General features: G+C 61.0%; 55 protein-coding genes (1 of these 55 running past the window's edge). 29 read left to right on the top strand and 26 right to left on the bottom strand.

The genetic code is table 11. From position 1 onward, the window contains the following. The 20 genes from NZ453_RS18800 to NZ453_RS18705 all read left to right on the top strand — a co-directional run. Positions 1–166 carry the 3' end of a DegQ family serine endoprotease gene (locus NZ453_RS18800; protein ID WP_263772407.1) on the top strand. 1343 nt of this gene lie to the left of the window's left edge, so 166 of the gene's 1509 nt are visible here — the last part of the coding sequence; its start codon lies off the left edge, out of view; it ends in the stop codon at positions 164–166. A gap of 306 nt (positions 167–472) precedes the next feature. After that, complete coding sequence (gene aroC, locus NZ453_RS18795) at positions 473–1570, top strand: chorismate synthase (RefSeq protein WP_263772406.1); 1098 nt, start codon at positions 473–475, stop codon at positions 1568–1570. 264 nt (positions 1571–1834) lie between these two features. Beyond that, complete coding sequence (locus tag NZ453_RS18790) at positions 1835–2086, top strand: HP1242/YdcH family protein (RefSeq protein WP_263772405.1); 252 nt, start codon at positions 1835–1837, stop codon at positions 2084–2086. Between the two features lie 45 nt (positions 2087–2131). Beyond that, complete coding sequence (locus NZ453_RS18785) at positions 2132–3322, top strand: MFS transporter (protein WP_263772404.1); 1191 nt, start codon at positions 2132–2134, stop codon at positions 3320–3322. 8 nt (positions 3323–3330) lie between these two features. After that, on the top strand, positions 3331–4170 hold the full coding sequence (locus NZ453_RS18780; protein ID WP_263772403.1) for a M48 family metallopeptidase: 840 nt from the start codon (positions 3331–3333) through the stop codon (positions 4168–4170). A gap of 190 nt (positions 4171–4360) precedes the next feature. Beyond that, the gene (locus NZ453_RS18775) at positions 4361–4492 is read left to right on the top strand and encodes an entericidin A/B family lipoprotein (RefSeq protein WP_263772401.1); all 132 of its coding nucleotides are present in this window, start codon (positions 4361–4363) and stop codon (positions 4490–4492) included. Between the two features lie 100 nt (positions 4493–4592). Beyond that, positions 4593–5657 (top strand): 3-isopropylmalate dehydrogenase, encoded by a 1065-nt coding sequence (gene leuB / locus NZ453_RS18770; protein ID WP_263772399.1) that lies wholly within the window; start codon positions 4593–4595, stop codon positions 5655–5657. Between the two features lie 40 nt (positions 5658–5697). After that, positions 5698–6828: an aspartate-semialdehyde dehydrogenase gene (gene asd, locus NZ453_RS18765; RefSeq protein WP_263772398.1), complete on the top strand. Its 1131-nt coding sequence runs from the start codon at positions 5698–5700 to the stop codon at positions 6826–6828. Between the two features lie 219 nt (positions 6829–7047). Further along, positions 7048–10242, top strand: a complete 3195-nt coding sequence (locus NZ453_RS18760) for a motility hub landmark protein FimV (protein ID WP_476747336.1) — start codon at positions 7048–7050, stop codon at positions 10240–10242. Between the two features lie 74 nt (positions 10243–10316). Further along, entirely contained in the window at positions 10317–10925 is a 609-nt protein-coding gene (locus NZ453_RS18755; RefSeq protein WP_263772395.1) for an energy-coupling factor transporter transmembrane component T, read from the top strand. 5 nt (positions 10926–10930) lie between these two features. Then, positions 10931–11713, top strand: a complete 783-nt coding sequence (gene truA, locus NZ453_RS18750) for a tRNA pseudouridine(38-40) synthase TruA (protein WP_263772394.1) — start codon at positions 10931–10933, stop codon at positions 11711–11713. Positions 11714–11734: 21 nt separating this feature from the next. Further along, a complete protein-coding gene (locus NZ453_RS18745; protein WP_263772392.1) occupies positions 11735–12367 on the top strand; it encodes a phosphoribosylanthranilate isomerase in 633 nt (210 codons plus the stop codon). A 168-nt stretch (positions 12368–12535) separates the two neighbouring features. Then, positions 12536–13741, top strand: a complete 1206-nt coding sequence (gene trpB, locus NZ453_RS18740; RefSeq protein WP_263772390.1) for a tryptophan synthase subunit beta — start codon at positions 12536–12538, stop codon at positions 13739–13741. Next, positions 13741–14568 carry a tryptophan synthase subunit alpha gene (gene trpA, locus NZ453_RS18735; RefSeq protein WP_263772389.1) on the top strand — a complete coding sequence of 276 codons (828 nt, stop codon included), beginning with the start codon at positions 13741–13743 and terminating at the stop codon, positions 14566–14568. Before trpB ends, trpA begins: the two co-directional genes overlap by 1 nt. Then, a complete protein-coding gene (gene accD, locus NZ453_RS18730; protein WP_263772387.1) occupies positions 14568–15440 on the top strand; it encodes an acetyl-CoA carboxylase, carboxyltransferase subunit beta in 873 nt (290 codons plus the stop codon). The genes trpA and accD overlap by 1 nt, the downstream gene beginning before the upstream one ends. A gap of 101 nt (positions 15441–15541) precedes the next feature. Beyond that, entirely contained in the window at positions 15542–16834 is a 1293-nt protein-coding gene (folC, locus tag NZ453_RS18725; protein WP_263772386.1) for a bifunctional tetrahydrofolate synthase/dihydrofolate synthase, read from the top strand. 68 nt (positions 16835–16902) lie between these two features. Next, entirely contained in the window at positions 16903–17676 is a 774-nt protein-coding gene (locus tag NZ453_RS18720; protein WP_263772384.1) for an SPOR domain-containing protein, read from the top strand. After that, on the top strand, positions 17676–18164 hold the full coding sequence (locus tag NZ453_RS18715; RefSeq protein ID WP_263772383.1) for a CvpA family protein: 489 nt from the start codon (positions 17676–17678) through the stop codon (positions 18162–18164). Before NZ453_RS18720 ends, NZ453_RS18715 begins: the two co-directional genes overlap by 1 nt. A gap of 10 nt (positions 18165–18174) precedes the next feature. Next, entirely contained in the window at positions 18175–19728 is a 1554-nt protein-coding gene (purF, locus tag NZ453_RS18710) for an amidophosphoribosyltransferase (RefSeq protein WP_263772382.1), read from the top strand. Beyond that, a complete protein-coding gene (locus NZ453_RS18705) occupies positions 19706–20881 on the top strand; it encodes an O-succinylhomoserine sulfhydrylase (protein WP_263772380.1) in 1176 nt (391 codons plus the stop codon). The genes purF and NZ453_RS18705 overlap by 23 nt, the downstream gene beginning before the upstream one ends. A 30-nt stretch (positions 20882–20911) precedes the next feature. Here the strand turns inward: NZ453_RS18705 and NZ453_RS18700 are convergent, their stop codons facing one another. From NZ453_RS18700 to NZ453_RS18650, 11 genes are all read right to left on the bottom strand, one after another. Then, positions 20912–21196 (bottom strand): hypothetical protein, encoded by a 285-nt coding sequence (locus tag NZ453_RS18700; protein WP_263772379.1) that lies wholly within the window; start codon positions 21194–21196, stop codon positions 20912–20914. Between the two features lie 216 nt (positions 21197–21412). Then, positions 21413–23290 (bottom strand): methyl-accepting chemotaxis protein, encoded by a 1878-nt coding sequence (locus tag NZ453_RS18695; protein WP_263772378.1) that lies wholly within the window; start codon positions 23288–23290, stop codon positions 21413–21415. 39 nt (positions 23291–23329) lie between these two features. Beyond that, positions 23330–24259, bottom strand: coding sequence for an amino acid ABC transporter substrate-binding protein (locus tag NZ453_RS18690; protein ID WP_263772376.1), 930 nt, complete (start codon positions 24257–24259; stop codon positions 23330–23332). Between the two features lie 225 nt (positions 24260–24484). Beyond that, complete coding sequence (locus tag NZ453_RS18685; protein ID WP_263772375.1) at positions 24485–25555, bottom strand: asparaginase; 1071 nt, start codon at positions 25553–25555, stop codon at positions 24485–24487. Between the two features lie 252 nt (positions 25556–25807). Then, the gene (locus NZ453_RS18680) at positions 25808–26686 is read right to left on the bottom strand and encodes a DMT family transporter (protein WP_263772374.1); all 879 of its coding nucleotides are present in this window, start codon (positions 26684–26686) and stop codon (positions 25808–25810) included. Further along, a complete protein-coding gene (locus NZ453_RS18675) occupies positions 26676–28151 on the bottom strand; it encodes an NAD(P)H-hydrate dehydratase (RefSeq protein ID WP_263772373.1) in 1476 nt (491 codons plus the stop codon). The genes NZ453_RS18680 and NZ453_RS18675 overlap by 11 nt, the downstream gene beginning before the upstream one ends. A 187-nt stretch (positions 28152–28338) precedes the next feature. Then, positions 28339–29256, bottom strand: coding sequence for a hypothetical protein (locus tag NZ453_RS18670; RefSeq protein WP_263772372.1), 918 nt, complete (start codon positions 29254–29256; stop codon positions 28339–28341). Between the two features lie 255 nt (positions 29257–29511). Further along, positions 29512–30744 (bottom strand): ABC transporter permease, encoded by a 1233-nt coding sequence (locus NZ453_RS18665; RefSeq protein ID WP_263772371.1) that lies wholly within the window; start codon positions 30742–30744, stop codon positions 29512–29514. Further along, positions 30741–31406, bottom strand: coding sequence for an ABC transporter ATP-binding protein (locus tag NZ453_RS18660; RefSeq protein ID WP_263772370.1), 666 nt, complete (start codon positions 31404–31406; stop codon positions 30741–30743). Before NZ453_RS18660 ends, NZ453_RS18665 begins: the two co-directional genes overlap by 4 nt. Positions 31407–31408: 2 nt before the next feature. Continuing rightward, the gene (locus NZ453_RS18655) at positions 31409–31879 is read right to left on the bottom strand and encodes a hypothetical protein (RefSeq protein WP_263772368.1); all 471 of its coding nucleotides are present in this window, start codon (positions 31877–31879) and stop codon (positions 31409–31411) included. Next, complete coding sequence (locus tag NZ453_RS18650; RefSeq protein ID WP_263772367.1) at positions 31876–33651, bottom strand: alkaline phosphatase; 1776 nt, start codon at positions 33649–33651, stop codon at positions 31876–31878. Before NZ453_RS18650 ends, NZ453_RS18655 begins: the two co-directional genes overlap by 4 nt. A 230-nt stretch (positions 33652–33881) precedes the next feature. On the opposite strand from NZ453_RS18650, the gene purL reads away from it, so the two are divergent. Beyond that, the gene (gene purL / locus NZ453_RS18645; protein ID WP_263772366.1) at positions 33882–37799 is read left to right on the top strand and encodes a phosphoribosylformylglycinamidine synthase; all 3918 of its coding nucleotides are present in this window, start codon (positions 33882–33884) and stop codon (positions 37797–37799) included. 191 nt (positions 37800–37990) lie between these two features. On the opposite strand, the gene NZ453_RS18640 is transcribed toward purL, so the two are convergent. The 4 genes from NZ453_RS18640 to NZ453_RS18625 all read right to left on the bottom strand — a co-directional run bounded on the left by NZ453_RS18640 (position 37991) and on the right by NZ453_RS18625 (position 40007). Beyond that, the gene (locus NZ453_RS18640; protein WP_263772365.1) at positions 37991–38776 is read right to left on the bottom strand and encodes a peptidylprolyl isomerase; all 786 of its coding nucleotides are present in this window, start codon (positions 38774–38776) and stop codon (positions 37991–37993) included. A gap of 78 nt (positions 38777–38854) precedes the next feature. Continuing rightward, complete coding sequence (locus tag NZ453_RS18635; RefSeq protein WP_263772364.1) at positions 38855–39148, bottom strand: BolA family protein; 294 nt, start codon at positions 39146–39148, stop codon at positions 38855–38857. Between the two features lie 17 nt (positions 39149–39165). Then, entirely contained in the window at positions 39166–39468 is a 303-nt protein-coding gene (locus tag NZ453_RS18630) for a YciI family protein (RefSeq protein WP_263772362.1), read from the bottom strand. After that, the gene (locus NZ453_RS18625; RefSeq protein ID WP_263772361.1) at positions 39468–40007 is read right to left on the bottom strand and encodes a septation protein A; all 540 of its coding nucleotides are present in this window, start codon (positions 40005–40007) and stop codon (positions 39468–39470) included. The genes NZ453_RS18630 and NZ453_RS18625 overlap by 1 nt, the downstream gene beginning before the upstream one ends. 109 nt (positions 40008–40116) lie before the next feature. Between NZ453_RS18625 and NZ453_RS18620 the strand changes: the two genes are divergently transcribed. After that, on the top strand, positions 40117–40479 hold the full coding sequence (locus tag NZ453_RS18620; RefSeq protein ID WP_263772359.1) for an Hpt domain-containing protein: 363 nt from the start codon (positions 40117–40119) through the stop codon (positions 40477–40479). Here NZ453_RS18620 and bioD read toward each other — a convergent pair. The 6 genes from bioD to NZ453_RS18590 form a co-directional block, all read right to left on the bottom strand. Further along, on the bottom strand, positions 40476–41144 hold the full coding sequence (gene bioD, locus NZ453_RS18615; RefSeq protein WP_263772357.1) for a dethiobiotin synthase: 669 nt from the start codon (positions 41142–41144) through the stop codon (positions 40476–40478). The genes NZ453_RS18620 and bioD overlap by 4 nt on opposite strands. Before the next feature lie 153 nt (positions 41145–41297). Then, positions 41298–42083 (bottom strand): malonyl-ACP O-methyltransferase BioC, encoded by a 786-nt coding sequence (bioC, locus tag NZ453_RS18610; protein WP_263772356.1) that lies wholly within the window; start codon positions 42081–42083, stop codon positions 41298–41300. Next, complete coding sequence (bioH, locus tag NZ453_RS18605) at positions 42076–42891, bottom strand: pimeloyl-ACP methyl ester esterase BioH (protein WP_263772355.1); 816 nt, start codon at positions 42889–42891, stop codon at positions 42076–42078. The genes bioC and bioH overlap by 8 nt, the downstream gene beginning before the upstream one ends. After that, on the bottom strand, positions 42888–44042 hold the full coding sequence (gene bioF / locus NZ453_RS18600; RefSeq protein WP_263772353.1) for an 8-amino-7-oxononanoate synthase: 1155 nt from the start codon (positions 44040–44042) through the stop codon (positions 42888–42890). The genes bioH and bioF overlap by 4 nt, the downstream gene beginning before the upstream one ends. Further along, a complete protein-coding gene (locus NZ453_RS18595) occupies positions 44039–45364 on the bottom strand; it encodes an adenosylmethionine--8-amino-7-oxononanoate transaminase (RefSeq protein ID WP_263772352.1) in 1326 nt (441 codons plus the stop codon). Before NZ453_RS18595 ends, bioF begins: the two co-directional genes overlap by 4 nt. A 9-nt stretch (positions 45365–45373) precedes the next feature. Beyond that, entirely contained in the window at positions 45374–46549 is a 1176-nt protein-coding gene (locus NZ453_RS18590; protein WP_263772351.1) for a DUF2863 family protein, read from the bottom strand. A 239-nt stretch (positions 46550–46788) separates the two neighbouring features. Between NZ453_RS18590 and yaaA the strand changes: the two genes are divergently transcribed. Next, positions 46789–47562, top strand: coding sequence for a peroxide stress protein YaaA (gene yaaA / locus NZ453_RS18585; protein WP_263772350.1), 774 nt, complete (start codon positions 46789–46791; stop codon positions 47560–47562). Positions 47563–47705: 143 nt separating this feature from the next. Here the strand turns inward: yaaA and NZ453_RS18580 are convergent, their stop codons facing one another. After that, a complete protein-coding gene (locus NZ453_RS18580) occupies positions 47706–48140 on the bottom strand; it encodes a putative toxin-antitoxin system toxin component, PIN family (RefSeq protein WP_263772347.1) in 435 nt (144 codons plus the stop codon). 112 nt (positions 48141–48252) lie between these two features. Here NZ453_RS18580 and NZ453_RS18575 point away from each other — a divergent pair, with 112 nt between their 5' ends. Further along, on the top strand, positions 48253–49281 hold the full coding sequence (locus tag NZ453_RS18575) for a GGDEF domain-containing protein (protein ID WP_263772346.1): 1029 nt from the start codon (positions 48253–48255) through the stop codon (positions 49279–49281). A 38-nt stretch (positions 49282–49319) separates the two neighbouring features. Next, the gene (arfB, locus tag NZ453_RS18570) at positions 49320–49733 is read left to right on the top strand and encodes an alternative ribosome rescue aminoacyl-tRNA hydrolase ArfB (protein ID WP_263772344.1); all 414 of its coding nucleotides are present in this window, start codon (positions 49320–49322) and stop codon (positions 49731–49733) included. Between the two features lie 21 nt (positions 49734–49754). On the opposite strand, the gene NZ453_RS18565 is transcribed toward arfB, so the two are convergent. The 3 genes from NZ453_RS18565 to NZ453_RS18555 all read right to left on the bottom strand — a co-directional run bounded on the left by NZ453_RS18565 (position 49755) and on the right by NZ453_RS18555 (position 52689). After that, a complete protein-coding gene (locus NZ453_RS18565; RefSeq protein WP_263772343.1) occupies positions 49755–51332 on the bottom strand; it encodes an esterase/lipase family protein in 1578 nt (525 codons plus the stop codon). A 332-nt stretch (positions 51333–51664) separates the two neighbouring features. Further along, positions 51665–52300, bottom strand: a complete 636-nt coding sequence (locus NZ453_RS18560; protein WP_263772342.1) for a glutathione S-transferase family protein — start codon at positions 52298–52300, stop codon at positions 51665–51667. Positions 52301–52341: 41 nt separating this feature from the next. Beyond that, complete coding sequence (locus NZ453_RS18555) at positions 52342–52689, bottom strand: DUF2917 domain-containing protein (protein ID WP_263772340.1); 348 nt, start codon at positions 52687–52689, stop codon at positions 52342–52344. A 120-nt stretch (positions 52690–52809) separates the two neighbouring features. Between NZ453_RS18555 and gcvA the strand changes: the two genes are divergently transcribed. Then, positions 52810–53853, top strand: a complete 1044-nt coding sequence (gene gcvA / locus NZ453_RS18550; protein WP_263772337.1) for a transcriptional regulator GcvA — start codon at positions 52810–52812, stop codon at positions 53851–53853. Positions 53854–53992: 139 nt separating this feature from the next. Continuing rightward, complete coding sequence (locus tag NZ453_RS18545) at positions 53993–54964, top strand: hypothetical protein (protein ID WP_263772466.1); 972 nt, start codon at positions 53993–53995, stop codon at positions 54962–54964. Positions 54965–55204: 240 nt separating this feature from the next. On the opposite strand, the gene NZ453_RS18540 is transcribed toward NZ453_RS18545, so the two are convergent. Next, positions 55205–56221 carry a LacI family DNA-binding transcriptional regulator gene (locus NZ453_RS18540; protein WP_263772336.1) on the bottom strand — a complete coding sequence of 339 codons (1017 nt, stop codon included), beginning with the start codon at positions 56219–56221 and terminating at the stop codon, positions 55205–55207. A gap of 225 nt (positions 56222–56446) precedes the next feature. Here NZ453_RS18540 and NZ453_RS18535 point away from each other — a divergent pair, with 225 nt between their 5' ends. Continuing rightward, positions 56447–57457 carry a C-terminal binding protein gene (locus NZ453_RS18535; RefSeq protein WP_263772334.1) on the top strand — a complete coding sequence of 337 codons (1011 nt, stop codon included), beginning with the start codon at positions 56447–56449 and terminating at the stop codon, positions 57455–57457. 9 nt (positions 57458–57466) lie between these two features. After that, on the top strand, positions 57467–57671 hold a 205-nt coding region (locus tag NZ453_RS18530; RefSeq protein WP_263770531.1), incomplete at its 3' end, for an alcohol dehydrogenase catalytic domain-containing protein.

Below are 57671 nucleotides of genomic sequence, written 5' to 3'. Positions count from 1 at the left end.
GGCGCGCGCTGGTATCCGTCCGGGGGACATCATCCTCTCGGTGAACGGGGAACCGGTAACGAGCGTCGAACAGTTGCGGGCTCTGATCAGCAAGGCGAACAAGCGCGTGGCGTTGCTGATCCAACGCGACGACGCCCAACTCTTCGTTCCGGTGGACGTCGGTTAACTTGCGGATCGACCAGTACAAACGGCCGCGCTGAGCGGCCGTTTCTTTTGTGGTGCAGGGTGCGGGTAGCTACTTTCGACCTCCGTGCGAGCCGCCCTTGTCCCAGCCATAGCGCACCGCTCGCTGCCAGCGGCTCCCCGCCTGCAACAGCGCGTTCGAGGCCGTCGGGGCAGTGGACGTGCCGACCTGCTTCGGTTGCGGTCGGCCGGGCTTGGCTGGTTTTCTGGGGCGATCGTTCATGGCGCGAAAAGCGGCGAAAATGCCTATGGTAGACTTTTCGCCCGATTCTAACGCCCCGGGAAACCCATGTCTGGCAATACCTTCGGAACTCTTTTCGCCGTTACGTCGTTCGGCGAGTCCCACGGCCCGGCCATCGGGTGCGTCGTCGACGGCTGTCCTCCCGGTCTCGAGCTCGATGCCGCCGATATTCAGGCCGAACTCGATCGCCGCAAGCCCGGCACGTCCCGCCATGTCACGCAACGCCGTGAACCGGATACGGTTGAGATTCTCTCTGGCGTTTTCGATGGGCGAACCACGGGAACCCCGATCGCGTTGCTCATCCGTAACCAGGATCAGCGCAGCAAGGATTACGGCAATATCGCCGAGACGTTCAGGCCTGGGCATGCGGATTATGCCTATACACAAAAATACGGATTTCGCGATTACCGTGGCGGCGGGCGGTCGTCGGCGCGCGAGACGGCTGTCCGCGTCGCGGCGGGTGCGATCGCCCGCAAATGGTTGAAGGAGCGCTACGGTGTGGCGATCCGCGGTTGGATGAGCCAGCTCGGCCCGATCGCCATCCCGTTTGTCGACGCCGACGCCATTTCTGCCAACCCGTTCTTTGCCCCGAACGCCGCGGTAGTCCCCGAGCTTGAAGCCTACATGGATGCGCTACGCAAATCGGGTGACTCGATCGGTGCGCGTATTCGCGTAACCGCCACTGGAGTGCCGCCCGGTTGGGGAGAACCCGTTTATGATCGGCTGGACGCCGAGATCGCTTACGCCATGATGGGCATCAATGCCGTCAAAGGCGTGGAGATCGGGGCGGGCTTCGCGAGTGTGGAGCAGAAGGGTAGCGAGCATGGCGACGAGATGACACCCGACGGCTTCCTTTCGAACAACGCGGGCGGGGTCCTCGGTGGAATATCGACCGGACAGGAGATCGTGGTCGATTTGGCTATCAAGCCCACATCGAGCATCCGTCTGCCGCGCCGCTCAATAAACCTGGCCGGCGATGCGATCACCGTCGAAACCCACGGACGCCACGATCCTTGCGTCGGCATTCGCGCCACTCCGATTGCCGAAGCCATGCTGGCGCTTGTTCTTGTCGATCACGCACTACGGCATCGCGCGCAGTGCGGCGACGTCGAGTGCGCGACGCCGCGCCTTCGGCCTCAGCGCTAATTTCCAAGAGCCGCTGCGCTTTGCGCGCGGCGCCGACCCGCGTCGGCCGAGGCTTCGTCTGGTGCTGTTTGCCAACCTGCACATGCGGCATTGAGAACCGTTATCGGCTGTCCTGTTTACTGACCAAAATTGCAGTATCACGGGGGTCAACACTTTCCCGGCGCGGTGGTAAATTAATCGCGCAGACGTTCATCTAGCCTGCCGTTTTTCAACCGCGCTGGCTGTGCATCGGCCCGGCCAGATTTACAGAGTGAGGGTACGATCATGCAGATTGAGCATCACGAGCTTCACCGCGAGTTCCCTGAATTTCTGGATGTAATGCAAGCGTTGAGAACATCGGATAGTACGTTCAGTCAAATGTTTGACGAGTATCACAACCTGACCAACCAAGTGGAACGCCTCGAAGAAGAAGACATCCCGGTCGACGATTTCACGATCGAAGACATGAAGAAGATGCGCGTGAAACTCAAGGACAAGATGTATCGGATTCTGGTAGCCCATAGAACCAGCAACTGACGCTTCTCTGTTCGGCGGGGCGGGGGCATTCGGTAGAATCTCCGGATGCACCGTCTCCCATACTGGCGACTTTCCGCCTACTACTTTTCCTATTTCGCCTTCATCGGCGTCTTCTCCCCGTATTTCGGGCTATACCTCCAGTCGTTATCCTTATCGGCGTGGGACATCGGTGTGGTGATGTCGCAGATGCAATTGATGCGTCTGTTCGCGCCTTATCTTGCTGGCGGTCTGTCGGATCGCTTGCAGAAGCGGATTCTCATCGTCCGAACGAGTAGCGCCGCGGCGCTTGTCGTTTTCTTCGCTTTCCTGTTTAGCAATACGTTCCTGACTGTGCTGACGGCGATGTCCGTTTTTTCGTTCTGTTGGGCCGCGGCTTTACCGCTAGTCGAAACATTGACGTTCGACCATCTGCGCGAGAATCCTGCGCGTTATAGCCGAATCCGTGTATGGGGCTCGATCGGCTTTGTCGTTGCCGTCCTGGGGACGGGCGCTTTGCTCGATCGGGTGGCGATAGCCAGCCTCGTCTGGATCGGTCTCGGCTCGTTGTTGTGTATTTTCGCTTCCGCGGCTGTCGTCCCGGATGCCGAAGGCCACGTATCGGGAACGGAGCGGCGGCCAGTTGGGCAGATACTCAGGCAACCGAGAGTTCTCGCTTTGTTCGTCGCGTGTTTCGCGGCCTACGCGGCGCATGCGGCGCTGAACATCTTTTACTCGATCCTGCTGTCCGACCATGGGTACAGCAAATCGGCCGTCGGCATGTTGTGGACGATTGGCGTCATCGTCGAAATAGGCGTGTTCTTTTTCATGCCGCGCCTGATGCGTCGATTCAACCTGCGCGTGATTCTGCTGGCCAGCCTCGGCGCGGCAGTCGTCCGCTTCGTGATGATCGGTGCTGCGGTGGATTTGCCCGCCATATTGGTGTTCGCGCAACTCCTGCATGGTCTGACCTTCGGTTCGTTTCATGCCGCCGCCATCGCTGCCGTCAATCGCTGGTTTCCGGACAGTACCCGTTCGCGTGGGCAGGCCTTGTACTCGAGCCTGTCCTTCGGGGCCGGAGGACTGGTGGGTGGGCTCGTGAGCGGCTGGACTTGGGGAAGCCTCGGCGGCGAAGCGACGTTCGCGCTCAGCTCGGTCTATGCTTTGATAGGGTTTCTATTGGTCGCTCGCTACGTCAAGAAGAGCGATGTCAGCGAACAGCCGGCAACCGGCGTTGTCCATGCAACACCCAATCGATGAGGGATGCCATGAAAACTCCAACGATGAAAAATGGCGCCTTGGCGCTGATTGTGACGCTCTTTCTTACCGGATGCGCGACCACAACCACCACGACGGGAGGCGCGGTCGGTGTCGATCGGCAACAGACCATGCTTGTGTCCGCTGCTGAAGTTAATCGGGCAGCGGAGAAGGCGTATACGCAGACGATCGGCGAAGCGCGGGCGAAAGGGCTCCTCGACCGCAATCCGGCTCAGGTGCAGCGCGTGCGGACGATCGCGGGCCGGTTGATTCCGACGACGGGTGTCTTCCGTCCCGATGCGCCGAGCTGGCGTTGGGAAACCCACGTCATTACGTCGAAGGAACTCAACGCGTGGTGTATGCCGGGAGGCAAGATCGCCGTGTATACGGCACTCATGGAACAGTTGGGCCTCAGCGACGACGAGTTGGCCGCTGTGATGGGCCACGAGATAGCGCATGCGCTGCGCGAGCACGGACGTGAAAAGGCTGGCCAGGCAGCGGGAATGGACGTGGCGGCCGCCATTGGTGGCGTGCTGATCGGCTCTTACTATGGCGTCGACCCGAGCCTTGGACAGAACGTTCTCGGGACGGTGGGTGATCTGGCGTTCATGCGACCGAACTCGCGGGCTATGGAACAAGAGGCGGACCGCGTCGGTATCGAACTGGTGGCACGCGCTGGTTATAACCCGCACGCTTCGATCTCGCTCTGGGAAAAGATGGCCCGCGCTTCCGGTAATGGTGTTCCGCAATGGCTCTCGACACATCCATCTCACGAGTCGCGAATCGCCGACCTGCGCGTCTATGCCGACCGCGTCGATCCGCTGTACAAGGCGGCGCAACGAAACAATTGACTTGTTCTTCATAGGCTTGTCCAAGCTGACAGCCCTTCTGCACCATGCGATAATCGGTCGCCCGGCAGTACCGAGAATGCCTTCGGTTTAGGGGGGCATGGCGGCGGTATGCTGCCGGTAATGAAGGGTGAGCGATCGCGGTCCGATCTGCCAATGCAAATACTCCATTTTTCAGCGGAGACCGAAAAACATGAGAAAAGGCGTTTCCTTTATTTGCGTCATGTTGTGCCTCGCATCATTGGCTGCGTGCAACACGATTCAGGGGGTCGGGCGTGACATCGAGCGCGGCGGCCAGGCGATCGAGCGGGCGGCGAACAAGTAAGCGAGGAAGTGCGTATTGAGGAAGACGGTCGGGGCCTTTTGTCCGGGCTGTCCGTCCTGAACGAGTTGCAACAAGTACCGAACAACACAAAGGAACCACAATGAAGATTTGCGTTTTGCCGGGTGATGGGATCGGGCCGGAAATCATGGCCGAAGCGGTGCGTGTGCTGAAAGCGCTTGATCTCAAGTTCGAAATGGAAGAAGCGCTCCTCGGCGGTTGCGCCGTTGATGCCACGGGCAGCCCATTTCCGGAAGCGACGCAAAAGCTCGCCCAACAGGCCGATGCTGTTCTGCTCGGCGCGGTGGGCGGGCCGAAATGGGACGTGCTGCCGCGGGAACAACGCCCGGAACGTGGGCTGCTCGGCATCCGTAAGCTGCTCGGCTTGTTCGCCAACCTGCGGCCGGCCGTTCTCTACCCAGAGCTGGCCAACGCTTCGACGCTTAAGCCCGAAGTGGTAGCGGGTCTCGACATCCTGATCGTGCGTGAACTCACCGGCGATATCTATTTCGGTCAACCGAGAGGTATTGAAACGCGTTTGGTAGACGGGAGATCGCAACGTGTCGGCGTCAATACGATGCACTACTCGGAAAGTGAAATCCGGCGCATCGGGCGTGTTGCTTTTGAAGCTGCGCGCAAGCGTCAGCGCAAGGTGTGTTCGGTCGACAAGATGAATGTGCTCGAAACGACGCAACTTTGGCGTGACGTGATGAACGAACTGGCGCCGGAGTATCCGGACGTCGAATTGACGCACATGCTGGTCGATAACGCGGCGATGCAGTTAGTGCGGGCGCCGAAACAATTCGACGTTATGGTGACCGGCAACATGTTTGGCGACATCCTGTCGGACGAGGCATCAATGCTTACAGGCTCGATCGGCATGTTGCCGTCGGCCTCGCTGGACGAGAACAACAAAGGCATGTACGAGCCTTGCCACGGCTCCGCGCCAGACATCGCCGGGAAAGGGCTGGCTAACCCGCTGGCGACGATTCTTTCGGCGGCGATGATGCTGCGTTACACGTTTGCGCGTGAAGATATGGCGCAACGTATCGAGAACGCCGTGAAGAAGGTTCTCGCTGAGGGTTACCGTACCGGCGACATTTTCGAGCCGGGAACGAAGAAAGTGGGCACGCGTGAAATGGGCGACGCGGTGCTGGCCGCCTTGTAAGGCGGCAAGGTTTTTTACTCCTTGATTGGGAAATCTTGAAATGATGAAGGTCGGTTTTGTTGGATGGCGCGGCATGGTCGGTTCGGTGCTCATGCAGCGCATGGTGGAAGAACGGGATTTCGATCATATCGATCCCGTCTACTTTTCGACCTCCGCCATTGGCGGCACTGGCCCGGCTCTGGGCGGCAAAGACGGTGGCGTGCTTCAGGACGCCATGTCCGTCGACCTTCTGAAACAAATGGATGTCGTCGTGACGTGCCAAGGCGGCGACTACACCAAAGAGGTCTTCCCGAAACTGCGCGCTACGGGCTGGAATGGCCACTGGATCGATGCCGCGTCTTCGCTGCGCATGGAGAAAGACGCGGTGATCGTTCTCGATCCCGTCAACCTCGACGTAATCAAGAACGCGCTGGTCAAGGGCGGTAAGAACTGGATTGGCGGCAACTGCACCGTTTCGCTGATGCTCATGGGCCTCGGCGGGCTGTTCCATAAGGATCTGGTCGAGTGGGTTTCGGCCATGACCTACCAAGCGGCCTCCGGCGCCGGCGCGCAAAACATGCGGGAATTGATCGCCCAGATGGGTGCGTTGCACGATGCGGTGAAGACCGATCTTGCTGACCCCGCCTCGGCCATTCTTGAAATCGACCGGAAGGTATCGGAAACGATGCGAGCTCCGTCATTTCCGACCAAGAACTTTCGCAACACGGCGCTGGCTGGCAGCCTGATTCCCTGGATTGACGTTCCCGTTGAGGGAGGGCAATCGAAAGAGGAGTGGAAGGGCGGTGCCGAGTGCAACAAGATTCTTGGGCGGCCGGCATTCCGTACGCCGGGCAGTATTCCGATCGACGGCATTTGTGTGCGTATCGGTGCCATGCGCTGTCATTCGCAAGGTTTGACCATCAAACTGAAGAAGGACGTTCCCATCGATGAAGTGTCCGACATCCTTGCCCAAGGCAATCAATGGGTCAAAGTTGTTCCGAATCAGCGTGAAATCACCGAACGCGAACTTACGCCGGCGGCGGTTACCGGAACGCTGACCGTGCCGGTTGGTCGCTTGCACAAGCTTGCTATGGGACCTGAATACCTCGGAGCCTTTACGGTGGGCGACCAACTATTGTGGGGTGCCGCCGAGCCTCTGCGTCGTATGTTGCGCATACTCATCGATAAGTGATTGTGTTTTATGAACAAAAAGCCGGGGTTTTGGCCCCGGCTTTTTGTTGTATCGAAACACCACATTTGTTGTTTCGATACCCCACATCACAAGCAAGTTTAGCTTGCATGGCTAACTCCATGATGTTATTTTAATAATTCCGGTTTGGACGCTCAGGGTGGCGCCGTGGCTAATAAAACATATCAAGCACAAAAATTCCTTCGCTTACGTACCTCGGTTATGGCCGTGGCTTCCTGTCTCGCACTGACAGGGATGCCCTCGGCCGCAAACGCAGCTGGTTTGGGGAGAATCGTCGTATTTTCGGCGCTCGGGCAGCCTTTACGAGCGGAAATCGAAGTAACCGCGACGCGGGAAGAATTATCCGGTATGACGGCAAAGCTGGCGCCGCCGGAGGCGTTCAAGCAGGCCGGGCTCGATTACGCCACCACCCTCCTGGGAATCAAATTCAACCTCGAAAAGCGTCCGAACGGCCAACCGGTGCTCAAACTCAGCTCCGATCGCCCAATCAACGATCCGTTTGTAGACATGCTAATGGAGTTGAACTGGTCAACCGGACGGTTGGTGCGCGAGTACACATTCCTCCTCGATCCGCCGGAAGTGGCCGCCAAGAACGCTGCGCCCGTGGCCTCAGCCACTGTTGCGCCCACCGCGCCCACCGGAGCGACAGGTAAAGCCCCGGTGCCAAGCGCTCGAAGCTCTGGCATCGACGATGAGGTACGCGAGAAAGCGCTGGCCAGGTTGCGGAGCCGGGAATCGGCGCCCGCGCCGCAAGCTGCACAACCGGCCGCACCGGCGCAACCCACTCCGAAAGCGGCTGAGTCGTCCGCCGAGAGCCACGATACGTGGACGGTCAAGAGTGGTGACACGCTGCGCAAAATCGCAACTCAGACGAAGCCGGAAGGTGTTTCCCTCGATCAGATGCTCGTCGGCCTGTTGCGGGCAAATGAGGACGCCTTCGATGGCGGAAACATGAACCGGCTGAAGTCCGGGAAAATTCTTTCGGTACCGCCCAAGCCAACGGTCGAGTCTCTCCCCGAAGCCGAGGCCCGTAGCGTCGTCGTCGCACAGTCCTCGGACTGGAACAACTATCGGCGAAAATTGGCGGCGACTGCGGCTCAAACGCCGGTCCAGGAAACTCCGGCCGGTCAGGAATCGGCTGGCAAGATCACCGCCAAAGTGGATGACAAGGCGGCTCCGACGACCGAACCCAAGGATCAGTTAAAAGTCTCAAAAACCATCACCGCTGGCGGCAAGGGCGGAGCGGCGGCGAAAGCGAGTGAAGAGGATATCGTCGCGCGTGACAAGGCAATCAAGGAAGCGAACGAGCGTGTGGCGGCTCTGGAAAAGAACGTTGCCGATTTGCAGAAACTGCTTGAACTGAAGAACCAGAACCTTGCTGAGTTGCAGAAGCAGGCAGCTGCGCAACAAGCGGCCCCCGTCGCCCCCCCCCCCCCTAAACCGGAAGTTGCACCTCAACCTGCGGCGAAAGCAGAGGCTCCGGCCGTCCCGGCACCCGCTCCGACGCCTCCGCCAGCAGCGGAAAAGCCGAGCGAGCCGGCCACCCCCGAATCGAAGCCCGAAGTAAAACCGGAGGCGCCTGCTCCGGCACCCGCGGCGGCCACCGAAATGCCGGCCGCCCCTCCTGTACCGGCGAAGCCCAAACCCGCGGCACCTCCACCGCCGCCTCCGCCCGAGCCTAGTATCGTTGACGACCTGCTGGACAACCCGCTGTTACTTGGCGGCGCTGCCGTGGTTCTCGCGCTCGGCGGCGCTCTCGTCGTCGCCCGTCGTCGGCGGGCTGGAAAGGAAGAGGCCCCTATCGATCTGAGCAGCACGTTAGCGCCGCAGAGTGCGAGCCTTGCTGCCAACTCGGTTTTCCGCAGTACGGGCGGGCAGAGCGTTGATACCTCGTCCCATACGCCAGTGCAGACTGACTTCAGCCAAGCCGGTCCGGGCAGTATTGATACGGACGAAGTCGACCCGGTCGCCGAAGCCGACGTTTATATGGCCTATGGCAGGGACGCGCAGGCCGAGGAGATTCTCGTTGAAGCGCGCCAGAAAGATCCGAAGCGTTATGCGATTCATTTGAAACTGCTGGAGATCTACGCGGGCCGTAAAGACGTAAAACAATTCGAGGCTCTGGCGACAGAACTCTATGGAGAAACCGCGGGCGTTGGAGCAGATTGGGAAAAAGCCGCTGCCATGGGCGCGAAGCTTGACCCGGGCAACCCGCTGTTCAAGGGTGCTAAAATCGGCGCTGACGCGTTCGACGCAGATGCCACCGTCGTTGTTTCACCGCAGTCCATGAAGAATACGGTGACAATGCCGGGTGAACTATCGCGGCTCGCCGGGGCGGCGGGTGTTGCCGCGGCTGTTTCTGCCGCCGAGCCCAGCCCGGTCCCTGCGCCGGTTGCTGCGGCTGCAGCACCAGCTGCTGAAGTTCCCGATCTCAATACCCTGGATTTCGATCTTGGTCCTAATGAGGGGACGGTTTCCACGCCGGCCGCCAAGCCGGCTCCGCAACAGCAATTGCGCGAGGAACCGGTGAAAGCCGCCGAGCCGGCACCTCTCGATTTCGATCTCGGCCTTAATGCGGCACCGCCAGCGCCTGCAAAGGCGGAACCGGCGGCTTCGGCCGCGAAGAAGGATCAAACAACGACTGATTTCGATTTCAAGCTGCCTGATTTGCAAGCCGCAACGACAAGCCAGCCCGGGCCAGTGGGAACGTCGTCGGCTCTCGATTTCGATCTCGGTAACGAGCCTCATCTCGGCGCCGTCGCGACCCATCCGCTGGGACTCGGGGCGGAGACGGCCAAGGCAGAGCCTTCTTCTGTTGCTCCGGCTGTGCCGGCGGATGAGGAGGGCGTAGAGTTCGATGTCAGCCTGACGGAATCGACATTCCTCGGCCGGTCCGAACCGGGGAGCACGCCCTATGACATGTCGATGATCGACCTGGACCTCGGCGAATCGGCTCCTCAGAAACCGGTGGACAAACAGCCCGAGCCGGCTGTAGTGCCGGCGGCCAAACCGGTCGTCGATCGGGCGGAGCAGCCTTTTGACGAGGCGCAGGTATCGACAGCGGTGAACCCTGACTTCATGACCGAGCAGGCAGAAACGGTGTTCAACCCGCAGTTTGCGGCCGAACCGGAAGACCTGCTGCCGCCACAGGACTTTTCCGTGTCGTCGTCGTCTCAGACGAAGGCTCCTGAGCCGGCTACCGCGCAGGAGGAGATGCTGCCTGAGTTCGAAATCAGCGCGAACGAGGAGGTGGCCACCAAACTCGATTTGGCGAAAGCTTATGAAGAGATGGGCGACCTTGAAGGTGCACGCGAACTTTTGCAGGAAGTCATGAAAGAGGGCGACGGGACGCAACGCGAGAAAGCGCAGGCGATCCTCGCCAAGATTGGCGAATAGTCCCGGTTGCGAACTTGAATCGAGGCCGCGGTCCGGTACGGGTCCGCGGCCTTTTTATTTCTTGAGCATCTTTCTTGCCTCAATTAGCATCTCATCTTCATCCGACGACCCGTCTGGTTGTCTGGCTCGCATTGATGATCGGAGTGCAGGCGATGAGCGGGGTCGTGCTTGCATCTGCTTTCCTTGTCGTGCCGATGCTTGGGCTGCGCGCACTCCGCCGCAGTAGTCGGCTTATCTGGCGTACGCGTTATCTGCTGGTCTCGCTCGTCGCTGTGTTCGCGTGGGGTGTTGCTGGCGAGCCGGTTTGGGACGGGCCGTTGGCACCCACGCGTGAAGGGTTGGTGGTCGCGCTGACCCATCTTGGGCGCTTGATATTGGTGTTGATGGCGGTCGGCGCGTTTCTCGAAACGATGCCTGTCCCTGACTTGCTGGCCGCTACCCGTGGCTTGCTTAGCCCGCTGGGTCGCTTGGGTGTCGATTGCGACCGCGGAGTCGTTCGACTGATGCTTGTTTTGCGTTACATGGAGAGCTTGCCTAGACCCCGAGGCTGGAGGACGTTGCTCGACATGCCGGCCACAGGAACAACCGAGCTGGTTGAGGTCCCCCATTACGACCGCGGTTGGGTGGATTATGTGGTCCTGTTCTTGGTCGTGTTGGGAATGGTGACCATCTATCTGGGGTAGAAGAAATGCGTGTTGCATTAGGCATCGAATATGATGGCTCATCCTACAGGGGCTACCAGGAACAACCGGGCGGGCAGACGATCCAGGATGAACTGCAGCGGGCGCTCGCGAAGATCGCCGCTACGCCGGTCAACGTAGTCTGCGCGGGACGGACCGACGCCGGAGTGCATGCGACTGGCCAGGTTGTTCACTTTGATACCGAAGCGAGACGTCCGATGACCGCGTGGGTGCGCGGCGTGAATACCTTCCTTCCACCGGACATCGCGATACGCTGGGCGCGCGTGGTGCCCGATGCCTTTCATGCACGGTTTTCCGCGTTCGGTCGTTCCTACCGCTACCTGCTGATCAACCGGCCGCAGCGTCCCGGTGTGTGGAATGGCCGGGCTGGCTGGTATCACCATCCGCTCGATGTTTCTCGTATGCGGGAAGCCGCGGGCTTACTGCTCGGTGAGCACGATTTCTCGGCGTTTCGCGCGGCGGACTGTCAGGCCAAGTCGCCGGTCAAGCTCATGCGACGGGCCGAGGTGAAACGTTTGGGCGACCTCGTGGTCTTCGATTTCGAGGCCGGCGCGTTTCTGCATCATATGGTGCGCAATCTGGTCGGTAGCCTGGTCTATGTTGGTCAAGGAAAGCAACCTCCGGGTTGGGTCGCGGAATTGCTCCTCAAAGCGGACAGGCGGCTGGCGGCTCCGACCTTTTCCCCGGCAGGGTTGTATCTTGTCGGTGTGCATTACGAGCCTCATTGGGGGCTTCCCAGCAACGAGGGAGCGGTTGAAACGCTTTTCTGACATCGGAACGGACGATCTCGAATGAAAACGCGCATCAAGATCTGCGGCTTGACCCGCCTTGAGGACGTTCGGGCCGCTGTCGCGGCTGGCTCGGATGCTATCGGGCTCGTCTTCTATCCGCCAAGCCCACGATACGTGGAACGCGAGACGGCCGCTGTTCTGGCGCGCGCCGTGCCGCCCTTCATTACCGTGACTGGCCTTTTCGTTAATGCTGCGCCTGCCGAGGTCCGGGAAACGCTGGCTGTCGTGCCGGTTCATCTGTTGCAGTTCCATGGCGACGAAGACGAAGCGTACTGCCGCCAATTCGACCGGCCGTACATCAAGGTCGCTCGGGTGAAGCCGGGAATGGATTTGCTACAATACGTTGCAGGATTTCCTTCCGCGCAGGCAATTGTTCTCGATGCATTCGTGGATGGCTTCGGTGGTGGCGGAAAGACGTTCGACTGGAATTTGATTCCGTTGGAACTCGGCAAGCCGCTTGTTTTGTCCGGGGGCTTGAACGCTGCGAACGTGGGTGAGGCAATCGCACTAGCTAGACCGGAGGCGGTCGACGTATCGTCCGGCGTCGAAAGTGCGAAGGGAATCAAGGATGCGGACAAGATTCGTTCGTTTGTCGCGGCCGTGCGTGCGGCCGGACTGATGCCGATCGACTGATCGGCCGTTGCGGGAGCTGTTGGCCCAAACGGGATTATCGATGCGCAAGACTCCTGGCGGGATTACCCGCACTTGCTGGCGACGCTTCTACGCCGACCATGCTTGAGGCAGCCGACTGCTAGCCGGTCGTTGTCTTTTTTTTCCATTGCATCTGCCTCAGGAGAAATCATGGTTGCTCCAAGTTACGATTTACCGGACGCCCGCGGCCATTTCGGTCCGTATGGCGGCATTTTTGTTGCCGAGACGCTGATCCCGGCTCTCGAAGAACTGCGCGCGGCATATGCCGAAGCGCTGAAGGATCCGGCGTTTATCGCCGAGTTTGAATACGACCTCAAGCACTACGTCGGGCGACCAAGTCCCGTGTACCACGCTAAGCGGTGGTCCGAGCAACTCGGCGGCGCGCAGATCTATCTCAAGCGCGAGGATTTGAACCACACCGGTGCCCACAAGGTGAACAATTGCATCGGCCAGGCGATTCTGGCCCGGCGTATGGGCAAGAAGCGCGTTATCGCGGAAACCGGCGCCGGCCAGCACGGCGTGGCGACGGCCACGGTGGCGGCGCGTTACGGCATGGAATGCGTGGTGTACATGGGGTCCGAGGACATTCGGCGCCAGGCTGCCAACGTCTATCGCATGAAACTTCTCGGTGCCACCGTCGTGCCGGTCGAGAGCGGCTCGAAAACGCTCAAGGACGCGATGAACGAGGCGATGCGCGACTGGGTGACGAACGTTTCCGAAACCTTCTACATCATCGGCACCGTCGCCGGGCCACATCCCTACCCCATGATGGTGCGCAACTTCCAGGCGGTGGTTGGCAAAGAAGCCATCGGACAGATGCAAGAACATTGCGGGCGTCACCCTGACGCCGTTATCGCTTGCGTCGGCGGCGGCTCGAACGCCATGGGCATATTTCACCCGTACATTCCGGTGGAAAGCGTGCGGCTGATTGGTGTCGAGGCGGCGGGTGACGGACTGGAAACGGGACGTCATGCGGCCTCGCTGAATGCCGGCCGGCCCGGTGTTCTGCATGGTAACCGCACGTACTTGCTGCAGGATGAAAACGGCCAGATCATCGAAACGCATTCGATCTCGGCTGGGCTCGATTACCCGGGGGTCGGCCCCGAGCACTCCTGGCTCAAGGATTCGGGGCGCGCGGAGTACGCGACGATCACCGATATGGAGGCTCTGGCGGCTTTTCATACGCTGTGCCGGATGGAGGGAATCATTCCGGCTCTCGAGTCCAGCCATGCGCTGGCGTATGCGGCGAAGTTGGCGCCGACGTTGCCGAAAGACAAGGTGCTGCTCGTTAATCTCTCGGGTCGGGGTGACAAAGACATCCACACCGTCGCCGAAAAGTCGGGGATTAAATTCTAATGTCCAAAATTCAAGCCACATTTGAGCGCCTCCGGGCGCAGCGGCGCAAAGTCCTCATTCCCTTCATTACGGCGGGTGACCCGGACCCGGCCTTGACCGTGCCCTTGATGCACGCGCTGGTCGAAGCCGGATCGGACATCATCGAACTGGGCGTCCCCTTTTCGGACCCGATGGCCGATGGCCCGACCGTTCAGCGCGCATCGGAGCGCGCGCTTGCCAAAGGGGTGAGTCTGCGCAAGGTCCTCGGTATGGTTGCCAACTTTCGTGCCGACAACAACGAGACGCCGGTTGTATTGATGGGATATGCCAATCCCATCGAGGCGATGGGCGTCGAGGAATTCGCCGCGGCGGCGTTCGACGCCGGTGTCGATGGCGTGCTTGTCGTCGACTATTCGCCGCAGGAAAGCGGCGAATTCGCCAAGGCGATGCAAGCCAATGCGCTCGATCCGATTTTCCTGCTTGCCCCGACTTCGACGCCGGAACGCGTGGCCGAAGTCGCGGCACTCGCCAGCGGGTACGTCTATTATGTGTCGCTCAAAGGCGTTACCGGGTCGTCGGCGCTCGACGTGAAGGCGGTGACGGCACGTATTCCCGAACTGCGCGCCGCGCTCGGCGTTCCGGTTGGCGTTGGTTTCGGCATTCGCGACGCTAAGACCGCCGGCGCTGTGGCGCGGGCGGCGGACGCCGTGGTCGTCGGTAGCCGGATCATCGAGGAGATCGAATCCTCGACAGCGGAGGACGTGTGTGCTCGTGTGCGCGACCTGGTGATCGAGCTGCGTGAAGGCATTGACGACGCGATGATGCCAGCCTGCGCAGGAGAGTGCTGATGAGCTGGCTCAACAAGCTCCTGCCACCGAAGATCAAACGCAACGAACCGGGAACGGCGCGCAAGTCGTCGTTGCCGGAAGGCTTGTGGACCAAATGCCCTTCGTGCGAAACAGTCCTTTACGCCACCGATCTAGAGAAGAACTGCAACGTTTGCCCGAAATGCGATTTTCATAAAAGGATCAACGCGCGGGCACGTGTGGATTTGCTGCTCGATGCAGAAGGACGTTTCGAAATCGGCGCCGAGGTTTTGCCTGTAGATGCATTGAAGTTCAAAGATAGCCGTCGCTATACCGAGCGTCTGCTCGATGCATCCGAGAGCACAGGCGAGACGGACGCGCTGGTTGTCATGCAGGGATCGTTGCATACAATTCCCGTCGTTGTCGCGGCATTCGAGTTCGAGTTCATGGGCGGGTCGATGGGCGCGGTGCTTGGCGAGCGTTTCGTGCGAGGGGTTCAGGCGGCATGCGAGCATGGCTTGCCGTTTATTTGCGTGACGGCATCGGGCGGGGCGCGCATGCAGGAAGGGCTGTTCTCGCTGATGCAGATGGGTAAGACCTGTGCGGCGCTCACTCGCTTAACGGCAGAAAAACTGCCGTTCATCTCGGTTTTGACCGATCCCACGATGGGCGGCGTTTCCGCCTCGTTTGCCTTCATGGGCGACGTGGTGATCGCCGAACCCGGGGCCCTGATCGGTTTTGCAGGTCCTCGCGTAATCGAGCAGACGGTGCGGCAGAAACTTCCAGAGGGGTTTCAACGCGCTGAGTTCCTGCTCGAAAAGGGGGCCATCGACATGATTGTTGACAGGCGCGAACTGAAGGCCAAGCTCGCGCAGTTGCTGACCTTGCTGCAGAAGCTACCGGCCGCTGCGTAAGGTTGGGCGAAAAAACTACTGGCCGCTTTCGCCGGGCGGCCGGTAGTTCCCCTTGCCTGCAGTATGTCCGGTGCTTGTTCCAAAGACCTTGTTTCGTTGCCGTGAAAACTCTTCTCGAATGGCTTGATCATCTCGAGCGTCTGCATCCAAAAGGGCAAGGCGGGATCGAGCTTGGCCTCGACCGTGTGGCTTGCGTGAAGGCCGCCCTGCAGCAGAAGGCGAGTGGTCCTGTCATCGTGGTCGGGGGAACAAATGGCAAAGGGTCGACCTGTGCCTATCTCGAAGCGATCTATGCGGCCGCCGGCTACCGGGTCGGTTGCTATACCTCGCCTCATCTCGTGGACTACAACGAGCGCGTGCGCGTCGATCGCGGCCCGATTGACGATGACGCATTGTGTGAAGCTTTCTCGCGTGTGGAAGCCGCCAGACAAGCGGCTGGTAACGTGGCGCTCACCTATTTCGAGTTCGGAACGCTGGCGGCATGGGAAGTCTTTGCAAGGCGAGGCGTCGACGTGACGATTCTCGAAGTCGGACTTGGCGGTCGGCTCGACGCGGTGAATGTCTATGATGCCGACTGCGCCATTGTGACGGGAATCGCGATTGACCATACGGATTGGCTGGGCCCGACACGCGAAACGATCGGTTTTGAAAAAGCCGGAATCTTTCGTCCCGCGGCCGGAGGCCGCGTAGCCATTTGTGCGGATCCGCAACCCCCGCAGTCATTGCTGGGCCATGCGGCCCGTATCGGCGCCGATCTGCGCTTGTTCGGCCGCGATTTCGGCTTTTCTTCCGAAAGAGAGGGCTGGACGTTTCTTGTTACGGGCGCGGTCCGTCTCGAAAACCTTCCGTGCCCGGCCCTGATTGGCGACTATCAGCTGCGCAATGCCACCGCCGCGCTCATGGCGATCGACGTACTCGGTGGCCAGCTGGTGGTGACTCCGGAAAACGTGCGCCGTGGCTTGCTTGAACCCGATTTGAAAGGCCGGTTCCAGAGGTTGCCCGGTCGTCCGACCATTGTGCTCGACGTCGCCCATAATCCGCAGGCGACGGGGGCCTTTGCCGCCAACCTCGATGCCATGGAAGGGTTCGCCCAGACGATTGCGGTCGTCGGTATGCTGCGCGACAAGGATATGGCGGGAGCGCTCGCGCCACTGGCCGGGCGTGTGGATCGGTGGCTGGTCGCTGGTTTGGACGTCCCTCGCGGTGCGGTGGCTGAAGCCCTGGTGTCGGTCATTGAAACCAATCGGCTGGGCGGCTTGGTCGAACGGTTCGAGTCGCCGGCCGCCGCATTTGCGTACGCGGGTAGGGTGGCGAGCGAAAATGATAGAATTATTGTTTTTGGATCCTTCTACACGGTGGCGGCCGTGCTGCGAGCGGTCCAGAACCACGGCTGATCGGTTCGTTTACCGGTTTTGCTCTCGTTACAAATCCGCCGTGACCTCACGACCCCGACGATAAACGAATGGCCGATTCATCTGATGCCAACTTGCAGTTGAAAAAGCGAGCCCGGCGCCGCCTCGTGGGGGCTGTCGCTTTCGCAGGCTTGGCTGCCGTTATTCTGCCGATGGTGATGGACGAGGAGCCGAAGCAGCAAGTTCAGGACGTCCAGATCCGCATCCCGGAGCGCGACAAGGCACCGCCGTTCAATCCCTCCGCAAGTAAACCCGAGCAGGCGGCGCATACTCGGACGGATAACGAGGCTTCTGGGACGGCAAAAGATTCCGGCTCCGAAGCGCACTCCGGTAAAACGGCCGATGTTGCGACGCCCAAACCGCCGGTGCGGCCCCCCGAAAAAACCATTGAGAAGCCCGCGGAAAAGGTTACCGAGAAGCCAGCACCGAAGCCGGCCGAGAAGACGCCTGAGAAGACCGTCAAATCCGCCGAAAAACCCGCCGAAAAACCCACTGAGAAACCCACCAAGGCGAGCGAAAGCGAGGCTCAACGCGCCGCTGCGATTCTGGCAGGAAAATCCCCGGAAGCCGCCAGTGCCGCGTCGGCAGGCGGGAGCGGCCAGTTCGTGATCCTGATCGGCGCCTTCTCGAACCAGGCCAACGTTAAGCAATTGCAGACGAAGATTTCGGAACTCGGCGTTAAGGTGTATACCGAGCCTCTCGATACGCCGGAAGGGCGCAAAACGCGGGTACGAGCCGGCCCCTTCCCGAATCGTGACGCGGCCGACAAGGCCTTGTCGCGAATGAAGAAGATTGGTGTCAACGGCGTCATTGCGGCCAAGTAATGACGGGGCTTGATTACGCCGTTATCGTCATCGTAGCCGCCTCGGCCTTGCTTGGACTCTGGCGAGGCGTTGTCGGCGAAGTGATCGCCTTGGGCGCATGGGTCTTGGCTTTCTTCGCTGCGAAGTGGTGGGCGGCCGAGGTGGCGAACCTTTTCACCTTCATAGCCGATCCCGGGATGCGTGTCGTTGCCGCGTGGGTCGCCATTTTTATGGTGATCCTGATCGTCATGGCGCTGATCCGGCTGGCCGTGCGCGGATTGCTCGCAGCCCTCGGCCTCAGCCTGGCAGACCGTTTTCTCGGCATTATCTTCGGGGTTGCGCGCGGCCTGTTGGTGGTGCTGGCGCTGGTGGCCATCGGTGCGATGGTGGGGTTGCCGAAGGAAAAGTGGTGGAGCGAAGCGTATTTCCTGGCTCCGCTTGAAACGGCGGTAATTGCGGCGAAGCCGTGGCTGCCTCCGGAAGTCTCCAAACGTATTCGATTCAGGTAGGAAAAAAGCTATGTGCGGTATTCTCGGGGTTGTCGCTACCACACCAGTCAACCAGCTGCTCTACGACGGACTTATGGTGCTCCAGCACCGGGGGCAGGATGCGGCGGGCATTGCCACCGGAAATGGTGACGCATTCCATATGCATAAAGGGTCTGGCTTGGTGCGCGACGTTTTCCGTACGCGCAACATGCGTGCGCTGCCCGGAAACATGGGTATTGCGCATTGCCGCTACCCGACAGCGGGCTCGTCGTCCGACTCTGCCGAGTCGCAGCCTTTCTACGTGAACTCGCCGTTCGGTTTGGTGCTGGCCCATAACGGCAACCTCACGAATACGCAGCAATTGCAGGAGGAGATGTTCCGCCAGGATCTGCGCCACATCAACACAAATTCGGATTCCGAAGTCCTGCTGAATGTACTCGCCCACGAGTTGCAGGAATCGGCCAAGGGATTCCGACTCGACCTGGATACCATCTTTGCCGCCGTTTCCGGTGTGCACCGGCGCTGCCGAGGTGCGTACGCCGTCGTCGTGCTGATCGCCGGCTACGGTATGCTGGCGTTCCGTGACCCGCACGGTATCCGACCGCTCGTCATCGGCGTTAACGAGACGCCCGAAGGTAACGATTACCTCGTGGCATCAGAATCCGTCGCACTCGACACGCTGGGGTTCAGGGTGCTGCGCGACGTCGCGCCCGGGGAAGCCGTCTTCATCGATATGGCGCGCAACATCCACTTCCGGCAATGTGCCGAGAGTCCGGTGCTTTCTCCTTGTATCTTCGAGTACGTTTACCTGGCGCGTCCCGACTCCGTGATCGACGGTGTTTCGGTTTACGAAACCCGCCTGCGCATGGGCGAACATCTGGCGGATAAAGTGGCGGAGCGCATTCCGGTGAGCGAGATCGACGTCGTCATCCCGATTCCGGATTCGAGCCGTCCGTCGGCGATGCAACTTGCGCAGCGTCTCGGACTGCCGTATCGCGAAGGCTATGTGAAGAATCGCTATATCGGTCGCACGTTCATCATGCCTGGACAGGCGACCCGGAAGAAATCGGTGCGCCAGAAGCTCAATACGGTGGCGCAAGAATTCAAGGGTAAGCGCGTTCTGCTCGTCGACGATTCGATCGTCCGCGGAACGACGAGCCGGGAAATTGTCGAGATGGCGCGAGCCGCTGGCGCGCTGAAGGTCTACTTTGCCTCGGCCGCGCCACCCGTCCGCTACCCGAACGTTTATGGCATCGACATGCCGACGCGCGGCGAGTTGATTGCCACTGGACGCACCGACGACGAGATTGCGCGCGAGATTGGCGCCGATGCGCTGGTCTATCAGGATCTCGACGCACTGAAGGCCTCGGTTCGCGGGCTCAAGCCGTCGTTGGCGAGCTTCGACTGCTCGTGTTTCGATGGATTGTATGTGACCGGGGACGTGACGCCCGAATACCTCGACGCGGTCGAGGAGTCTCGTGGCGGCAAGGCGATGTCCGGAAACGTCGACGGTGGTGATTCGCGTCAATTGAACTTGAACCTTAAAACGGCGGGCATTGCAGATGGACAAGAAGTACGCGCCTGAAACTCTTGCGGTGCGAGCCGGGCAGGCGCGTAGCCAGTTCAACGAGCACGCGGAAGCGCTTTACCTCACATCGAGTTTCGTATTCGACTCGGCGGCGCAGGCCGCGGCGCGGTTTTCCGGTGAGGAAGAGGGGAACGTCTACTCGCGTTTTACGAACCCAACGGTGACCGCTTTTCAGGAACGTCTGGCCGCCCTTGAGGGAGGCGAGGCGTGCGTGGCGACGGCGTCGGGCATGTCGGCGATTCTCTCGCTAGTCATGGCGCTTTGTAGCGCCGGAGATCACATCGTTGCTTCGAGCGGCTTGTTCGGTGCCACGCAGCAGCTTCTTGGCAATATCATGTCGCGCTTCGGTGTCGAAACGACGTTTGTTGCGGCAACCGACGTGAGAGCCTGGGAAGCGGCCGTGCGGCCGCAAACCAAACTTTTTTTCCTCGAGACGCCATCGAATCCGCTGACAGAAGTTGCCGATATTGCTGCTCTGGTTGAGGTAGGACGTGCGGCGGGTGTGCGAGTCGTCGTCGACAACTGTTTCTGCACGCCGATCTTGCAGCGCCCGCTCGATTTTGGCACCGACCTCGTTGTCCATTCGGCGACTAAGTTTCTCGACGGCCAGGGCCGCGTGCTCGGCGGTGCCGTGGTCGGCGCACGCAAGCTCACCGACGAGGTTTTCAAATTCCTGCGCACGGCAGGGCCCACGCTCTCGGCGTTCAACGCCTGGGTACTGCTCAAAGGCCTGGAGACATTGAAGATTCGCCTCGAGGCGCAATCGGCGAATGCGCTGGAATTGGCGCGCTGGCTTGAGGCGCACCCGAAAGTAGCCCGGGTTTATTACCCCGGTCTCGAGTCGCATCCTCAGTTCGAACTGGCGCAGCGGCAACAGAAGAGCGGTGGCGCGATCGTCGCATTCGAGGTGAAAGGGGCTCGCGCCGAGGCGTGGAAAGTCGTGGATAGCTGCCGGTTATTGTCGATCACGGCCAATTTGGGCGACACGAAGACGACTTTGACCCATCCCGCGACCACGACCCACGGTCGAATTACGCCGGAACAACGAGCGGCAGCGGGCATTACCGAAGGGCTATTGCGCATCGCCGTTGGCTTGGAAGCACCGGTGGATCTGCAGGACGATCTGGATTCGGGTCTGCAACTGATCTGATCTAGGTCCTCTCCGCCCTTGGTGGGCGCTTCAGCCTAAGGCATGCTTCGGCGGCGCATGCTCGTCCAGCGCATCGACGGAATCCCCGAGTGCACGCTTGATCGATGCGGGAAGCATGAACCAGCTGAGCAGTGTGGATGCAACGCACAGCAGCCAGAAAAGCAGAAATCCGATGGAATAGGTGGCAATCGCTGAAAGCGCGACCGGTTGCCCAAGAAGGAAAAGCTGCTTTGGATCGATGACGGTGAAGAACACGACTTCGGCGATGCCGGCGGCAATGAACGCCGGCCAGAGTATCCAGATGACGTGCTTCATGTGATATCCCCCGTTCCTAAGTGAGGCCGTCACGTAATCGCGGCTCGGTAAGGCTTCGAGTCAGCTTTCGGTTATCTGGTTCCTAATGCCGAAAGGCTACCTCACCAAGGGAAGGCAGACTGAGCGCGTTGGGCGCACGTTCTCCTAACCGCAGCTAGAGCAAAGTCCGTATCCGGCTTACTGGTAGGTCGGATACGGAGGCGTTTTGAGTACGACTTATATCCGGAAACGGCCGACCAACTCGTGCAGACCGTTGGACAAGGCGCGCAGTTCGCCGACGGTTCGCGTCGCGCTCTGGACCGCATGGTCCGTCTCTAGCGTCATCCGGTTGACCTCTTCGGCAGCGCGCGCCATCTCGTTGGTGGCCACGGATTGCTCCCGCGTGGCTCCTGCGATATCGCGTATCGCGCCGACCACCACGGCGATTTCGCCCTGAATGCTGGCAATTTCGGTGGCGACGGATTGCGAAGCGGAGAGTCCGGTGGCCACCGAGCGTTGCGTTTCGCCCATGTCGGCCAGCGCCGACTGGATGTCGCCGTGGGTCGAATCGATCAGCCGGCCGATCTCTACGGTCGACTTCGCGGTTCGTTCAGCGAGCTTGCGCACTTCGTCGGCGACGACCGCGAACCCGCGCCCGGATTCGCCGGCGCGCGCCGCTTCGATGGCCGCGTTCAGTGCTAGCAGGTTTGTCTGATCGGCGATTTCGCGGATGGCGCCGATGATCGCGTTCATTTCGGTCGAACGTTCGCCGAGTGAGCCCAAAGTGGTCGCCAAGCGGCCCACTTCGTCAGAGATCTTCTCGATGCCTTTGGCGAGATCGTTGACAGCGTCGACGGAGTGCAGCGATACCTCGCCGGTCCGCGTGGCCGTCTGCTCGGCCTGCTTCGCATTGTCGGCGATATGGTCGATGCTCACGGTGATCTGCTCGATCGTCGCCGCCGTTGAACTCAAGGTTTCTGCCTGACGTTTGGATTCGTCGGCCATCGAGTGTGTTACCTGGCTCAGCGAGTCGATACCCGCAAACAGGGAATCCACCTTGTCGCGCACATCGATGAACATGCTGCGCAGGCTTCCGGTGAAGTTGTTGAACGCCGTGGCGGTATGGCCGATCTCGTCGTCGGCGCCAACGGGCAACTTGCGGGTCAGATCCCCCTGGCCGGTCGATATTTCGGCGAGTGCGTCGCGCAGACCGAACAGACCTTTCAGAAGGCGGCCCAGAGCGGCGCTCGCCAGCAGCGCGCCGAGGACGACGATCGCTAGCCCCGCCGACACGAGCACCCCAAGCAGGGAATTCAGTGGTGCCAGGATCGCCGCTTTATCGACAACGGCGCAGAGTACCCAATCCTCGCCCGTGATCGGCGCGATCGCAACGTATTTGCCTGCGCCGTCGAGAGCAAGCTCGCGCAGAACGATCCGGTCGCCTTCCGTTTTCAGTACGGAGGCGTCGAAGCCGGAGATGACCTCGCCCACCGGCTTAAGCGCGGAGTCCGGCTTGGTGTGCGCGACGATCTTGGCGTCGCGCGTGGCGAGGAAAGCGTAGCCGTTGCCGCGCAATTCGATCGAGTTGACGATGCCGATGATTTCTTCAAGGGAAATGTCGCCCCCCACGACGCCGGCTTGCCCAGCATGGTCGAAGGGCCTGGCGACCGTAATCCCTGGCTTCTTGGTGCTCGCAAAGATATACGGCGCCGTGGCTACCGTACCCTTCACTTCGTTGGCTAGCTTGTACCAAGGACGAGCGGTGGGATCGTAACCTTCAGGTGGCTTCTTCTCTTCAAGGTTGTAGACCATCCGTTTATCGGCGAAGCCGGCGAACGTCTGGTCGAAACGCCCCGCCTCTTTGCCCGCCAGCAGGAACGGGATGACCTCGCCGCCCGCCGAAAGGCGCGACGCCGTGGCGTCAATGGCGCCACGGCGCTGACCCATCCAGCGGGTGAGAGCCTCCCGGTTCCCTTTGATGGCGGCCTCGATCTCTTTGTTGACGCCGTCAATGATCTCGGCGCGCATCTGCCAATACGCGATACCTGAGAGCGTTGCGATGACCACGGCCAGCATGGTGGCGACGAAAACCAGCAAACGTTGTTTGAGCGACATGCGGTTCTCCTGTGGGTTAACCGGGTTGAAGGACGTTGATCAGTTGGGTACCCAATCGGTTGGCGCTTTGAACGAGTCGCGCAACAAATGGCCCATCTGCAACTGAAGATTGATTTGTTTGGGCGGAATCGGTGACTCGAACCATTTTCGGTAGATTGCGTTGATTTCGCCTTGGGTAATAATCCGCGCCACTTCGGTATCGACGACCTTCTTGAATGCCGGATCATCCTTGCTCATCATCATGGCGAGGGGTTCGACGGTCAGGGTGTCCCGCGTAATCGAGTAGTTGTTCGGGTTCTTCGATGCGGCGCGCAGACTATACAGCAGTACGTCGTCCATGATGAATGCATCGGCCTTGCCGCCTTCGACGAATGAGAACGACTCGTTGTGGTCCTTGGCGAGAACGAGTTTGGCCCCCAAGCCCCGTCCCTCATTCAAATCGTTGAAGAGTTTTTCGCTGCTCGTGCCCTTGGTTGTGACCACCGTCTTGCCATTGAGGTCGAACATCGACTTGATACCGCTGTCGGCCCGCGTGAGGAAACGCGTCACGGCGAGGAAGGTGGGGATCGTGAAGGCGACCTCCTTGCGTCGTTCGGCCGAACTTGTGGTCGAGCCGCACTCGATATCCGCTTCTCCGGAAGCGACCGCCTTCATGCGGCTCGATGACGATACGGGTACGTATTTCACCGTGAGGTCCGAGCGCTTCAACTCGCGCTTCATGGCGTCAACGACCTTCAGGCAGATATCGATCGAATAGCCGATCGGCCGGTTGTTTTCGTCCAGGTAGGAGAAGGGAGGCGACGAGTCCCGATAACCGATGGTCACCGCACCGGTTTTCGCGATCCGGTCAAGTGTGGGCCCGGCGGATGCGATGGCCGATGAGAGAAGCAGGACCCCCAGGCAGAACAGGCGCGCCGGATTGAGACCAGTTTTGTTCTTGCACCTGAGCATTACTCGTGTTGCCGACATTGTTTTCCTCCCTGTGGAAATCTTGGTGGCTGAAGTAAGGTTCCTTTTTTGTGCGGCGCGCCGCTCTTGGGCGGGCGCTCTTGTTTTCTCCTGCAGTGAGTTCCTGATAACGAAAACGCGGTCGTTAACTCGGGGCCGGAACCCACCCGGCGACCGGTCAAGACCGCGTTGGTTGCGCGGCAGAACGGCCATCGACCATTCTGCCAGACTTCAGGTCAAGAAGGATCAGTACTCCCAGAAAATGCGCTGCAATTCCTTGCTGTCGTTGGTCTTGTTTAGAGCCACCGAGGCGAGGATCTTGGCCTTTTGCGGATTGAGATCATGGGCAACGATCCAGTCGTACTTGTCGTCCGGTTGTTCGGCGTTGCGCAGGACGAAGCCGCCGGCATTGACGCGGGAGGATCGAATGATTTGTATGCCCTTGCTGCGCAGGTCCTGCAGCACCGGAACGACGGCCGCCGATACCGAGCCATTGCCTGTGCCGGCGTGAATGATTGCCTTGGCCCCGGCGTTGGCAAACGCGCGATACGCGGTTTCGGAGACGTTGCCGTAGGCGTAGGCGATCTCGACCAGAGGCAGGCTGTCAATCTTGTCGATATCGAATTCCGAGTTCACCGTATGGCGCTTGGCGGGGAGGCGGAACCAGTAGTTCTTGCCTTCGACGACCATGCCCAGGGCTCCCCACGGGCTCTTGAACGCCTCGGTGCGGATGTTGATCGCTTTCGCCACGTCGCGTGCGCTGTTGATTTCGTCGTTCATCGTTACCAATACGCCTTTGCCCCGCGCATCCTGGCTTCCGGCGACGGTCACCGCATTGAAGAGATTGAGCATTCCGTCGGCGGACATGGCCGTTCCCGGACGCATCGAACCGACAACGACGATCGGCTTCTCGCTGTGAATCACGAGGTTGAGGAAGTAGGCCGTTTCCTCTAGCGTGTCGGTCCCGTGAGTGATCACGATACCGTCGACGTCATTTTGCTTGAGCAGCGCCGAGACACGTTTGCCCAGCGTCAGCAAATGCGCGTTGGTGAAGCTCTCCGAAGCGATCTGAAAGACTTGGTCGCCGCGCACGTTGGCGACATTGGCCAGTTGCGGGATGCCCGCGATCAGCTTGTCGACAGGAACCTTAGCGGCTTGATAGGTGGCGCTGTTCGTGGCGTCCGCCCCGGCGCCGGCAATTGTTCCCCCCGTAGCGAGGATGACAACGTTCGGCTTGGTTTGTGCGATTGCCATGGAACAAACAGCTAGTACGGACAGCAACCCTACAGCCCATTGACGCAATGTTCTTCTCATCATGGTCGTTTCCTTTTCTGGTGATTTTGCGAAAAGTGAAGTGAACGTGGATCGGGCGCTGACGACGACTCCTCGTCAGTTCGGCCATCGTCGGCTTATGTCAGCCAACCGGCGGAAATCCATTTGCATAGACCGTGCCACGCCACGAAGGTTGCAAGCGGCGGATTTCTATGGGTTTATTTTTCGCCTCGTCCGGGTTGCCGGACGTCCTGGTGTCGTGTTGTTCGGTATTCCGAACAGAAGCAGGCTCGCCGACTAATTGCGGGTAGAGGGCTTCGCCGTCGACGCACGACGCAAGGCGAGCGCGAGCCCCGAGGCGCAGATGATCGCCATGCCAACGGCTCCGGGCAGATCGGGCAAGTGGCCGAAGACGATCCACCCGAGAAGCGTGACCCAAACAAGCTGCATGTAGAGCAGAGTGGCTAGCGTGGATGCCGGCGTCTCCTTCGCCGCCCAGGTGAACATGAAGTGCCCCACGCCGGCGGTTAGCCCGAGCGACGCGAATAGGGTGATCTGCGCGAGCGTTGGCTGTGCGCCTTCCCAGTATTGGGGAACCACGAGCGAAGTGGCGATGGTTCCGATCAGGGCCGTGTAGAAAAGCTGACGCATGGCTGGCTCGGTGGATGCGAGCTTGCGCGTGAGCATCTGATAGGCGGCATAGCAGAGCGCCGAACCGAGCGCATAGGCGACGCCGATGCCGGACAAGGCGCCGCCCGGCCGGGCAATCAGGACAACGCCGACAAAGCCCGCGATGGTCGCGAGCCACCCGACGTAGCCGACCTTTTCGTTCAATACGGGTCCTGAAAGCAGGGAGACAAAAAAGGGCGCGACGAACATCAGCGCCGACGTCTCGGCGATCGGCAGGTTCTTCAGCGCAGTTTGAAAGAGGAGCGAGACGCCGAGCAGCATCAAGGCGCGGAAGACCATCAATCCGGGCCGCTTGGTGGCGATCAGCGACCATCCGGCCTTCGGCGCAACGGTGACAAGCATGATCAGCAAATGCACCGAGTAACGCGCCCAGATGACCAGTGGAACGGCGTAAAACAAGGTCAGGTATTTCGCCGATGCATCGTGGAGCGCAAAAACGAAGGTGGTAATTAGGATGAGCAGGGCACCACGGTGTCTAGTCGGCACGGGAAATCCAGGAATTGAGGCAAGAACGGGCGCTGTCGATCAGTTCTCCGGCCGTAAGGCCGACGGGGCCGAGGCCTTGCGCCACCAAGCGGTCGGCCGAGGCGCCGTGCAGGTGAACGGAACCCAGCAAAGCGGCAAGCGGATCCCAGCCTTGTGCGAGCAGGGAGACGACGATGCCGGTCAACACGTCGCCGCTTCCGGCCGTGGCGAGCCCTGGGTTGCCAGACGGGTTGATGAACCACTGGCCATCCGGCGCCGCGACGATGGTGCCGCAGCCCTTCAGGGCCACGTAAGCGTGGAACCCCGATGCGATGGTCTGCGCGGCTCGAACGCGGTCTTGTTGTACCTCTGCAGTCGTCGTCTTCAGCAGCCGCGCGGCTTCCGCCGGGTGCGGAGTCAAGAAAGTAGGTGCGCCGCGCATGTTTACTTGTTTGCGCGCCGTGTCATCCTCGGCCAGCAGGTTGAGCGCGTCGGCGTCGAGCACCAACGGGACGGTGCTCGCAAGGGCTTTTGCCAACACGGCCTGTGCTTCCGCGCTGCGTCCCATCCCTGGACCGCAGGCGAGTGCCGTCAGTTGCGCCGCGAAAAGGCCATCAACTTTGCGTACCATGAGTTCCGGCTGTCCGAAATCGATAGCCGGGCCATGCTCATCAAGCAGCCCAAGGTATACCCGCCCGGCGCCGATGCGCAGGGCGGCCCGCGCGGCAAGCAGGGCGGCGCCGACCATGCTCGGCGCACCGCCGAGTATTCCGGCCTCGCCGTACGTGCCCTTATGACTATTGCGGGGCCGCGGCCGCAGCCGCGATGCGAAGTGGGTGCGATCGATCAGGCTACCGGCGTTTTGCGAATCGGAGGGCTCAAGGTCCAGTGTTGCGACCGAGACGGCGCCCGCATGATCCGGCCCATCGCCGGTAAACAGGCCGGGCTTTGCGCCGATGAAGGTAATCGTATGGCTGGCGCGTATTGTTGCACCGTGGCGCTTCCCCGTATCGCTATCGAGGCCGCTCGGACAATCAAGAGCCAGCAGCGGGCAGCAGTCACGCTCGGCCAAGGTGTTCGCGCTCTCGATCAGATCCGAGTAGGGAGTCACGATGTCGCGCTTCAAGCCGATGCCGAACAATCCGTCGATGATCAGCGACCAACGAATCGCGTCAGGGATCTCGGGCAAGACGGTGCCGCCTGCCACGCTGAAACGATCGTAAGCGGCCTTGGCATCCTTCGGTAGCGCATCGGCCTTACCGGCAAAGACGAGATAGGTGTCAAAGAAGCGCTCGCGGAGCAGGCGCGCCGCTTCGAACGCATCACCCCCGTTGTTCCCGGGACCGGTAAGCACGAGTACGGCACCGCCGCTGGACAACTGGATCGCCAGATCGGCGGCGGCTCGCCCCGCCCGCTGCATGAGCGGGAGATGGGACGCCGCGGCTTCGATGCGGCGGATGTCGTCGGTCCGATAGAGCAGCGTCATGGCGAGGCGGAAGAATGCGGGAAAGGCATTCTACCGCGTCACCTTGCCGCGTGCGCCGCCTTCGGCGCGCCGGGACAGCCCCTCTCCGCCTAGCTTGCGAGACAGGGGGCGTAATCCGGGCGTGAGAGGGAGGAGATACCAATACCCGGCTCGGGGGCAAGGTCCTCGAGCCGGATTAGCGGTTTTCCTATTTCTTGTTTTGAACGCCGCGTGGGGTCATCTTGAAGCGATAGATTTCCGAGATCTCGCGGTCGTAACCCGGGTAGAAACCCTTGACCATGCCGAGAACGATACGCGATCCACGGTTGAACAGAACGAGCAATTCACCGGTCTTCGGATCGACCGCGCTGCCTTCGATTTCGCCTTGCCGCTTGACCTCCGTGAAGACCTTCTCGCGCACGACGTTCGCGTAGGACTTGTCGGTGACTTCGACGCGGTACAGGTTGTCTGCCTCATCATCGTCCGCTGTGCCGTCGTCGGCGGTCACGAAGAGGTTGCCCTTCCAATAGTGGATACCCTGAATCCACTGAGGCACGGGCTGAAGGTGGACCTTACGCAAGTATTTGCCGGAATCGAGACTGTACTCGTAGATGTAACGACCGCTTTCTTCTCCAACCCACGAGACCATCCAGACGCTGCGTTTGTCGGGGTCGACGCAGATGGCGGATACCTCCTGCTGGCCGCTCGACGGTTCGAAACTGAAGGCGCGTTTCAACTTGAGCGTCTCGGCGTCGTGGATCGCGATCTGGATGTCCTTGCCCACACCGTCCATGAAGTATTCGGCGCTCACGAAGACTTCGCCGTTGTAGACGTCGATGCCGCCGATGTGGTTGGACGCGATCGGGTATCCGTCGAATGGAGTCTCGTTCGAAAGAAGCAAATTGCCTTTCTTGTCGTACTTGTACAGGGCCTTACTGCCGCTCACATAGTAATAGGTGCCATCGCTGGCGACGCCCTGGCGTCCTTTGACTTCAAGCGTGTCGATGAGCTTGTAGTCGTATTTCGGCTGTGGATTGGACAGCCGAGGTTCGGCCGCGAAGATACTTGCGCTGAATAGCGCTCCGCAAAGCAAAGGCAGGGCAAGCAGACGGCAACGTTTGAGCATGACGACCTCCTTGGTTGAATGATTGTGGTTGTTATTGCACGAATACGAAACAAGAATTTTCACAAAACGACATAATGGTAGCCAAATGAAAGTTATGTCGCGGTTTTGTGTTTGTCAACGAACATTCGATGGCGAACATCAGAGCGGGAAAAGTGGCTGAAGCTCACAAACGCCACCCGTACCCGTTGCTGCACTTTCCCGTTTGTTCTCGCAGTTCCTCGTTGGTGCGCCGACTGTTTTGCGTGTAATGGCCGCCTATTGCCCGGCGAGTCCTGCGGCAACCGGGCGACGGAACGCGTGCCATGCCGGCAGTACGGCGAAAAACGCGCCGGCCAACACCAACCCCCCGAGCAGGATTATCTCTTCAGCACCGAGGCTCGGCTGCATTGCAAAACCCGTCCTGCCTTGCAGCCAGAGAGAAAGCGCTGCCGCGGCACCGTAGCCGAGCAGCAGGCCGAGGACGGCACCGGCGCCGATGAGCAGCGCCACTTCTATCCAAACGGTGCAGAAGACATAACCGCGGCTTGCACCGATCGCGCGCAGCACAGCAAACTGGCGCCGACGGGCGAGGAAGCCGACGAACAACGCCATCAGTACGGCGGCAACGACCAGCGCTTGCGTGGCAACGGCCAGCAACGACATGAGATCGCGCACGTTACCTAAGGCGACATACAGCTCGTTGAGGACTTCGGCGGGAAACAAGGCTGTGCTGTTTGCAGTGCGGAAAAGGCCGCGTAGCCCGTAGGCTGCGGCCACCGACTGTGGCTTGACCGTGATCGCCGGCACACCGGGTAGCCGCGAAGCCGCCCAAGGCGGCCCAATGTGTTCGTCGTCCGAGGCGTGTCCGTCCGGCAGCCCATGCACGGCCCAGACGTCTTCGATCGGCACCAGAACCGCCGTGTCCCAGATCGTGTTTCTCGCGGGCAGGCGGCCGACGACGGTGTAGTGCATTGCGGCGTGCGTGCCGTCATGATGATCTTCGCCATCGTCATCATCATCGTCATGGTGCTGGCCGTGCTGCGGGCTGATCGTGGCGCCAATGGCGAGCGGCACTGCGGCGCCGATCACCGCTTCGCCGCGGGCGGCGAATACGCGACCTTCGCGCGGCGTAAGCCGCCCTCCGCGCAGCGCGAAATCGGTTGTGGTACCGACGATCGCGTGCCCGTGCCAGTTGTCGCCGAACGCGATCGGTGCCGCATAACCGACCCCGGGGGCGAGACTCGCCTTGATGAGCGTGGCACCGTCAACGAGTGGGATGGCCTGCGGTTGCAGATAGACCGTGGACAAAACGAGCTGGGTCGGGCTGCCGGGCGCGCCGATCAGCAGATCGAAGTCGTCGGCGGCGCGCGCGCTGCCTTGACGCAGGGCACGTTCCTGCGAGATCACGGCAATTCCGGTGGCCAACGCCAGCGCAACGAGCAGAACGGTGACGAGCGCCAGCAGTCGGTTGCGGCGCAGGTCGGCAAAGACGATCGGAAAGGGATTCATTGCAGCGTTCCATCTTCGAGCGTCATGCAACGATCCAGCCGATCGAGCAGTTCGTGGTCGTGTGAGACGACGATCAGTGTCGTGCCACGTGTCCGCGCGAGGTCGACAAGCAGGTCGCCGATGCGCGCGCGGTGGTCGGGGTCGAGGCTGGCGGTGGGCTCGTCGGCGATTACGACTCCGGGTTCGAACAGCAGGGCGCGGGCAAAAGCGACGCGCTGCCGTTCTCCGCGCGAGAGCAGGGCGACGTCACGTTTTGGACAGTCGATACCCGTTGCATCGAGTAGTCCGGCGGCGCGCTGGCGCATGGTGCCGTCGGGACGCCAGCGGTCGAAGTGGACAGGAAGGAGCACGTTGTCGAGCGCCGAGAGTCCATCGACTAAATGGAAGTCCTGGAAGATCAGGCCGAGGTTCCTGTGACGCCACGCGTCGCGCTCGTCGGCGCGCAATGCGCAGAGATCGGTGTCGTCCCAGCGGATGCGGCCGGACCCCGGTACGGCGATTCCGGTCAGGCAGTGGAATAGCGTCGTTTTTCCAGCGCCGGAAGGGCCGCGGATACCCAAGCTGCCCCCGGCCGGCACGGCAAGGTCGGCGAATCCAAACAATGCGCGCTGCTGGCCGGGAAAGCGCCAGAGCACGTCTTGTGCATGAAGTGTCTTGCCCATAGCTACCCGATGATGTCGGCGTCGACGATGCGCACCTGGCTGACAAACCCGCTTTGCGGGTCGGTCCAGGAACCGATTTCCAGCCGCCCTTCGACCGCGATGCGTTGCTGGAAATCGACCGGGACCAGCGTTTTCCGCAGATAAACGACGACGATGTCAACGGGCCATTCGGCATCCGAGGCGCAGAACGGGCAGACGGCGACCGGCTCGCGCGTGAGCACGAAAAATTTGCTCTCGGGTTTCAGCGGCGGCGCCATGAAACCGCGTAGGCGCACCGCCTGGCCCTTAAGTGACAGGGCACGGTCCGAGTACTTGATGCCGAGCACGCCGATCGACTTGTACAGACCATCGAAGGTCAGGACTTCGGCGGCGTGTGCCAACGTCGGGACGGCAAGCAAGGCCAAGGAAAGAAATGTCCGCCGCGAGAGCGCGAAGGCCTCGGCGGCGGGCTCGCTTGTTGCAGTCTCCGTCATTGTTTCCCGGCCGCCTTGCCTTGCGGCGCGAACGACAGCGCCTCGGCAATGACGCGGAAGAGGTCGCTGTTCTCCATCTGGCCGCGCACCCGCTCGGCGCCCGGTCCCATGGCCGTCAGAATTACGTCGTCGCCTGAGTGGATCCCCTGGTTCGCGGCGCGCGACCCTTTGTTCGGCAGGTTGCCGACGCGCAGGACGGCGCCCGGGATGTCCTTGTACTTCTCGTTAGCGACCATGACGCCGTCGGCGTTCTTGATCGCCGGAACGAACTCGCCGTCGAGGAACGGGCGGAAGGTATCGTAATAGTCAGGCGTGGCGCCGAAGACGAAGCGCAACCGGCGCGGTACGTCCACGCTAACCGGATAACCTTCGTCGTTCGGTTGGTAGTCGGGGATGCCGGCGCCCTCGTAGATACCGACCTTGTTACGCATTTCGGCTTCCGGCGAGTTGTCGTCGACCGTGCCGATTACGCTCACGGGGTGGCTGTGATCGGCAGTGACCAGGATCAACGTATTGTTGCCGTTGGCCTTGGCCCAGTCCTTCGCCTTCTTCACCGCGTTGTCGAGCATGATCGTGTCGAAGATCGCGCGCTCCGGGTCCATCGAGTGCGAATACTTGTCGATGCGCGCCGACTCGACCATCAGCACGAAGCCGTTCTTGTTGCGCGAAAGGATCTTGATCGCCGCGTCCATTTCTTCGACCACGTCAGGCTGGTCCGGGAATTTGGCGACCGAACCCTTTTTGAGGAATTTGAGATCCAGGGCGCCGTCGACGTTGCTCGTGTTGTAAAGGCCGAGGAGTCTCGTTGTCTTAGCACCGTCGGCGGCGGCGAGCATTTCGGTCTTGGTCGTCGCCAACGCGTAGCCGGCTTGTTTGAACAGGCCGATGTAGTCAACCTCGTCGCTTCGCTTCGAGCCCGCGGTCGATTTGGGCAGGAAGTTCGGCGAGCCGCCGCCCATCATGACGTCGATCTTGCTGTCGTAGAACATCTTGACGATGTCGTTGAAGTCCGAACGGCGGCGGGTATGGGCGACCATCGCGGCGGGCGTGGCGTCCTCGATTTCAGAGTTGGTCACGGCGCCGACGGCCATCCCCTTGCGCTTGGCGATCGACGTGAGCGTCTCGACCTTCGGGTGGTCCAGCGTGCTGGCCGCGCGCGAGCAATAGACGCCGAGTGCATTCACGCAGGATTTGTGGCCGGTGGTGTAGGCGTGCGCCGCGTTCGCCGAGTCGGTGATGATCGAATCGGTACCTTGGGTCGTCAACAGCGCCATATACGGCATGTCGTCCATCGCCAGCTTGCCCTTGATCTTGCCGTTCTCGACTCCTTTCGAAAGAAGCCTGGCCGCCGTGCGGTGGCCGATCGAGAAACCATCGCCGATGAAAAGGATGACGTTCTTCGCCGCCCGCTTGGCGGGCGTTCCGTATACGGTCCATTCAACCGACTTCGTCGTCGTCCCGTCGCTGGCGGTGACCGTGTAGTTTCCGGGCTTGGAGATCGATGCGTCACGCAACAGCAGGCTGGAAACGTCCTTGCCGTCTTCGCGGGCGACCAGTTCGGCGGGCTTGCCGAACACCTTGGCATGATCCTGTCCATTGATCGTCACCGATACCTTGGCCGGGTCGACGATGCCGGGAAACTCCACCTTGAGGTCGAAGCGGCTGCCGGAAAGGATGTCGGCGCGGTCGATCGGATAGATGGTTTGCGCGGCGGCAGGTAGCGAGAAGACGGCGGCAACGAGCACCGCCAACGGCGAAAGGGTGAGACGCATGGGCTGTGGTTCCTTGGTGAGAGAAAACCCATACGCTAGTCATTGCATATTGCATTTCGGTTACGTCTTGAACCCTGCCATCTGTTTCCTGCGCTGGATGGCAGGTGAGCGCAGTTCGAACTATCCCTTGCGGGCCGGGAAATGCCCGGGTCGGCTATAATGCCGCCTTGCTGTTGTTTTCAAGCAGTTTTTGCGGTTCTCCTCTTCCTCAACGCTTTCCCTAGCAGACCATGGCCGACATCCTTTTCTTGCGCGGGGCTCCCGCTTATTCGATCTTCAGACTGCAGGGCTTGCAGCAACGCATCCAGGCGTTGGCGCCGACCGCCAGGGTGGTCAGTGCCGAGTACTGGCATTTCGTGAAGCTGAAAGCGGCGTTGGCAGGCGAAGGTCGGCAGCAACTTGCGGCGTTGCTCGAAGAGAGGCCAGTTGCGGAACAAAAAGGCGTTCTATTCCTCATCACGCCGCGCGTCGGCACGATCTCGCCGTGGTCGTCGAAAGCGACGGACATTGCGTGGAATTGCGGCCTTGCTGCGATCGAGCGCATCGAGCGCGGCATCGCTTTTCGCATTGAAGGAGGGGGCGACGCGCAACGCGCGGCGATTGCGGCGTTGCTGCATGACCGTATGACCGAGGCGGTGCTGAGCCGCTTCGACGACACCGCCGAACTGTTCCGTCACTTCACGCCGAAACCGATGAGCACCGTTGACGTCGTGGGCGGCGGTCGCAGCGCTCTGGTCGAAGCGAATACGCGGTTAGGGCTGGCCTTGTCTGAGGATGAAATCGACTACCTCGTCGACCTCTTTGCGGCCAAGACGGGACGCAACCCGACCGACGTCGAACTCATGATGTTCGCCCAGGCCAACTCCGAGCACTGCCGGCACAAGATCTTCAACGCGTCGTGGATCATCGACGGCGAGGCCAAGAAGGAAACGTTATTCGGCATGATCCGTGAGACGCATGCGGCGCATCCGGAAGGCAATGTCGTCGTTTATTCGGACAACTCGTCGGTGTTCGAAGGAACGGAAGTCGAGCGTTTCTATCCCGGGGCAGACGGTAGTTATGCTTACCATAAGGACCTCACGCATATTCTTGCGAAGGTCGAGACCCACAACCACCCGACGGCGATTTCACCGTTCCCCGGTGCCGCCACGGGTTCCGGTGGCGAAATTCGTGACGAAGGCTCGACAGGGCGTGGGTCCAGGCCAAAAGCCGGCCTGTGCGGGTTCTCGGTCTCCAATCTATACCTCCCGGAAGCCATTCAGGCGTGGGAAGCGGAAATGGCGCCGTACGGGCGGCCGTCGCGCATTGCTTCCGCGTTATCGATCATGCTCGACGGGCCGATCGGTGCGGCAGCATTCAACAACGAGTTCGGTCGCCCGAACCTCGCCGGCTATTTCCGCACCTACGAGCAGCGTGTCGGCGAGGGCTCCGGTGCCGTCGTACGCGGTTATCACAAGCCGATCATGGTCGCCGGCGGCGTCGGCAACATTTCCGACAGCCAGGCGCACAAGGAGCCGAAGTTCGCGCCCGGCACGTTCTTCATCCAGCTTGGCGGCCCCGGCATGTTGATCGGCCTTGGCGGCGGTGCTGCGAGCTCGATGAGTACGGGCGCCAATGCCGAAGACCTCGATTTTGCTTCCGTACAGCGCGGCAACCCCGAGATGCAGCGGCGGGCACAGGAAGTCATTGACCGTTGCTGGCAGCTCGGCGCACCGAAGAAGGACATCGCCCAGCCGGGAGACGGCAACCCCATCCTGTCGATCCACGACGTCGGCGCAGGCGGCCTTTCCAACGCCTTCCCGGAACTGGCGCACGGCGGTGGTGCCGGTGCCTGCTTTGAATTGCGCGACGTGCATATTGAAGAACCGGGTATGTCGCCGGCGGAAATCTGGAGCAACGAGTCGCAGGAGCGGTACGTTCTGGCGATCCCCCCGAGCCGCTTGGCCGAATTCGAAGCGATGTGCGAGCGTGAGCGCTGTCCGTTCGCCGTCGTCGGCACGGCGTCCGACGACAACCGGTTGGTGGTGGCCGACCGCCACTTCGGCAACAAGCCAGTGGATATGGACATGGACGCCTTGCTCGGCAAGCCGCCCCGAATGACGCGCGACGTGACGCGTCTGCCGAATGTCGCCGAGGCCTTGGATTCGTCTTCCATCGATATCAAGGACGCCGCGTACCGCGTATTGCGCTTGCCGGCCGTGGCCGACAAGACGTTCCTCATCTCGATCGGTGACCGTTCGGTCGGCGGCATGACGGCGCGCGACCAGATGGTTGGTCCCTGGCAGGTACCGGTAGCCGACGTGGCGGTGACGACGATGGGCTTCCATACCTTGCGCGGTGAAGCGTTCGCCATGGGCGAACGCACCCCGATAGCGATCCTCGACGCGCCGGCGTCGGGCCGGATGGCGGTGGGCGAAGCGCTAACCAATATCGCCGCAGCCCGCATCGCCAAGCTCGGCGACGTCAAACTCTCGGCCAACTGGATGGCGCCGGCCGGTGTGCCGGGCGAAGACGCACGGCTGTTCGACACGGTGCGCTCAGTGTCCGACCTGTGCCAGAAGATCGGGGTGTCGATTCCTGTCGGCAAGGATTCGCTGTCGATGCGGACGGCATGGGATGACAACGGCGAAGCGAAGCAGGTCGTGGCGCCGCTGTCGCTGATCGTCAGTTCGTTCGCTCCGGTACAGGATGCTCGGCGCACGCTGACACCGCAGCTTCAACTCGACATCGGCGACACCGACCTCATCCTGATCGATCTGGGCGAGGGGCGGAATCGCATCGGTGGTTCGGCATTGGCGCAAGTTTTCAACGCGACCGGAACGGACGGTCCGGATGTCGATACGCCAGAAAAGCTAGCCGCGTTTTTCACCACGGTGCAGAAGCTGGCCAATGACGGCTTGCTGCTGGCGTACCATGACCGCTCGGACGGCGGACTGTTCGCCTGCGCCGCCGAGATGGCCTTCGCTTCACGCGGAGGCATGACGCTCGACCTCAACGGCTTATGCGACGGGTCGCACGATGGCCAGTTGAGGGCGTTGTTCAGCGAGGAGCTTGGCGCTGTCGTGCAGGTGCGCCGGTCGGTACGCAATACGGTGCTGTCGACATTGCAGATGGCCGGACTCGCGGCACGCGTCATTGGCGCTCCGGATCAGGGCGATGAGCTGCGTGTGATATGCAAGGCCGACGCCGTCTTGTCGGAAAAACGCGTCGATCTGCACCGCGCCTGGTCGGAAACGAGCTACCGCATGCAGTCGCTACGCGACAATCCGGAGTGCGCGCAGCAGGAGTACGACCGCCTGCTGGATGGGGGCGACAAGGGGCTTTCGGTCGAGCTGACCTACCAACCGCAGGAGGATATCGCGGCGCCGTTCATCGCCACGGGTGCCCGCCCGAAAATGGCGATCCTGCGCGAGCAGGGCGTTAATAGCCAGATCGAAATGGCGGCCGCGTTCGACCGCGCCGGTTTCGCTTCCGTCGATGTGCATATGAGCGACATCCTCGCCGGGCGCGTCTCGCTAGCGGGTTTTAAGGGCGCCGTCGCTTGCGGCGGCTTTTCTTACGGCGATGTGCTCGGGGCTGGCAAGGGCTGGGCGCGCACAATCCTCTTCAACCCCCGCGCGCGCGACGAGTTCTCGGCGTTTTTTGGACGCAGCGATACCTTTGCGTTGGGCGTATGCAACGGTTGTCAGATGATGAGCGCATTGAAGGAATTGATTCCCGGAGCCGACGCTTGGCCGCGGTTCGAGCGCAACAAGGTGGAGCAGTTCGAGGCGCGCTTTACGATGGCCGAACTTCCCGAATCACCGTCGCTGTTCTTCGCAGGCATGGTGGGCAGCCGCATGCCGATCGTCGTGTCGCACGGCGAAGGCCGCGCCGAGTTCGACTCGGCCGAGCAACAGGCGAAAGTGCTGGTGGCGATGCGCTATCTCGACAATGCGGGTAATCCCACCGAGGTGTACCCGTACAACCCGAATGGTTCGCCAGCCGGTATTACCGGTGTGACGACGGCCGATGGCCGTTTCACGATCATGATGCCGCACCCGGAACGCGTGTTCCGTACCGTGCAGATGTCATGGCACCCTGATGAGCACGGCGAGGACTCGCCGTGGATGCGCATGTTCCGCAATGCGCGCCGCTGGGTGGGGTGAGGGCGGGTGGCCCTTGGCGAGTGAAAGGCAACCAAGGGCCGCGACCGGGGGCGAAGAAAACCATCGGACGGAGCGCTTCGGTTTCTTGCCCCTCCTGAGCGGTGGGTAGTGCAAGAGAGCAACGGAGCAACGCAAACAAAAACGCCGGGAATTCTCCCGGCGTTTTCTTGTTCAGACAGTCGTACGGCGGATTACTGAACCTTGGCTTTGGCGCGCAGGTCTTCGATCATCTTGTTGATCTGTTGCGACTGCGCCTGCTGCATCAGGCGAGGCTGCACTTCTTCGAATGCAGGGGCGCTCAGCGGACGCGTATCTTCAAGCTGAATCACGTGGTAGCCGAACTCCGACTTCACCGGCGTTTCGGTGTACTTACCCTTTTCCAACGTCGTCAGCGCATCGCTGAACGGCTTGACGAAATTGCCGGCGCTAGCCCAACCGAGATCGCCGCCGTTGTCCTTGGAGCCCGGGTCGATCGATTTCTTAGCCAGTTCATCGAACTTGGTGCCTTTTTTCAAATCCTCGATGATCGACTTCGCTTCGTCTTCGCTGGCGACCAGGATGTGGCTCGCCTTGTATTCGGTCGCGCCCATCTGCGTCTTGATCGTTTCGTATTGCGCGCGCAACTGCGCCTCGCTGATCGGGTTCTTCTTCAGGTATTCCTGGACGTAGGCGCGCACGAAGAAGGCTTGGCGAGCGGCTTCGGCTTGCGCGGCGATCTCGGGCTTCTTGTCGAGGCCGGCTTTCTTGGCTTCCTGCACGAGAAGCTCGCGACGGATCAGTTCTTCGCGCACGGCGTTCTTCAGTTCCGGCGTGTCGGGCGCGCCCTGCGCCTTCTGCTCGTTGATGAACACGTTAGCCATGCTTTGCGAGACGGGGACTCCGTTCACGGTCACGAAAGCGTTTCCGGCGGCCAGCAAAGGCGCCGAGATCGTGGCGCCAGCGAGCAGCGCAACCGCGAGTTTCGAGAGCTTATACATGTGTGGCATTCCTTGTGTTGTACGGGACCGGAGCATCATCAGGCCCCCGTTATTGAGATAAAGCTGAAACTTGAAAGTTCATATCGCCTCTTCAGGCGTCAAAGACTCGATGCTTAACGCATGGATTCTACTACGCATCAATTCGTCCAGGGCACCATAAATCAGCCGGTGCCTGGCAATCTTTGAATGACCGGCAAAGGCCGCGGAAACGATGCGCAGGCGGTAATGGCCTCCACCGCGCGCACCCGCGTGTCCGGCATGGTGGGCCGAATCATCGATCAACTCGAATGCCACCGGGTGGAGAAACTCCAGGCGCTGACGAAGCAGGTGTTCGACGTCCTCGGGACTTTTCCCCGGAGGCTGCTCAGACATTCCCGACATTACGGCCATTACGCGGGCAGCGCCTTGTTGAATGGCTTGACGGTTACCTTGGCGTAGACGTTGGCGGCGACATAGGGGTCGGCGTCGGCCCAGGCACGTGCGTCGGCAAGAGATGGAAACTCGGCGATCACGACGCTACCCGAGAAACCGGCCGGGCCGGGGTCGGGAGCATCGATGGCCGGGCAAGGGCCGGCGACAATCAAGCGTCCCTCAATCTGCAGGGCACGCAGACGTTCAAGGTGCGCCGGACGCGCCGCCAGGCGGCGCGGCAATGCGTCAGAAAGATCTTCTCCAATGATCGCGTAAAGCACTATTCTTTTTCCTCGATGTATTTCGACAGTACGAGCCCCTGCGCGAGCGCGAACAAGAGCGTGAATCCGATCCCGCCGAAAACCTTGAAATCTACCCAGATTTCCGTCGATACGTTGAGGAAGAAGGCGACGGCGAGATTTGCAAATCCCATGAAGGCAAAAAAGCCCACCCAAGACCAGTTGAGGCGGTTCCAAACGTTCTCGGGGGCTTCAAACTGCTCCGACAGCAGCGCACGGATGAGGTTCTTTTTAAGAATCACTGCGCTTCCGGCGAGGGCGCATGCGAACGTCCAATAAAGGACGGTCGGTTTCCACTTGATGAACGTCTCGTTGCCGAAATAAAGGGTCATTCCACCGAACACGGTAATGACGACCAGACTGACCCACAGCATCGCGTCCACCTTGCGGTGTTTCAGCCACACCCAGGCGATTTGCAGGAAAGTGGCGACGATCGCAACAACAGTGGCTACGTAAATGCCGCCCAGCTTGAAGGCGGCGAAGAAGAGAATGATGGGGAAGAGGTCGAAAAGAAATTTCATGGGGCAACCGGGTAGAATTTTGCGGATTATGTCCGAACGGGCGAGGGGCGTCCACGATTGAGGTCTGACTGAAAATCGACGACGCTTGTTTGACGAGGACGAGGGAAACGTGAAGGAAACCGAAATTTACGACCGCCGCGACGCTCTGGAACGCCTGGGCGGTGACGAAGAGCTCTTCGCCAATGCCGCCACGTTGTTCGCCGCGGAAAGCGAGAACTACTGCCGGGCGCTGACCGACGCGGTTGCTTCCGGTGATGCGACCGCCGTGCGGCGCGAGGCGCATACGGTGAAGAGTATGTTGGCCACTTTTTCTCACGAGGCCGGGCGGCAACTCGCTCAACGTCTCGAATCATCCGCTACATCCGGAATGCTTGAAGGCGCGCAGGCGCTGGCGGACGAACTGTGTCGGTCTGTGCGGTCGCTGGCGGCGGCTCTCACAGAAGATGCGCGACGAGCGGCGGGCGCTAACTAAAGCGGGAACTCCAGTCGGGAGGCAGCCTCTTCGGGCGTCGTGTTGGCCGGTATCGTCCCCAGCAGTGGCGCGCTCATACGCGCGCACAGGGCTTCGAGATTCTCCTCGAACCGACTCATGTGCGGGTCAATGCGGTTGGCGACCCAGCCGGCAAGTTCGAGACCGCGGGCGGCAATCGCTTCCTGCGTGAGCAGCGCGTGATTGATACAGCCGAGCCGCATGCCGACCACCAGAATGACGGGCAAATCGAGTCGTTCGGCCAAATCTCCAGCGTCGATGTGCGGACCGAGTGGGACGCAGAATCCGCCCACGCCCTCAACCAGCACGGCGTCGGCCATGCGACGCAATTCCTTGAAGGCGACGACGATGCTGTCGAGTTCGATCGGGCGGCCGGCCTCTTCGGCCGCGATGTGCGGCGCGATCGGCGGCGAGAAGAGGTAGGGATTGACGAGCTCATGCGGCGCCTTGAAGCACGACGCGGCCATCAGGGATTCAACGTCCTCGTTGCGTCCGGCGGCATCCGTGCCGGCGGCGACGGGCTTCATGCCGACGGCGCGCACACCTCTGCCGCATAGATTGCGCAGCAAAGCGCAGGTGGTGAAGGTCTTGCCGACTTCCGTGTCGGTACCGGTGATGAACCAGGCGCGTGGCGTTGTTGAATTCATTTTGGTTTCCGTACGGTGGGCACGGGGTCTGAATTGACCAGCAGGAAAACGATCTTATGTTCCGCCCCACATTGTAGTCGCTGGCCTCGGCATTGTTGGCCCATGTTATCTTGGCGCTAGTTGGGCATCCGATACCTGGGTTCCGATCGTCTTCTAGTTGCCGGCTTTTTCGGCGCAGGCGAGGACGACGTCGTAACTTGCCGGCAGTCCCTCCGCCGTACGATGCCGCTCGTAAGCGGTCTGCACCTGTTGCCAAGCGCGGCGCCCGAACATGCCGCTACGTCCGTTGTCGCCCACATTGTTTGCGCCGATATCCTTGACGGCGCGAAGCAGCGCCTTCAAATCGGGGTAGAACACGGTGTGCGTTTCGCGTTTCAGCATCACCTTTTGCAACCCAGCCGTCTCCAGCACCGCGGCGATGCGATCCGGCTCGCTGAACGGCAAGGTATGGCGGTATTGGTCTACCCCGGAGAACGCATCGCGCAGTTCGTGGAACGTTGCCGGCCCCAGCGTGCTCACGGCTAGTGCGCCGCCTGCCCGGAGTACCCTTGCCGCCTCGGTAAATGTGGTGGCCAGGTCGCACCACTGAACCGTCAGGCTCGACCACCACACATCGAAGGCTTGCGCGCGGAATGGCAAGTGCTCGATGTCGGCTGCACAGCAGAACGTGTGTCCGCGGCGTGCCTGCCGGACCATGGCCGGGGCGAAATCGGCGACGACGATTTGAGCGTTCGGCCAGCGCGCGCCCAGTATTCCGGCGCCATAACCCGTGCCGCATCCTGCATCGAGAATGGTTCCGGGAATGGCGGCGTGAAAGCCAACGAGTTCCTCCAGGAGGCGATCGCAGACCCGGCGCTGCACCACGGCGGCGCCGTCGTAGGTTTCCGCCGCCCGGTCGAAGGATTCTCGAACGCGCTGTTTCAGTGAAGGATCAGGCATGGCAGAAATTCCGCACTGAACGGCCGAAACGTTCCGGGTCATGGAGGAAGGGCGCGTGCGCTGCGTCGGGGAAGACCTCGAGTTTCGCTTGCGGAAGGGTGTCGTGGAGCCAGCGCGCTGCCGACGGAGGCATCAACGGATCGCGCTCACCATGAACGAGCAGCACCGGTTGCTGCACTGAGCGGACGAGCGGCCGTAGGTCCGTATCGCGCAGCCAATCGAGACCGGCGAGCAGGAACCTCGGCTCCGGCGTTGGGCTTTCCGCCAGCAAGCGGTTGAGGTCGCGTGCAATGCTTCGAGCCCGCGAATCGCCTTGGTTGAACAGCGCGACGAAACGTTGCCGTACGCCATCCGGATCACCGCCTAGGGCATCTTGGAAGGCTTTCAGAACGGTCTCCGGTTGGGCGGCCGGCCAGTCGGTGTCCTGTGTGAAGCGTGGGGTACCGCCGACGAGGACAAGCTTGGCGATACGCGAGGGCATCAACGCGGCGGCTTGCAGCGCGAGCAGGGCGCCAAGCGACCAGCCGCAGACGATGCAACCGTCCGGTACGGCGGCCGCGAGTGCATCCGCCGTGTCCGCGAATGAAGGCGCGGTAGAGGCGTGAGCGTCGTGTTCGGTGGCCGGTTCATAGCCCGGCAGATCGACGAGGTGCACCCGGAAGTGGTCGGCCAGGTTCGGGAGCACGCTGTTCCACGCCCTGCGGTTGACCCCCCAGCCGTGGATCAGGACGAGGTCGCCGGCTGTTGGCGATGTCGTCTCGGAAGTTCCGACGGATGTGATCCGCAACAGGGAAGCGGTTCGAGTCATGCCAGATCCCGCAAGGCGTCGACGAGTTTCGCGACGTGCGCCTCGGTATGGGCGGCGCTGAGCGATACGCGCAACCGGGCCGTTCCCTTCGCCACTGTTGGCGGGCGGATCGCCGGCACCCAAAGGCCGCGGTCGTAGAGCGACGCGGCGACGCGCAGGGCTTCGTGGTTGTCGCCGATGATCACCGGTTGAATGGCGGTGGGTGAATCGAGGAGCCGCCAGCGCGTGCCGGCGAGCCCTGCGCGCAATTGCGCGGCGAGGCGAACAAGTTGCGACCGACGCGCATCGCCGTGTTCGATGAGCCGGAGGCTCGCGGAAAGCGCGCAGGCAATCAGCGGACTGGCGCCAGTGGTGAAGATGTAGGTGCGGGCCGTCTGCAGCAGCCACGCGACCGCGAGTTCCGATGCGGCGACGAAGGCACCGGAAGCGCCTGCCGCCTTGCCCAGCGTTCCCATGTAGATGAGACGTTCGCTGATCGGCAGTCCGCAATGCGCTACGCTGCCTCTCCCCTGTGGGCCGAGGACGCCGAAGCCGTGTGCGTCGTCGACGACCAGCCAAGCATCGAAGCGCTCGGCGATCTCCAGCAGTTCGGCCAGGGGGGCAATGTCCCCATCCATGCTGAATACGGCGTCGGTGAGGATCAGCTTGCGTTTGGCGGTACTCGCCTCAAGCAGCCGTACGAGAGCAGGTACGTCTGCATGCGGATAACGGCGGTGCTCGGCTCGCGAAAGCTGGACCGCGTCGATCAGGGAGGCGTGGTTGAGCCGGTCGGCGAAGACGGCATCCCCGCGCCCGACCAGTGCGGGAACGATGCCGAGGTTCGCCATGTAGCCGGTCGAGAACAGCAGGGCGCGCGGGAAACCGGTGAATGCAGCGAGTTCGCATTCCAGTTGTTCGTGAGCAGCGAGGTGGCCGCTCACGAGGTGAGAAGCGCCGCTACCCACGCCCCAGGTGCGTGCTCCGACACAAACCGCTTCGATCAGGGCCGGATCGTTGGCCAGACCGAGATAGTCGTTGCTGCAAAAGCTGATCAGGTCGCGCCCATCCACACGCGCTAGCGGTCCGCAGGGCGCTTCGAGGGTTCGCCGGCGACGCTGCAGGCCGTCACGCTCCCGTGCATCGATCTGCTGCTGCAGTTCTTCCCAGATCATGCGGGTAACGCGTCCTCCAAGGCACCGGCGATGCTTCGCCCGAGGTGCGCGATTTCTTCGTCGTCCACGATGTAGGGCGGCATCACGTAAACCGTTGTGCCGATCGGCCGCAGCAGGGTTTCGCGATCCAGTGCGGCACGATAGAAACGCCGGGAAAAGCCGGCATCCGCGGTGTCGACATCGAAGGCGGCAATCATCCCGCGTTGGCGAATGTTACGCACGTACGGACGTTCGGCCAGTGGCGCCAGCATGGCGGCGAGCTTCACGGCGCGTGCCTGGTTTTCGACGAGCACTCGGTCGGCGGCGAAGATGTCCAGCGTAGCGAGCGCCGCGCAGCAGGCGAGCGCGTTACCGGTATAGGAATGCGAGTGGAGAAAACCACGCGCCGTCGCGTCATCGTAGAACGCCTCGTAGATCGCATCTGTGGTGAGCACGATCGAGAGCGGCAAGTAGCCGCCGGAGATGCCTTTCGAAAGGCAGAGGAAGTCCGGCCGGATGCCCGCTTGTTCGTGTGCAAAAAAGCTTCCGGTGCGCCCGCAGCCGACAGCAATCTCATCGCAGATCAGATGCACCTGATAGCGGTCGCAGAGCGCGCGTGCCAGACGCAGGTATTCGGGGTCGTACATCACCATGCCGCTGGCGCATTGGATCAGCGGCTCGACGATGAAGGCGGCGAGCGTCTCATGGTGTTCAGCCAAGTATCGTTCGAGTTCGGCAGCCGTCCGGCGCGCCACGTCGGCTGGCGTTTCGCCATCGCGCGCTTTTCGCGCGTCCGGGGATGGAACGGTGGCCGCCGCCCTCACCAGCGGTGCGTAGGCGTCCTTGAAGATCGCGACATCGGTGACGGCGAGAGCGCCGACCGTTTCGCCGTGGTAGCCGCCTTCGAGGCACAAAAAGCCCTGCTTCTTTTCGAGACCGCGGTTGCGCCAGCTATGAAAGGACATCTTCAGCGCGATTTCGGTGGCCGAGGCGCCGTCAGAGGCGAAGAAACAATGACCGAGCGTCCCGCCGGCCAATGCCGATAATCGTTCAGACAACTCGACCACTGGCCGGTGTGTGAAACCGGCGAGGATGACATGTTCGAGTTCGTCGAGTTGCTCGCGTAACGCCGCGTTGATACGCGGGTTGGCGTGACCGAAGAGATTCACCCACCACGAGCTGATGGCGTCAAGGTAACGTCGGCCGTCAAAATCGTACAACCACGCGCCCTCGCCGCGCGCGACGGGAATCATCGGCAGTTCGCCGCCAGCGTGCTGCTTCATCTGAGTGCATGGATGCCATACGGCAGCCAGGCTTCGACGCAGCAACTCGGAATTTTTCATCGGATCGACTCAATGCAAAGTCTGTGAAGGCGCGTTGTTCTGTTCCGGCATCTCGGCGTGGACGCTTTCGCCATCCATGTTCGGGTAGAGCGGTGCGCCGCAGTCGTCGCAGAATTCGAACGGGAAGCGCTGGGTGTGAATAACTACTTCCTTGATGCCCGACTCGCGCAGCAGGCTTTCGACTTCGCCGACGACATCCGTGCTTTCGTCTTCCGCACCGAGCAGCGGCCACACAACGCCGTGGTAAATCGCGTCGCCATCGCGCGGGCCGAAGCCGATCCGGTATTCCTCCAGGCGTTTATCGTGGAACGCGCCGACTACGGCGCGCAGCGATTCGGCCGGTTTGCCGAGCGTCGTTTGCAGGAAAGCGACCGACGCCCGAAGCGAATACGGGCGGGAGGCCATGTCGGCGGCGCGGCAGGCGGCGTGATAGGCATCGGCCAGCAAGGGCTGGAAAGCACACCCGGTGAGCAGCGGCTCCAAGCTGGGACTGCCCTGCTTGACCCATTCCTTGAGTGCCGATTCGCGCGTGCTCTCGTCCGATTCGTTCCAGCGAAAAATCGCCGTACCCCGCGGCACGGCAATAGCGCCCAGAAGGTAGCGGGTATCGGAAAGGAACTGATTCGTTTCGGGCAGGGTGGAAACATCGAGCTTCAACGACGCGTTGGCGAGCGCCGCCGCACCGAGGTCGCGCATCAGCTGCCAGGTGTCGACGAACGTACGCGGCAGTTGGTCAGGGCTGTACAGGTAGTCGGCGAGCGCAATGCGCGCCTGCGCCGAAAAGACGTGCGCGCCGAGTTGCACCTTCAGCGTCTGCAGCGTCGCCTTGGGTATCGTCCCGGCGGGAATCGAGAAACGCGACCAGGCGAGCAAGGGGACGTTGAACAACAGCACGTCGAAATCCTCTCCTTGGTGCGACATGACGCAGGACTCGGCGCAAGCTTCAATGATGTCCGCCAGGTCGTCGTGCGCTTCCGCGTGTGAATCGAACAGACGATCGAGCGACGCATTCAGGTCGTCCTCGGCCCCTGTGCGCAGCAGCGACGTGACCAATTCCGAAAGCTGTTTTTCCCAAAAGGCGTCCTCGAGTCGTCCGCCGGATTCGGCCAAGCCGGTCGCCAGGCGGCTGAGTTCGTTGGCGTCGGCCGAGATGCGTTTGCGGGAAGAGAGGCGATTACGTTTCATAGTGGCCGTTGGACGAAGAAGCAATCCACTATTGTACAAGACGGGGGCGCCTCCGCGCTCGCCAGGCCTGTGGCTCGGGAGTTCCGGGTGCGAGGGGCATGACATTCCAAAGGAGAAACAGACGGAGTCTTGGCTCTCGCCATCGCGGAACGCGGGGGCTGCCCTTAGCTACAATGCAGGCGGCGTGCTTTTTTCCCAGCGATGTTCGTTTCCGACCGTAAGCAAAAAAACTCCAAAACATGCTAATTCTCCTCTCTCCTGCCAAATCACTCGATTTCGAAACGCCTTCGGGCACCTCCGCTTTTTCACAGCCGGTGCTGCTCGAACAGTCCCGTAAGTTGATGGCGCGTCTGCGCAAGCTCTCGCCAGCGGAGATAGGGACACTGATGGGCATCAGCGATCGGCTGGCTGTTCTCAACGCAGAGCGGTTTGCCGCATGGAAGCCGCCGTTCTCGCCCTCAAACGCCAAACAAGCGATGCTCGCTTTTAACGGCGACGTTTACGACGGGCTCGCCGCACGAACATTCGGTGAGGGAGATCTGGAATATGCGCAGTCGCATTTGCGCATCCTTTCGGGTTTGTATGGCGTGCTGCGGCCTCTCGACCTCATTCAGGCGTATCGCCTCGAGATGAGCATCAAGCTTCCCACCCCGGGTCACAAGGACTTGTACGAGTTCTGGGGTGAACGCCTTACCAAAACTCTGAATGAAGCGGCGCGTGATATTTCGGCTGAGGCAGTGGTCAATCTTGCGTCAGAGGAGTATTTCCGGGCGGTGAGGGCCGACAAGTTGGCCGTGCCACCGATTCAGCCTGTGTTTGAGGACTGGAGCGGCGGCAAGTACAAGGTCCTCGGATTGTTTGCGAAACGAGCGCGCGGCAAGATGGCGCGCTTTGCGATTACCCGCCGTCTCGAAGAGGCGCTCGGATTGCGTGAATTTTCCGAAGACGGATACGCGTTCGTCGCCGAGGCCTCGGATGATTTGCGTTGGGTCTTCCGGCGGCGGTCGAAATAGAACATACGCAGCCAAGGCGTGATGGCATGGCGACGATAGCTGTTTCTCAGTCCTGCTCCGTGCTCGGCGCGCTATCGCCGGTACAAAGGCATAGAAAAAAGAGAAACGCCGCAGCCGTCTATCGAGTTCCTCGCGAGTCGTCTTTAGTTGCAGAGCGTCGGGTGGCGGCAGGCAATTTCCGGCGTGACGATCGGGCAGGGCGGCGGAATGCGCCGATGACGGGACAGCTTGAGTAGATGCTTGTCGCGCGTGATCAGCAGATCGCCTTGGCTACGGGCGGCAAGGACCAAGAATTTCTGATCGTCGGGGTCGCGGCACGTCGGTATGATGAAGGTCTCGCCGGAAACCGGTTCGCAGGCGCTGGCAAGGCACCGGTAGCGCTGGAGAAGATCGGTGCGGGCGGCCGCATCGAGCGCAAATTCGGGGTACGTCGTCACGCGTTCGAGTTCGGCGAAGCAGGGGGCGTCGGTGAAGCAAATCGAACGGCGGCTGAGCAGCGCGTCGTATAGGGGGGCCGATCGGGGATCGGCGAAGAACAGAATGTCCAAGACGACGTTCGTGTCCAGAATCAGGCGCAAAATAGTTCCAAAAAATGATGATCTTGGGAGTTGTCCTGTGCATCATACACACATAGAATTGCGCGATTGTCACAGTTGGTTGTCCTTCGGGTGTTTCTGAAAGCACAAGACCGTGTTGCCTCTGCTGCAGAACATTGAAGCGATTTCCGCCTGCAGAGATCGGGACAAGCTGCCACGTGCCTTGCTAAAGGCCGTTGTTTCGCTGCTCCGGGGAGATGCGGATGTTGGCATTTTCTGGCGAGAGCCGCAGGGCGAACCCGTTCTTCGTCTTTTTTCCGGGCCGACGATCATGCGGTCGGCCGTTTCCCTGTGGCCGTCGTTCCTTGAGGAAGTACGCAACGACGGGCGGCTGGTGACGCGTTGCCTGAGCGGACGTAATTGCGGTGCGATTATGTTGCAGCCATCGGAACTGAGCGGCGAACAACTGATCTTGGCTTACGACGTCGACCAGGCGGACAGCGACGAGTATGCCGAAGAAATTGCCAGCCTGGCGCGCATCTACGGTAGTCAGATCAAGCTTCTCGATTACAGCGAACTCGATACGCTGACGCGCCTGCTCAACCGCAAGACCTTCGACGAAACCTTCGACCGTCTGCTGACGTCGTCGTCGATCGAAACGCCGGACGATGATTTCGAAGACCGGCGCGATCATCTCGAAGCCGGTTCGCCGGCCTGGTTGTGCGTGATCGACGTCGACCATTTCAAGCGCGTCAATGACTCGTTCGGCCACCTGTTCGGCGACGAAGTGCTGTTGCGCATGGGCGATCTGATGCGCAAGACCTTCCGCGGCGGGGATCGACTTTTCCGTTTCGGTGGCGAGGAATTTGTTGTCATCCTCAACGCACAGGACGAGGCTCTGGCGGCAACGAGTTTCAACCGTTTTCGCATTTCCGTCGAAAATCACGAGTTTCCCCAGGTCGGAAAGGTAACGTGCTCGATCGGTTTTACCGCCGTGACGAACCGGGATGTGCCAACGGACGTGGTTGGACGGGCTGACGAGGCGCTGTATTACGCCAAGGAGAACGGTCGCAATCAGGTGCGCTGTTACGAGCGGCTGGTGGCCGAAGGTGCGATCGTCAAGCCGTCGGTCGCGGAGACGCCGGCTACCGACGATTTCGACATCGACGCCCTGTTCGGCTGATTACCACATTTCCAATAGCCCTTGCCGGAAGCCGTTCCGTGAGTCAGTTTCCTCGAATCGCGTTGTGCGAAGACGAAGTCGAAATTTCGGCAATCCGAGCACAGGGCGCCGGTGGCCAGAACGTCAACAAGGTTTCGAATGCCGTCCATCTGCGGTTCGACGTGCGTGCTTCGTCGTTGCCCGATGATCTGAAATCGAGATTGCTATTGCTGCGCGACCAGCGTATTACCGAGGACGGCGTGGTCGTGATCAAGGCTCAGCAGCACCGCAGTCTCGAGCGTAACCGGACCGACGCGCTGACCCGCCTACGCGAACTGATTGCCCGCGCCGCGGAGGTTCCCGCCGTTCGCCGGCCGACGCGCCCTTCCTCAACAGCCCGAAAGAAGCGTGTCGATGCGAAGGTCAAGCGCGGACTGGTCAAGGTACAGCGGGCGCGCGTAAGCGAATACTGACGGCTTGGCACGGGGCGAAATTCAATGCCAAGGCCGTGCTTCGATGCGCAGTCTCCCTTGAACGCCGGGCCGCGTACGCTGCGTGATCGGAATCTCGAAGGCGAGGCCTTCATTCCCGTCGAATGGCTGTGTCGGTGCATCAAGCCCCGGTTTCCCGGGATTGTCGCCCTGAAATCCGTATTTGATGCGCCAGCCGTTGACCGCCTTGCCGTCGGGTACCGCCTCGACGAGGATGAGATCGCGCAGGATGTATCCGCCTTCGTAGTGACGAGTCAGAAAGAGCTTTCCGTCGACCTCGTAGTCGGGAACGAGAACCTTCAGGTCGAGCGCGAAACTGACCGCCCCCGAGTTCTTGACGCTGTGTCTCGGATCGAGAAACACCGAGAACAGGTGCGGGCTGCGTGATCGGTCCGGCGGCCGCCGCGTGCGGTCGGCCCCGGGAAATAGTTCGGCATAGGTGCGGAAAATTGCCGAGTGTTCGCGGACTTCACGGCGCGTGATATGCCAATGAAATCCGCGAATACTTACCGCCAGCTCGATTTGATAGGAAGCGCGCACGGTGCGCCCGGCGTCGAGTTCCTTCTGCACTTCGACGGGCAGGCTGATGTCGTCGATATCGAGGATACCGTCGACGCGCAAAACGCCGAACAGGAAGCGTGTCAGGTTCTGGTACCCCTCCTCTGAATTGACAATCCCATAGTGCCCGGAATGGCTGCGATGCACGAAAGCGCGGGGCGATTGGACGTCCTCGCCGTCCGCGTCTGAGCCGTGCGTGGTAGCGTTCTCGATGCGCACCAGTCCATCGCTTGCGTCACCGGCGCCCCAAGCCGAGATTCCTCCGAATACCGTGTAGTCACGCGGGTTGGTGCCGACGAGGTTGAAGATGCGTTCAGGCGGAAAGCCACGGACGATTGAAACGTCGTCCCCCGCCGGCAAACCAAGATAGCTGGCCATGCGTTCGCGGTTGAAATTGTTGGCGTCACCGAACGACAACCACCCCGGGACGTTACGCACGATGCGCATATCGATCCCGTTGTGCGGGGTCGCGTAGGTGAACAGTTTGTCCACGGCGGCACGCGCTTGTGCGCTACCGAGCTTCGGATTTTGCAGGAAGGCTCGGCAGATCAGGCCACCCATCGAGTGCGCGACGAGATAGACGCGAAAACTCTCCGGCGTCACGCCGTTCTTCGGGTTAGCGCAAATCTTGTCGCGCAGCCGGAGGATCAGCGTGTCGAGACCGCGGGCGAAGTGTTCAATCGGCGGCGTCTGGCCGCTCCCAAAGTCCTCGCTGGCCTCGTCGTAATAGCGGAAGATGATGATGCTGCGGTAGGCGACGCCTTCCTGGGCCTGTTCGACGGCGACGAGATCGACGCCGTCCACGAACACGTCGTTGTAGTCATAGTCGCGCATCAGGCGGACGAGCGGCGATTCGAAAAAGTAGCGCTTGATCTCGCCCGTCCACGCTTGGCGACATTTCGTCGAGCCGATGTTGAATCCCATGTACGGGTCGGCCACGGTGTCCTCGATCTCACCCTGTGTGCCGGCAAAGCCGCGTACGTAGATGATCGGATGAAACGGGTGATGCGATGTATCCGGCATGGCGACCTCCGCGAATGCAAGGAACAAACGACGGGGTTTTTCCGGCGAAGCGCGTGCGACCGACGCGGCAAACGCCGAATGATGACAACGGCGTCCCCTCAACCTAGCAGATGGTCACCATGAACGCCAGGAAGTCGAGGCCTCGTTTTTGTTTCCAGGGATGGAATGGAAAATGCGTAAAGGCTGAGCAATGGGCCTGGGACACCTCGGTTAGCGGCTTGGCAAAAGGCGACGCCCGATCCCCGGAGAAGAGAATCGGGGCCACGAGGTGGGGACGGGCCGTGCGCGGAATTACATCCTGGCGCCGACCCGGCTTGGCGGGCAGGGGGCGCTTAGGACTTGTCGATCGGAACGGCGCGGAACGCCGGCGTTTCTTCGAGCTCGCGCGTCAAAGCCTCCAGTTTAGGGAAGCGCCCAGGCGTCCACTCGTCTGGGATCGTGTAGCGTACGAACGATACGGCCACGGCAGCCATGATGTCCGCATGAGTAAGCAAGCCCTCGACGAAACGTTCGCCCCGCAACGCATCTTCCAAAAGTTGCATTGCCGTATTGAACTGCGATCGCAGCCGGTTGAGCCAGTCCGGCCACTGCTTGTCCGCTGGCCGCCGCTGCTCATAGTAGATCGCGGCTGCCTTGTCGGCAGCCGCTTGTCCGTGCGCCGCATGTTGCCAGACGCGCATCCTCGCTCGCCCGGCGGCGGGAATCAGCGTCGTTTTGCCCAACCCAAGAGCCACGTCGTCGAGGTAATCGAGGATGAACGCGCTTTCGTGCAGACGATCGCCTTCCGGCGTAATGAGCAGTGGTACGCGCAGCAGGGGATTCACCGGCGTCATCGCTTCCACGTGGCGAAAGACGGAAAGCGATTGGTGGTCGAACGCAATGTCGTAGTAACTCATGGCGATCGCCACACGCCGCACATAAGGAGAATCGAACAATCCGAGCAGGAAGTGATTCTTGGTGTCGTTCATCGCGTTCCTTTCGTACCAAACTCACGGGTTGGGAAAACCGACTAAATGCAATGTTTCGTACGACCGCTGGAAGTGGTTGCAAATTCCTTACCGCGCGCAATGATTGCTCGTGCCCGGCAGAACAAGCGTTCGAGGAGCGAAGGCGGGAAGGCGTTCTGCCGGAGCTGGAAGGCCGCTTTGCCGGCGGCACCGATGGCCTGAACAACCGTTTTTCCTTGCCGGCTGAGGTGCCGGAATTGCCCTGCGCGTAAAACGACGTCGCGCCGGTTGTTCTCTTCCGTGAGCCAGATCTCGCCGCTCAGGCAATGCAATTCGTCGGCGCTCCCGCTCAAGGCGATCACCTCGGCGTCATTCAGATTGAACTGCAGGTAGGTCGATCTGCGTAACATATCGCATACTCCTTGCGTGGGCCGGAAAGGCATGGAAAACGCTGCTACGGAACAATTGTCCAGTCGGAGTCGTGCGATTTCAATCGACATTTATTTCAAAATAATGTTAGTTTAGTTCACATGTCAAACTTGCTGGCCACGAATACTGACACCCCCGACTTTCCTCGCACACCGTCGTTGGGCGCGCTGCGCGCGTTCATGGCCGTCGCTCGTTACGGCGGCGTCTCGCGGGCGGCGGAAGCGCTGCACCTCACCCATAGCGCCGTCAGCCACCAGATCCGTGCGCTGCAGGAAGAACTCGGGATGACGTTGTTCGAACGCAACGGGCGCGGGTTGAGCCTTGCCGAAGAAGCTGCGGAGTACGCCAGGCGGATCGAGGGAGCGTTTCGCGAGATCGAGGAGGCGACGCTAGCCTTCACGACTGGCGAACGCAAACGCCTGCGTGTCAGCACGATTCCGTCATTTGCCGCACGCTGGCTGCTGCCGCGACTCGGCGATTTCATCTCGGCCTGGCCCGAAACCGACGTCGAAGTTCATTCGACGTGTCGCTTGGCCGATCTCAAGGGCGGGGAGGTGGATGTGGCGATCCGTTTCGGCAGCGGGCGCTATCCGGGCCTGTTCAGCGAATGCCTGATGCGCGACTGGCTGTTCCCGGTGTGTTCTCCGGAGTTCGCCAAGCGCTATGGGTTGCGGGACGGTTCCGGAATCGAAGGCGCGCCGTTGCTGCACTCCGATAACGAGCCATGGTCCGTGTGGTTTCCGGCCGCGGGCATCGTCGCGGCCGAGCCCGAGCGCGGCGTGACCTTCAACGACTCGGCGCTGATGTTGCAGGCGGCCGCGGCCGGCCAGGGGCTGTGTCTTGGCCGGCAGTCCCTAGCGTACGACGATATCGTGGCTGGGCGCCTGGTGCGGCCTTTCAGCGCTTACGTCGAGTCGCAGAACGCGTACTACTTCGTCTGCCGCAAGGAAAAGGTCGAGACACCGGCGGTAGCGGACTTTCGTGCTTGGATGGCGGAGCGCGTGGCGGCTTTTCCGATGCTCGGCGGTTTGGCTGAGGAAGCGGTTGAAAAGCGGAGCGGGGACGACGCCAACATCGTAGGTGCGAAGGTGCTGCGACGCCGCGCCCCTAAAGCGGGCGAACGGGCGTTGCGCGCTGCACCATAATAAGGCGCGCCGTGCCAACACTTGGCGGGTAACACGGGTTTTTACCGTTTATTCATCGGGTTGCCGGATGGCGCGTGAACCGCATGGTTTTTGCTTGTAGTCGGTCGTGAATGACGAAACCGAAGACGGGCAAATTGCCATGACGAACGTGCACCACCTTGAGAAATGCTCGCGGCATGATGAGCCGCTGGCTGAGGGCACGCGGCGCATCATCGATGGCCGGGAACGCGTGTTTTTCGATGGTTATTGGATCAAGACCTACCCGGTCCCGGTTGACTCGCTCGAAGCGAAGAGGCGCTTGATCGAAGCGCTCACCCGGCGTCTTTTCAACCACACCGAGCACGGCCTCAATATCCCGGGTAGTCGCCTCGCCGAGGCTCGCGAGAATTGCGCGGCAGAAAAAGACCCGGCGCGCAAACGCGTCAAGTCGGCCATGCTGGCTGGTGCGTTGTTCAACCGTGCCACCGACATCTTTAGCAAGCTGGTCGAGCTGCAGGCAGCCGGCATTGAAATCCGCAGCGACGATCCGCTTATGCGCGAATGCGGTCATTGCCTTCTGGAAGCCATGGAACTTGGCCGCTGCGTTCTCCACCGAAGCGGCGAAGAGGGCATTGACGAACTCTGGGGTGAACCCTTCCGAGCCTTCTCGATTCCCATCGAGGAGTTTTATGAAGGCCGCTACATCAAGATCGGCCAGGCCATGCGCGACATCGACCGGATTGGCGAGGCGATGATCGTGAATTTCACCGGTATTCCGGCCTTTGAACGCGTCGAAGCGCCCATTCGGGAGTTTGTCGAAGCGGCGAAAGTGAAAACCGAGACTTTGCGCACGGACCCCGACATCTTTGACGTGTGGGCCTCGCTTGCGACCGCGGCGGAGCGGCTCGGTAACTTCGTTCCTCACCCGCTACCCGTGGTGCTCGGCCACGTCATCCCGCGTTACAACCTCTCGGATGGAATGCAGTTGATCCGTAGCGGGCGCGACCTGATCTTCTATATCGCGCGTGCGCGCACGCCGATGCCGAAAAGCACGCGGGAGTACATCGAGCGCTGTGAGGGCTACCTGTTGACCGGTCGTCTCCCGCTGCTTCCGGCACCATTGCCGGCCTGAGGGGTGAGACCTGGGCGTTTGCCGACGCTGGCTTCGAGCCGGAAAGCGACTGCTCTCACAGATTGCCCTCACAATTCGGGTCTTGGCTTGACGTCGGTGAGCGCGTGCATTCCCTCCGAATGAAGCGGACGCATTCTCTCTGACTTGCAACGTGGTTGCCATTGAGGTGTAGAAGGTTTCATGCGGCCGACGGCTTTGGTTGTCGCTCCTGTCGAAAAGGGGAGAGGGCGGAGGAGCCGTCTAGACAGCAGCCCTGCGCGGCGGCGCCGTCGTTTCGCGTTGCTTCAGGACAGCCTCTGAGACCATGCTGCATACCGGCAAGTCGAGGTCCTTGATCCGGTTTGCGAGCAGGGTGCCTGCATGGCGTCCGATCTGCCTTGCCTCGATCGACATGGTTGTCAGCGGCGGCCGCCAGTTGGCTGCGGACTCGATGTCGTCGAAACCAACCAGCGAGACGTCGAGTCCGGGTGTCAAGCCAAGTTCGTAAACGCCCAGGGTTGCCCCGAACGCGATGATGTCGTTGAAGCAGACGAGCGCCGTGGGTGCCGCCGCCGAGGAAATCAGTTTCTTGGCGGCCACGGCGGCATCGCCGAAAGTGTGTTTGCAAGTAATCGTCGGCATCGATTCCGCCGGTAGATCGCGACTTCTCACGGCGTCGCAGAATCCACCGTAGCGTACCTGGTTCACCGATGGCGATACCGCGCTCCCGATGAACCCGATATGCCGGTGGCCGAGGTCGAGCAGGTGCTCGGCGGCACGCCGGCAGCCGAGACGATTGTTGATCCCCGCGTAATCGAAGGGCGCATCTTCGATCATCCGGAACACCTGCGTGATCGGGACGCCGATGCGCGTGTAAGGGGCCAGGTCCTCGGCCGTGGTGCCGCCCACCGTACTGATGACGAGTCCGTCAACGCGCATTTCGAGCATTCTTTGCAGCAGATGCGCTTGGCGTTCCTCCGACTCGTTGGTGTCCGCGATAAAGACGGCCTTGCCCAAGGGGGTGAGGACGTCTTCGACGCCGGTCAGCAGGTCCGAATACACCGGGTTGGCGATGTCCGGAATGATAAGGCCGACCGTATTGGTGAATGACGAGCGCAAGTTGGCGGCGCTGCGGTTATAGACATAGCCGACCTCGGCCATTGCCCGCTCGACCTTCTTGCGCGTTTTTTCGGCGACGAGGGGGCTGTCCCGGCAAACCAGCGATACCGTCGCCCGGGATACTCCGGCGACCTTCGCGACATCTAGGAGCGTGACCACCAATCACCTCGCAATAGAACCACTTCCTGCCGTTTCTTCTTGAAACGCGTTGGTTCCCTCTGGATTCTTCGTTTGCGGTCCGCATTCCTGCCGCAAGACCGTATCAGTGCACGCACCAAATTATAGCGAAAATGGGGTTGCATTTAATAAATAGATCGATCTAAAATTAGATCGATCTATTTATCTCTGGACCCTAATCTAATCGTAAGTGGAGCGCCTAAGAAAATGAATGCGGAACAGTGCCGTTGCGGGGGAAGCGACAAGCGGAAAGCCATTGTCGGGATCACGGAACCCGGGTATGCCGACCATAGTGTGGAAGCCGATATCCTTTCCCCGCTTGGCGCCGAAGTGCGCCTGCTGCGCTGGGGAGGAGACCGCGCCAAGCTGCTTGAAATGCTGGATGAACTTGATGTGGTGATGGTGCGCGATATCCCGGTACTCGACGCGGAAGCTATTGGACATTTAAAAGCAGGGAGCGGAATTGTCCGCTATGGCGTGGGAGTTGATACGATCGATCTAAATGCCGCGCGGGAACGCGGCATCAAAGTGGCGAATGTTCCGGACTATGGCGCCGACATCGAAGTGGCGGATCATGCGGCCGCGCTCACATTGGCACTTGTCAGGCGGGTCGTCACCCGGGACGAGAAGGTGAAGGCGGGGCAATGGAATATTGCCCAGAAGGAGCCCATCTATCGGATCAACGGGTCCACGTTGGGTTTGGTCGGATTCGGCAAGATCGCGCGCTCCTATCTTGAGCGCATGCGCGGTTTCGGTGTCGGCGAAGTTCTCGTGTACGACCCCTATATCACCGACGAATACGCGGCGCAATTCGGTGCGCAACGGACCGATTTCGACAATATCTGCCGCCGGGCCAGCATCATTTCCCTGCATGCGCCGGCCACCGCCGAAACACGGAATATGGTCAATGCCCGGACGCTCGGGTTGATGAATGAGAAAACATGCATCATCAATACCTCTCGCGGTGGGCTGATCGACACGGCGGCCCTGGCTGAGGCGCTGAAGGCGGGAAAGATCTTCGGTGCTGCGCTCGACGTGCTCGACAAGGAGCCGGTGGCGGCCGACTGTCCGCTGACCGGGCTAGAAAACGTAATCCTGACCGACCATACCGGCTGGTATTCGGAAGCTAGCGTGCGCTCGATTCAGGAAAAAGCCGCCCAGGCCGCGGTGGAAATACTTACCACTGGCACACCGACCAACTGGGTTAACCGCTGGTAGGGGGCGAAGATGAAGAGCATCGAATACCAAGGGGTGCAAGCGGTGAAGGTGGGTGAGCGGGCGATCCCGGAGGTGGGGCCGGGCGAGGTCCTGATCAAGGTCGCCTACGTCGGCGTATGCGGTTCCGACATGATCATCTACCAAGGCGTGCACCCGCGCGCCCAAGCCCCGCTCATCATGGGCCACGAATTCGCCGGCACCATCGTCCAAGGGC

Source organism: Propionivibrio soli (assembly GCF_025770765.1).
GTDB classification, from domain to species: domain Bacteria; phylum Pseudomonadota; class Gammaproteobacteria; order Burkholderiales; family Rhodocyclaceae; genus Propionivibrio; species Propionivibrio soli.
Note: the sequence above shows the minus strand (reverse complement) of the source record. Positions and strands in the feature narration are given on the sequence as shown.

What these genes read in the sequence shown, in the direction of transcription:
- NZ453_RS18785 (WP_263772404.1), top strand. Translation starts at nt 2,132, where the DNA reads ATGCACCGTCTCCCATACTGGCGACTTTCCGCCTACTACTTTTCCTAT.
- NZ453_RS18635 (WP_263772364.1), bottom strand. Translation starts at nt 39,148, where the DNA reads ATGTCTGAGCAGCCTCCGGGGAAAAGTCCCGAGGACGTCGAACACCTG.
- asd (WP_263772398.1), top strand. Translation starts at nt 5,698, where the DNA reads ATGATGAAGGTCGGTTTTGTTGGATGGCGCGGCATGGTCGGTTCGGTG.
- NZ453_RS18705 (WP_263772380.1), top strand. Translation starts at nt 19,706, where the DNA reads ATGGACAAGAAGTACGCGCCTGAAACTCTTGCGGTGCGAGCCGGGCAG.
- NZ453_RS18690 (WP_263772376.1), bottom strand. Translation starts at nt 24,259, where the DNA reads ATGTCGGCAACACGAGTAATGCTCAGGTGCAAGAACAAAACTGGTCTC.
- NZ453_RS18565 (WP_263772343.1), bottom strand. Translation starts at nt 51,332, where the DNA reads ATGCCGGATACATCGCATCACCCGTTTCATCCGATCATCTACGTACGC.
- NZ453_RS18590 (WP_263772351.1), bottom strand. Translation starts at nt 46,549, where the DNA reads ATGAAACGTAATCGCCTCTCTTCCCGCAAACGCATCTCGGCCGACGCC.
- purF (WP_263772382.1), top strand. Translation starts at nt 18,175, where the DNA reads ATGTGCGGTATTCTCGGGGTTGTCGCTACCACACCAGTCAACCAGCTG.
- NZ453_RS18625 (WP_263772361.1), bottom strand. Translation starts at nt 40,007, where the DNA reads ATGAAATTTCTTTTCGACCTCTTCCCCATCATTCTCTTCTTCGCCGCC.
- NZ453_RS18790 (WP_263772405.1), top strand. Translation starts at nt 1,835, where the DNA reads ATGCAGATTGAGCATCACGAGCTTCACCGCGAGTTCCCTGAATTTCTG.
- NZ453_RS18685 (WP_263772375.1), bottom strand. Translation starts at nt 25,555, where the DNA reads ATGATGAGAAGAACATTGCGTCAATGGGCTGTAGGGTTGCTGTCCGTA.
- NZ453_RS18560 (WP_263772342.1), bottom strand. Translation starts at nt 52,300, where the DNA reads ATGAACGACACCAAGAATCACTTCCTGCTCGGATTGTTCGATTCTCCT.
- trpB (WP_263772390.1), top strand. Translation starts at nt 12,536, where the DNA reads ATGGTTGCTCCAAGTTACGATTTACCGGACGCCCGCGGCCATTTCGGT.
- NZ453_RS18760 (WP_476747336.1), top strand. Translation starts at nt 7,048, where the DNA reads ATGGCCGTGGCTTCCTGTCTCGCACTGACAGGGATGCCCTCGGCCGCA.
- NZ453_RS18655 (WP_263772368.1), bottom strand. Translation starts at nt 31,879, where the DNA reads ATGACGGAGACTGCAACAAGCGAGCCCGCCGCCGAGGCCTTCGCGCTC.
- NZ453_RS18665 (WP_263772371.1), bottom strand. Translation starts at nt 30,744, where the DNA reads ATGAATCCCTTTCCGATCGTCTTTGCCGACCTGCGCCGCAACCGACTG.
- NZ453_RS18640 (WP_263772365.1), bottom strand. Translation starts at nt 38,776, where the DNA reads ATGTATAAGCTCTCGAAACTCGCGGTTGCGCTGCTCGCTGGCGCCACG.
- trpA (WP_263772389.1), top strand. Translation starts at nt 13,741, where the DNA reads ATGTCCAAAATTCAAGCCACATTTGAGCGCCTCCGGGCGCAGCGGCGC.
- NZ453_RS18745 (WP_263772392.1), top strand. Translation starts at nt 11,735, where the DNA reads ATGAAAACGCGCATCAAGATCTGCGGCTTGACCCGCCTTGAGGACGTT.
- NZ453_RS18555 (WP_263772340.1), bottom strand. Translation starts at nt 52,689, where the DNA reads ATGTTACGCAGATCGACCTACCTGCAGTTCAATCTGAATGACGCCGAG.
- NZ453_RS18650 (WP_263772367.1), bottom strand. Translation starts at nt 33,651, where the DNA reads ATGCGTCTCACCCTTTCGCCGTTGGCGGTGCTCGTTGCCGCCGTCTTC.
- NZ453_RS18700 (WP_263772379.1), bottom strand. Translation starts at nt 21,196, where the DNA reads ATGAAGCACGTCATCTGGATACTCTGGCCGGCGTTCATTGCCGCCGGC.
- NZ453_RS18715 (WP_263772383.1), top strand. Translation starts at nt 17,676, where the DNA reads ATGACGGGGCTTGATTACGCCGTTATCGTCATCGTAGCCGCCTCGGCC.
- bioC (WP_263772356.1), bottom strand. Translation starts at nt 42,083, where the DNA reads ATGCCTGATCCTTCACTGAAACAGCGCGTTCGAGAATCCTTCGACCGG.
- bioD (WP_263772357.1), bottom strand. Translation starts at nt 41,144, where the DNA reads ATGAATTCAACAACGCCACGCGCCTGGTTCATCACCGGTACCGACACG.
- truA (WP_263772394.1), top strand. Translation starts at nt 10,931, where the DNA reads ATGCGTGTTGCATTAGGCATCGAATATGATGGCTCATCCTACAGGGGC.
- gcvA (WP_263772337.1), top strand. Translation starts at nt 52,810, where the DNA reads ATGTCAAACTTGCTGGCCACGAATACTGACACCCCCGACTTTCCTCGC.
- NZ453_RS18670 (WP_263772372.1), bottom strand. Translation starts at nt 29,256, where the DNA reads ATGCTCAAACGTTGCCGTCTGCTTGCCCTGCCTTTGCTTTGCGGAGCG.
- NZ453_RS18595 (WP_263772352.1), bottom strand. Translation starts at nt 45,364, where the DNA reads ATGAAAAATTCCGAGTTGCTGCGTCGAAGCCTGGCTGCCGTATGGCAT.
- purL (WP_263772366.1), top strand. Translation starts at nt 33,882, where the DNA reads ATGGCCGACATCCTTTTCTTGCGCGGGGCTCCCGCTTATTCGATCTTC.
- NZ453_RS18775 (WP_263772401.1), top strand. Translation starts at nt 4,361, where the DNA reads ATGAGAAAAGGCGTTTCCTTTATTTGCGTCATGTTGTGCCTCGCATCA.
- NZ453_RS18675 (WP_263772373.1), bottom strand. Translation starts at nt 28,151, where the DNA reads ATGACGCTGCTCTATCGGACCGACGACATCCGCCGCATCGAAGCCGCG.
- NZ453_RS18720 (WP_263772384.1), top strand. Translation starts at nt 16,903, where the DNA reads ATGGCCGATTCATCTGATGCCAACTTGCAGTTGAAAAAGCGAGCCCGG.
- accD (WP_263772387.1), top strand. Translation starts at nt 14,568, where the DNA reads ATGAGCTGGCTCAACAAGCTCCTGCCACCGAAGATCAAACGCAACGAA.
- NZ453_RS18660 (WP_263772370.1), bottom strand. Translation starts at nt 31,406, where the DNA reads ATGGGCAAGACACTTCATGCACAAGACGTGCTCTGGCGCTTTCCCGGC.
- NZ453_RS18695 (WP_263772378.1), bottom strand. Translation starts at nt 23,290, where the DNA reads ATGTCGCTCAAACAACGTTTGCTGGTTTTCGTCGCCACCATGCTGGCC.
- NZ453_RS18545 (WP_263772466.1), top strand. Translation starts at nt 53,993, where the DNA reads ATGACGAACGTGCACCACCTTGAGAAATGCTCGCGGCATGATGAGCCG.
- NZ453_RS18535 (WP_263772334.1), top strand. Translation starts at nt 56,447, where the DNA reads ATGAATGCGGAACAGTGCCGTTGCGGGGGAAGCGACAAGCGGAAAGCC.
- aroC (WP_263772406.1), top strand. Translation starts at nt 473, where the DNA reads ATGTCTGGCAATACCTTCGGAACTCTTTTCGCCGTTACGTCGTTCGGC.
- NZ453_RS18780 (WP_263772403.1), top strand. Translation starts at nt 3,331, where the DNA reads ATGAAAACTCCAACGATGAAAAATGGCGCCTTGGCGCTGATTGTGACG.
- leuB (WP_263772399.1), top strand. Translation starts at nt 4,593, where the DNA reads ATGAAGATTTGCGTTTTGCCGGGTGATGGGATCGGGCCGGAAATCATG.
- bioF (WP_263772353.1), bottom strand. Translation starts at nt 44,042, where the DNA reads ATGATCTGGGAAGAACTGCAGCAGCAGATCGATGCACGGGAGCGTGAC.
- yaaA (WP_263772350.1), top strand. Translation starts at nt 46,789, where the DNA reads ATGCTAATTCTCCTCTCTCCTGCCAAATCACTCGATTTCGAAACGCCT.
- bioH (WP_263772355.1), bottom strand. Translation starts at nt 42,891, where the DNA reads ATGACTCGAACCGCTTCCCTGTTGCGGATCACATCCGTCGGAACTTCC.